Below are 57423 nucleotides of genomic sequence, written 5' to 3'. Positions count from 1 at the left end.
TGGCTCGGCGGCTACAATTTTCAGTGGGCGTGGGCATCAGGCGTAGCAGCCGGCGAAGCCGCTGTGGAGTACGTGCGAGGCGCATAAAGAAGGGGCTTGACGGCGCATTAGCTTTGTGAGAAAGCTCTGCTATACTCCTGAACCTCTGCGGAGTTTCGTTATTGAAAAACGACGATCATCCGCGAAAAAGGCAGCAAGCAGAGGTAACAAGCAGACAACGGGCCGTTTGAAGTCGTCATGCGCCGTTTCAAGCGCACCATCGAGAAAAACGGTGGGCTGACCGAGCTTAGCGCTTGCGGCTATTACGAAAAGCTAACGGCTGAGCGTGAGCGCAAGAAGGAGGCTGCGGTAAAGCGCCATTTCAAGCGTCTGCGTGGGTCAGATGCTGTCAAAGAAGTTCTACAGATTCTGGCGTTGCCGCGGTTCCGCTTGAACGGAGCGGCGACATCCAACCGGTGGCGGCGCAGCAGGTGCCGTCACAGAAACACGGCCCTTCGGGCCAGCCGGCAGGGTCGCATTCACTACGCATATTGCGCCAACCCGCTTGAGGAAGCAGTCCCCAAGCGGGTATTCGTGTTGATGCAGTGGGTGATCCAAGCCACCCGGCCGGTTTCACAAATTTCAACGCATTCAGGTGAGTGATGACTCTCAAAGACCGGATCAACGACGATATGAAAGCTGCCATGCGGGCGCGCGAGACCGAGCGTCTCGGCACGATCCGTCTGCTGCTCGCCGCTATCAAGCAGCGCGAAGTCGATGAGCGTGTGACGCTCGGCGACGCCGCGATCACCGCCGTCATCGACAAAATGATCAAGCAGCGCAAGGACTCGATCAGCCAGTTCGAGGCCGCAGCCCGCACCGATCTCGCCGACAAGGAAAAGGCCGAACTGGCCATCCTGTCCGCCTATATGCCTGAACAGATGTCTGAAGCGGAAATCGTTGCCGAAGTTCAGGCGGCGGTCGCACAAACCGGCGCCGCCGGTCCGCAGGACATGGGCAAGGTGATGGGCGTGCTGAAGCCGAAGCTGGCTGGCCGTGCCGACATGACGGCCGTGTCGGCTCAGGTCAAGGCTGCGCTCTCGAAGTAATTTCCGTTTGACCCGGCCTGCACGCTGCGTCGCCCGACGGCGGCGCAGCGTGCAGTGTTGAGCTTTTAAGGTAGCGTCATTTACTGTGATTCCACCGTCATTCCTGCAAGACCTGCTCAACCGCGTCGATATCGTCGACGTGGTCGGTCGATATGTGCAGTTGAAAAAGGGCGGCGCGAACTTCATGGGGCTTTGTCCGTTTCACAACGAGAAAAGCCCTTCGTTTACGGTTAGTCCGACTAAGCAGTTCTATCACTGCTTCGGTTGCGGCGCGCACGGTACGGCCATCGGATTTCTGATGGAGCATGTGGGCTCCTCGTTTCCTGAGGCCGTCAACGATCTGGCGCAATCGGTCGGTTTGACCGTGCCGAATGAGCCGTCGCCGGGATATGGCGGCGGCGCGGGTGGCTCTGGCGGCGGTTATGCGCCCGGCGCTTCGAAGGCCGTCACCACGGCGCTTTCCGACGTCATGCAGACCGCTTGCGACTATTACCGCAAGCAACTCCGTAGCGCGCCCAATGCGATCCAATATTTGAAGAAACGCGGGCTGACCGGCGAAATTGCGGCCCGTTTCGGCCTCGGCTATGCGCCGGACGGCTGGCAGAACCTCGAACCCGCCTTTCCCAATTACCGGGACGATTCGCTGGTCGAGTCGGGGCTGGTCATCGTCAGCGAAAAGTCCGACGCGCAGGGGCAGAATCGCCGTTACGACCGCTTCCGCGAGCGGATCATGTTCCCGATCCGCAATGTGAAAGGGCAGGTGATCGGCTTCGGCGGGCGCGTGCTGGACGGCGGCGAGCCCAAGTATTTGAATTCGCCTGAAACGCCTCTATTTAACAAAGGCAGCGAACTGTACGGTCTGTTCGAAGCGCGTCTGGCGATCCGCGAACAGCATTACGTGCTCGTGGTGGAAGGCTACATGGACGTGGTCGCGCTGGCCCAATTGGGTTTCCAGAACGCGGTCGCCACGCTCGGCACGGCTTGCACGCCGATTCACGTCCAGAAACTGATGCGCCAGACCGACACGGTCATCTTCAGTTTTGACGGCGATTCGGCCGGCCGCCGCGCCGCCCGCCGCGCACTGGACGCCTGTTTGCCGCATGCGGCGGACAACCGGACCATTCGCTTCCTGTTCCTGCCGTCCGAGCACGATCCGGACAGCTACGTGCGCGAATTCGGCACCGAGGCGTTCGCCGAACAGGTCGAACGCGCAATGCCGCTGTCGCAGTTCATGCTGAACGAGGTGCTGACCGGCAAGGAGTTGGACCAGCCCGAGGGCCGTGCCCGTGCGCTGTTCGACGCCAAGCCGTTGTTGCAGGCGCTGCCGGCCAACGCGTTGCGGGCGCAGATCATGCACATGTTCGCCGACCGGCTCGACGTGCCGTTCGACGAAGTCGCCGCACTCTGCGAAGTCGATTCGCGGATCGCCGCAGCCGCCCGCCAGGCGCCAGCCCGCAAGGACCGCCGCAGCGTGACGGGGATCGAAGAAAAGACGCTGCGCAATCTGGTGATGTATCCGCGCACGGTGGCGGTGCTCGACGAAGACGCCGAACAGGCGCTTCTGAGCGTGACCCGGCACGGCGAACTGTTTGAGGAGGTGACCACGCACGCGCGTGCACTGGGCGATTCAGCGGAGTTTCAGTTGTTGTCCGACCTATTGCGAAACGGCGCAAACGCCCCAACTTTCGAGGAAATCTTTCGCAAAATTCTAGACTATGATGAAAACGTCCGGGATTTGCTGCTGAAAGACCCGGAGGATGCGACCGTGATCGAGGAGCGGCGCGAGCAGGAAAGGATCGTCGGTGAGGAACTGAAGGCAGCGATCCTGAAGATGCGGTACGACGCTTACTGTGACCGGCTCGAGCAACTTTCGCGGCAATCCCGGCATACGCCGGAGGAGTTCGCGGAGCTGTCGGAACTGAACAGGAAGCGCGCTGATATGAAGCGCCAACTCGGGCTGTAAAGGGGTTGACAAAAAACCTCGGTGCTATAATTAAAGGTTTCTAGCGGTTTGTTTTTCAAGGGTTTTCCTAGCAAAGGCGAAAAGGCGATGCGATGGCAAAGACTACAGGCGGAAATAAAGCGACAGGCACAAGCTCCAAGGAGCCGACCCGAAAGGTCACCGAGGCCAGGTTAGTTTCTTCCGCCAGAAAAACGTCTACCGTCAGCGTTACGCCGGTTGCCGGGAAGAACTCATCGACCACTTCGGCCGCGCAGGCAGATCCGGTCATGGCCGCGAAAGCTGTGCCACAACCGGCTGCCTCGAGGCCAGGTGTCAGAAGCGCAAGGGAAGCGCCTGCCGTGCAGGACGAAGCGGCGGCGCGTGAGATTCCAGTATCCACGGTTCAACCGGCTGTTGTTCAACAGCCGCGAGTCGAGACTACAGCCGGTACGGCGAACTCCATGACGAAAAAGCTGACTGAAGTATCTGTCGATGACGAAGCAACCCAGACCGAAGAGACCCCTGCCGCGGTTCCGGCCAAGGTCGAAAAGGTCAAGGCTCGCGACCGTCGTGCCAAGGAAAAAGCGCTGCTGAAAGATGCCTTCGCGTCGTCACAGCCGGGCACGGTCGAAGAGCTCGAAGAGCGCCGTTCGAAACTGCGCGCGCTGATCAAGCTCGGCAAGGAACGCGGCTTCCTCACCTACGCTGAAATCAACGATCACCTGCCGGACAACTTTACTGAAACCGAGGCGATCGAAGGCATTATCAGCACGTTCAACGACATGGGCGTGGCGGTCTACGAACAGGCCCCCGACGCTGAAACGCTGCTGCTGAACGACAACGCACCGGCCGCTTCGTCAGACGACGAAGTGGAAGAAGAAGCGGAAGTTGCGCTCTCTACCGTCGACTCCGAATTCGGCCGTACGACTGACCCTGTCCGCATGTACATGCGTGAAATGGGTACCGTCGAGCTGCTCACGCGCGAAGGCGAAATCGAAATCGCGAAGCGGATCGAAGACGGCCTGAAGCACATGGTGATGGCCATCTCTGCGTGCCCGACCACGATCGCCGACATCCTGGCCATGGCCGAGCGCGTCGCGAACGAAGAGATTCGTATCGACGAACTGGTCGACGGGCTGATCGACGCGAACGCTGAAGACGCCGACGGCTTCTCCGAGCAGGAAGCGGAAGCGATCGAAAGCGAAGAAGAGGAAGTCGAAGAAGAGAGCGACGAAGACGAGGAAGAAGACGACGGCGCGGCGCAAGCCACGGCCAACGCGGCGCAGATGGAAGCGCTCAAGCGTGCGTCGCTCGAAAAATTCGCGATGATCAGCGAATGGTTCGACAAGATGCGCCGCGCGTTCGAGAAGGAAGGCTACAAGTCGAAGTCGTATCTGAAGGCGCAGGAAACGATTCAGAACGAACTGATGACGATCCGCTTCACCGCGCGTACGGTCGAGCGTCTGTGCGACACGCTGCGTGCGCAGGTCGACGAAGTGCGTCAGGTCGAGCGCCAGATTCTGCACACCGTGGTCGACAAGTGCGGCATGCCGCGAGCGGAATTTATCGCGCGTTTCCCGGGCAGCGAAACGGATCTGGAGTGGGCCGACAAGATCGTCGGCGAAGGTCACGCGTATAGCGCAATTCTCACGCGTAACATTCCGGCCATTCGCGAACAGCAACAACGTCTTCTGGATTTGCAGGCGCGCGTCGTACTGCCGCTGAAGGACCTGAAGGAAACCAACCGTCAGATGGCGGCCGGTGAACTGAAGGCGCGTCAGGCAAAACGCGAGATGACCGAGGCCAATTTGCGTCTCGTGATCTCGATTGCGAAGAAGTACACGAACCGTGGCCTGCAGTTCCTCGACCTGATTCAGGAAGGCAATATCGGCCTGATGAAAGCGGTGGACAAGTTCGAATATCGTCGCGGCTACAAGTTTTCCACGTATGCCACGTGGTGGATTCGCCAGGCCATTACGCGCTCTATTGCGGACCAGGCACGTACCATCCGGATTCCGGTTCACATGATCGAAACGATCAACAAGATGAACCGTATTTCGCGGCAGATTCTGCAGGAAACCGGTCTTGAGCCGGATCCGGCAACGCTGGCCGAAAAGATGGAAATGCCGGAAGACAAAATCCGCAAGATCATGAAGATCGCGAAAGAGCCGATCTCGATGGAAACGCCGATTGGTGACGACGACGATTCGCATCTGGGCGACTTCATCGAAGACAACAACACGGTTGCGCCGGCCGACGCCGCTTTGCATGCCAGCATGCGCGATGTCGTGAAGGACGTGCTCGATTCGCTGACGCCGCGCGAAGCGAAAGTGCTGCGCATGCGTTTCGGTATCGAGATGAGCACCGATCACACGCTCGAAGAAGTCGGCAAGCAGTTCGACGTGACGCGTGAGCGGATTCGTCAGATCGAGGCAAAGGCGCTGCGCAAGCTGCGTCACCCGAGCCGGTCGGACAAGCTCAAGTCGTTCCTCGAAGGAAGTTGATCGTTGCAGGTGTGGCTGTTCGGCGATTACGCAGCAGGTTGAAGGGGCCTCCTAGACGTTTCGCGCATGCGAAGCGGTTGCGGAGGTCCCTTTTTCGTGTAGTATGTCGGCCAATCAGCGAAGGGGCCCGGCCTTGATGACCGGGTCTTTTTTCTTGGGCCGGACGCCGTGCTGGTTGCAGGCAGCGGACTCATAATCCGCCTCCGAAAGGACACCGTCGGTTCGAATCCGACCCGGCCCACCAAAGCATTGAGAAAAGGGTTCCGAGATTCTCGGAACCCTTTTTGTTTATCGGCGTGAAAGACCTTGAAGCCGATTTATAAGATGCGACAATTTGGCGCTTGTGTTGCGCGATTAATCTGTTCACCGCTGGTTCTGATTGAATTGGGCGAGCCTCGCATCGGGTTGAATCTGGCGAATTCGATGGCGCTTTATATTGGCGCCACGCCTGCGATCCGATATCGATAATCGACGTCTTCTGCTTGGCTAAGCAGCATCATTCTCGCGAACGTCCGCGCGATAAAATCCCCGCTATTTTGATCGCCTCTTTCCGGCGATTCTCCGGCGCGTATTGCGCTCGCCGTTGGCGGGCTGCCGCACAGAGTGCGCGGCGGTGCGCCGCTAGGCTCATGTCAGATGCGTTGACGTTCATCCGCTGGAAGTGGCACGTCGTTTGCGTAAGCTCGGCTACCAAGCCGTATTAATAAAGAGACCACCATGCGCCCCGACCACACCGCTGCCGAGTTCGCCCAGCCTCAAACCATGCTGGCCACGCCACTGGACGCTCCTAATGAAATTGCGCCGCAAAAGCCGATGCGTGCATTGACGCGCGTCACGTTCTGCTTTGCGTGGCTGTTCGGCCTCGAGCCATTCCTGACCGGCTCCGCCGACGAGACTTTGCGCTCGTCGTCCGAGCGTAGTCACTGACTTGAGCCGGCTTAGGCCGCCAAAGGCGTAGCCAGCCGAACGTTGAAAGTTTCGCTGCGAGCGAGCGAAATTTCTACAGACCGGCGCGGATAGCGCCGGACCGCTGACGGAAAGCGCGGATACATAGAGGCCTGCGTCCTCTTGCAGTAGCCCCTCGGGAATAAGTGTTGCGCGCCTGAAGATGGGAGACTTTCCCATCCGACAAGGCGCTCATCATGCAAACCGTTCCCACTATCGATCCCATTGCGGATCCTCCCGACCCGCCGTTGGAGCAGCCCGGTGAACAACCCGAGCGACTTCCGGACACGCCGCCGGACACCGATCCGCTTGCGCCGGGCTCGTCGCCCGAGGACGAGGAGGCGCTAAAGCGCAAATAGCCTGCCCATAAACGCCACTTCGATGGAAATTAGGGAAACTCCGTGTAAAAACGGCAGCGCTCGCGCCGTTAAATGAATACGGAAGGCTGTTCGTTGTATGCCGTCCGCTTTCGGCTCGGGGTTTGTCACGCGGCGGTCGGCGCCGCAACTCACCTCCGGGCAACACCCGTGCCGAAGGCTTCCCTGCTTCCCTCTTACGCATAACCGGGTTGCTTGTTCCCTGCACGGGACCCAGCACCTTCGCTCAGCCAACTTTCGCCGCACCTGCACGCAGCGGACCCGCTCCAGAGCCAATAATTCAATCGGATTCACCAATTAATTAATCGCCAGCCGATAAGCGGATTAATTAATCATCACCGGTGAACGACATTATCAATTCATCAAAGTTCCCGGTTTTCTTAAATAAATCTACACCGAACGATTACGGCCCATTTCATTGCGTCTATTCCGTGCGCCTTATCCGGCAATATGCTTTCAATTGTTCCGACCCGATTACGTCACGAGTATTAAACCACTGTTGCATACGCACAACTTTGAATATTGAAGCGTTGCAAATTACTTATGACTAGAGCAGATGAATGACGCATCGAAAATGGCGATAAATGCCTTAAAAACAATGACTTAATGCAATACCCATTTACATTGTTGCTGATTTTGAAAAATCCTGTTGTGGAAATTGCCGCCGCTGCTACCAGGGCCTCCCCCTACACTCACGCTTCGTTTCAAGGGTGCCCGAGGCTGATCCGAAACGGTCAGCGAACTGGGCAGCAGCACATGGTTCATGCGCTGCTGAGGCAGGTCCCGCTCCCCGCGTAAATTTTCCGAACAGGAGTCCCACATGAAGAAGAGTCTCATCGTCGTTGCGGTTGCCGCATCGTTCGCATCCGTCGCTCACGCACAAAGCAGCGTGACCCTGTATGGTCTGCTCGACGCAGGTCTGACGTACACCAGCAACGTGGCTGGCAATTCCAAGTGGGCAGCTGGTAGCGGTGGCATCAACCAAAGCATGTTCGGTCTGCGTGGCTCGGAAGATCTGGGTAACGGTCTGAAGGCAATCTTCACGTTGGAAAGCGGCTTCGGCATCAACAACGGCAGCCTCGGTAACAACGGTGGCCTGTTCAACCGTCAAGCATTCGTCGGTCTGTCGAGCGCGCAATTCGGTACGGTCACGCTGGGTCGTCAATACGACGCATCGCAAGACTACCTCGCACCGCTGACGGCAACGGGCAGCTGGGGCGGCACGTTCTTCGCTCACCCGTACAACAACGACAACCTGAACACGAACGGTGGTCAGTCGGTCAACAACTCGATCAAGTACTCGAGCGCTAACTACGCTGGCTTCACGTTCGGCGGCACGTACGGCTTCTCGAACCAGGCTGGTGCATTCGCTGACAACCGTCAGTACAGCGTCGGTGCTGCGTACCAGTTCCAGGGCCTGCGTTTGGGCGCTGCTTACGCACAGCAGAACAACCCGGCTGCAAACACGAGCGGTGCTTCGGACGGCGTGCTGGCTAACGCTGGTGGCGTGATGACGGGTAACTTCCGTCAACGTGAATTCGGCGGCGCAGCGTCGTACTCGTTCGGCCCGGCAACCGTCGGTGCTGCATTCACGCAATCGCGTGTCGACAACCTGGTTGGTGCTGAAGTCGCAGGTCAACGCCCGGGTCGTTCGAACAACTACGAAGTCAACGGTAAGTACAACCTGACGCCGGCTATGGCGCTGGGCGTGGCTTACACGTTCACGGACTCGCGTGGCTACGGCACGAACGGCGACGGCAGCGAAATGAAGACCCGCTACCACCAGATCGGCCTGCAAGCTGACTACTCGTTGTCGCGTCGTACCGACGTCTACGCTCAAGCCGTGTACCAACACGCAATGGGCGACGGCGGTGTTGCTTCGATCTACAGCGGTGACAACTCGGTTGCCCCGTCGTCGTCGAAGAACCAGACGGCTGCTACCGTCGGTCTGCGTCACCGCTTCTAAGCTTCGGCTTAAGCTGGTTGCGGTATGAAAAAGGTGCCGCTTGCGGCACCTTTTTTTATGGGCGCGAGACTTTGACGTCACGCGCCCATCAAGGCCCTTGCGGGCCTTGTGTGCTTTAGAAAATCGTCCGCATACCGAGTGCGACGCCAGTCTGGTTGCTGCGGCCCGGCAATTCGACCGATGCAGCGCCCGACACCTTGTCGAAATCGACCGTGCCGTACACCTCGGTGCGCTTCGACAGCGCATATTCGGCCAGCGCGACGAACGTATAGCGATAGCCGCTACCCACTTCGCCGTTACCGATCGCCGCATTGGACATGTGATCGTAGTAGGCTGCGCCGGTCAGCGTCAGTGCGCGCGTGGTTTGCCACGTGACGCCAGCAAACGGACCGTTGTCGATGCGACCCGATCCCTTCAGGAAATCGACGCCCGGCACGAGCGTCTGTTGCGCGAGCGCGCTATCCACGAAACCGGTGTCGTCTTTTGAATGCAGATAGCCGACGTACACCTTTGCCGAGCTGAACGAGTAGACCGCGTTCGCGTTGAAGATGGTCTGCTTGTTATTGCTGTTGTCGCTGTTTTGCTGCACGCCGGCCGCGACGCTCAACGGGCCCGCCACATACGACAGCGTGAAGCCATACATATTGCCCGCGCCGAGATGGCCCGGCACCTGTCCCGAGAAGCCGTCCACGCCGGTCGACTCCGAGTTGGTGCCGAACGAATACATCGCGGCCAAGGTCAGGCCGTTGTACGTGCCGGTGTACTTCACGGCGTTGTCCGCATAGAGGCCCGCGCCGAGCGCGCCCGGCAGCCACGAGTTTTCGGCGTAATTGCCGACCGTCAGCGGATCATAGGTGTCGCCAAGCAGGTCGAACAAAGGCGTCTTTTGACGGCCGAACGTGACCGTGCCGTACTGGCTGCTCAAGCCCACGTACGCATTACGGTTGAAGAGCCGCTGGCTGTCCGAAGCCGAACCGTCCTGCAGATTGATCCCGCTTTCCAGATCGAAGATCGCCTTCAGGCCGTTGCCCAGATCTTCCGAGCCGCGCAGACCCCAGCGACTGTTGGTGATCGCGCCATTGGTCATGTACAGGCGACCGTCGTTATTTGCATTGGAGTTCGTCAGATAGCGCACGCTGACGTCGGCAACGCCATAAAGCGTGATCGAGCTTTGGGCCGAAGCCTGCTCGGACGTCATGACGAGGGCGGCGCCGCCCACGAGCGCGGCTGTCTTGAGAAGGGAGATTTGTCTCACTGCTATTCCTGCCTATTTGTGTTGTCGTGTAGGGATCTTTTTTTCAAAGGCGGCGCGCGAGGCGAGGCCACGCACGGGCGCGCCGATGATAGACCAGCGCTTTCCTCACGCCAAAATGTGTTGGCGCAATAAATTATTGCAATTTTTGACACTTGCGCTTGCGCATCTGACAAGAATTAACTTTCGCGGAAGCGGGCTTCGGGTAGTCTGAAAACCCACTGTTTCATAGACTATTTCTTCGCGGCGGAGCCAGCACCTGTGCTGCACGTGCGCGCCAGAACTGCATGGATACTTCCGCTTTCACCCCTTTGCGCTGTCTGGATGAAGCCCTCGAGCTGACCGACGAGCAATGGCAGCGCGTCGTGCCGTTGCTGCCTGAAATGCTGGATCGCGCGCGTCGACGAGGTCGCCCTACTATCGACACGCGCCGGGTGTTGAACAGCGTGATGTGGGTGCTGCGCACGCGAGAGCCTTGGAGCGCGATGCCGAAGCGCTACGTGCCTTACCAGACGGCACACCGCTATTACCTGCGCTGGAAGCGTTCCGGCGTGCTGGTGCGCATCGTGCTCACGTTGTTCAATACCGAAGCGATGCTGGAGCGGCGCGTGACACGCAAGGTCGAAACGCCCCCGCTGTAACACGGCGACTGCAGACGGCCCATTCGCACCTCTTCTCGTCGTTAGATCTGTTCCTGGCCGAACGCGCTCAGACGTTCAAGGTCGAGCACGTCGATCTGGTTGTACGACAGACGCAGAATCTGCAGCCGTTCGAGGTTTTGCAGCGCCTGATTGATCCGTTGACGCGACACCCCGGCCAGCAGCCCCACCTCTTCCTGCGAAATAGCCAGCGTGCGCCCGGTGTCGGGATACAGATCCGGGTTGAATAGCTGCGCGAGCGATTGCGCGACGCGTGCATCTACATCCAGCAGCCGGCTGTTCTGGATCGATGCAATGAACTCGCCCATGCGGTTATTCAGTTGCCGGATCACGAAGCCGGTGAAGGGCAGGCTCGATTCGAGCAGCGCGTGAAACGTGATGGACGGCACGAACATCACGAGCGACGGCTGGATCGTGGCCACGTCGTATTTACGCAATTCGCGTTTGATCACGCTGCCTTCGCCGAACCAGCCCCCCGGCGGCACGCCAGACAGCGTGCAACTGCGTCCGGATGCGTTGTAAATGGCGAGTTTGATGAGACCGGAATGCACGCCGATCCAGTAGTCCGACGGTTCCTGACGGCGCGCGATCCATGCTCCGCCCTCCAGGTGCTCCGCGTGCGAGCTGGCGACGACCATCGCCTGATGCTCGGCGCTGAGCGCCCGAAACCATGCGCAGGTGCCAAATAGCCGGGCCAGATCGGCACGGGCTACACGGGTTGGCGGAGCGGAGCGGGGGTCGGCCGGGACGGTCAGCGGGGCGTCGTTCATAAGTAATTGATGAGGGTTTCCAGTGGCTGCCGGGTCGGAAAAGTCGCGGTCGCGCCACTCTGTCATTTGAATGACAGACAGTTCAGCATCACAATTGCTAGGCTAGCTTACCCATCAGAATAATTGATGAAAATAAGCGACGGCGCCCCTGGCGCCTCAGGAGACAACGCGATGAAACACATGTTCGAAGAAGGTCTGGAGCGGCGCGAAGCCAACTATGTCCCGCTGACGCCAATCGATTTCATCGCGCGCGCGGCGGAAGTCTACGGTGAGCGGCCGGCGATGGTCCATGGCGATATCCGCCGCAACTGGCGCGAGACGTACGAGCGCACCCGGCGCCTCGCCAGTGCGCTCCGGCAGGCCGGAATCGAACGGGGCGATACGGTTGCCGTGTTGCTGCCCAACATTCCACCCATGATCGAAGCGCATTTCGGCGTGCCGATGGCGGGCGCCGTGCTCAATACGCTGAATACGCGGCTCGATGTGTCGTCGCTGCTGTTTATGCTGCGTCACGGCGAAGCAAAGGCGTTGATTGTCGACACCGAATACAGCGAATTCGCGCATCGTGCCGCGGGGGAATTTCCCGGCTTGCGCGTGATCAGCGTGGCCGACGCGATGCCGGCCGACGCCGCGCAATTTGCCGGCGCAACCGACTACGAAGTGTTTCTGCAATCCGGCGACCCGGCATTCGCGTGGACCCAGCCAGCCGACGAGTGGGACGCCATCGCGCTGAACTACACGTCGGGCACGACCGGCGATCCAAAGGGCGTGGTCTACCATCATCGCGGCGCGTATCTGAATGCGCTGAGCAATATCCTCGAATGGGACATGCCCAAACACGCGGTCTACCTGTGGACGTTACCGGCCTTCCACTGCAACGGCTGGTGTTTTCCGTGGACCGTTGCTGCGCGCGCAGGCGTCAACGTCTGCCTGCGTAAATTCGATGCGAAGACCGTGTTCGAATTGATTCGCCGCGAACGCATCACCCACTATTGCGGCGCGCCGATCGTGCAGAGCGCGCTTGCCAATGCGCCTGTCGAATGGCGCGAGGGTATTACGCATCGCGTGTCGACGATGGTGGCCGGCGCAGCGCCTCCGCCGGCGGTCATTGCGAAGATGAAGGAAATCGGTTTCGATTTGACGCACGTCTACGGCCTCACCGAAACCTATGGACCCGCCGCCGTTTGCGCAAAACAGGCGGCGTGGGAATCTCTCGACGACAGCGAGCGCGCCGAGTTGAACGCGCGGCAAGGCGTGCGGTATCACTTGCAGGCAGCGGTAACCGTGCTCGATCCCGACACGCTCGCCGCTGTTCCCGACGACGGCGAAACACTCGGCGAAATCATGTTTCGCGGCAATATCTGCATGAAGGGCTACCTGAAGAATGCCCGCGCGACCGAGGCGACTTTCCGCGGCGGCTGGTTCCATACCGGCGATCTCGGCGTGCGGACGCCCGACGGCTACATCCGCATTCGCGATCGCAGCAAGGACATCATCATTTCAGGTGGGGAGAACATCTCGAGTATCGAAGTCGAGGACACGCTATACCGTCATCCAGCGGTGTCGGTTGCCGCAGTCGTGGCGATGGCCGATCCGAAGTGGGGCGAGGTGCCATGCGCGTTCGTCGAACTCAGAGAAGGCGCGCAGGTCAGCGAAGAAGAAATCATCGCTCACTGTCGACTGTTTCTGGCGGGATATAAGTTGCCGAAAGCAGTGCGCTTTGGCGAATTACCGAAGACGTCGACGGGGAAAATTCAGAAGTTCGAACTACGTGCGCGAATCAACGCGGAAGGAAAAAGCTAGAGATAGCGTCGTTGCATAGCGCACCTGCTGAAGGCGCGCTATGCAACGCTATAGAACTCATGCTGCTTGAGGTGCAAACCAGCGTCGCAAGATGCGCCGGCAGGATCCGCTGAATTAATTACGCGTTATTTGCAGAGCCGCACGCTTAACCGCGTGTATCGACCCAGTGATGCGCCCAATGCGCCGAGTGCCGCAATGCCTGTTCTTCGTTCGGGAAATAGTCGAGCGAATAGAACTGGTAGCGCCCTTCGGTGCGTGCGCTGTCAGCGCGTTCGAGCAGCAGGTTGGATGAAAAGCTACCGTCGGGCAAACGATGCGCCGAGGGTTGGACGGCATAGCCGTTGTAATGATGAATATGTTTGTTTGTCATTTTATATTTTAATGATTATTCGAGTGCGAGCCGGCCGTTCGACCCCGTATTACGAGTATCGCGGACGAGCTGATTCAAGCCATTGCGAGCCGAATCTGAACGCAGTCGGAAAGCGAAAAAATGGGCGTTGAAGCCGGAGGGGAGAATGAGGTGCAACGAGGCGTTTGGCGCTTGGGCAAGCTGCTTGAATAAATGCAGCTAAAAAGCGAATCGCGCCAACTGTGGGAGCCAAAAGCTCCGCGAGGGTGTCGCTGCAGCCCGATGTCCGTTGCCGGACACCGAGCCCTTCAAACTTACAGCGGCTTGATGTTAGCCGCTTGCAGACCCTTCGGGCCTTGCTTCGTTTCGAAGCTCACCTTCTGGTTTTCAGCCAGCGTCTTGAAACCGTCGCTGCGAATTTCCGAGAAATGCGCGAACAGGTCGTCGCCGCCCTTGTCCGGGGTGATGAAGCCAAAGCCTTTGCTGTCGTTGAACCACTTAACGGTACCGGTATCCATGAAGAATCCTTGAGGTAAAAATTGAAGAATTTGCTCTGCAAACGAGCGCTTGAAGCGTCAAGGAAGGGAGAGGACAACGAATACCGCTGAGGGAGCGAGACATTGATGAACAGCAATCGAACTTCTTGAACTTCGGGTGCCACAGTAACCGGGAGGGTGTATCGGCGTCAATAGATAACTTGTAACTGTTTTGCGAGGAGAGGTGGATCGGTTGAGCTCGCCGTGCTGTTTAGTGCGTTGTGAAGCCCACTGAAGGCGGCTCGCCGCGTCGGTGACACGGCAAGTCACGATGGGAAAGACGCTCAGATGCCCACTTTGTGTGCGGTCAGAATCAGGCGCAATCCGAGCGCAGCGACGGCGCTTGCGGCGACGCGATCGACCCACGCTTTCCATTGCAAATAGATTTCGCGCGGGCGCTTGCTTGAAAAACACAGTGCGACGATCGTGTACCAGCCTGCTTCGATCGCGAAGATGGCAGGCGGCAACGCGAAGTAGCACCACAGTGGCGGGTGCTGTGGAAGCAGCGCCGCGAAGATACTGCCGTAGTACACAGCAGTTTTCGGATTGCTGAGTTGCGTGCTCAAGCCAATCCAGAACGATTTGCGCGGATTCATGGAAGCGGCCTGCGTGGCGTCGAAAGCGAGCGGTTTAGCGGCGCCGCGCCAGATTTTCGACGCCAGATAGATCAGGTACAAACCCCCCGCGACCTTCAGTCCGATATAGAGCCACTCGACCGTGGCCAGCAACGTATAGAGACCGAGTAACGCGATGCCGCTAAAGAACACGCCGCCCATGCCCATGCCGAGCGCTGTGGCGAGCCCATCGCGGCGCGATAGCCCGATCGAATTGCGAGCGACGATCACGAAGCTCGGTCCCGGACTCATGGCGCCGAGCAGCAGCGCGGCCAGGATGGTGATGATGGCGGTTGAGGCGGGCATGGCTGTGTCTCCTATGCATGGGGCTGTGGGCTATGTGCACACTATGCAGCGGAACATAGCATGACGACGCGCGGCTTTGTCTTTTCGTCCCTGTACGTCGCCGGGTATTGTGCACATTCTGCCGCCTATCCGATACGCAGATAAACGAATAAGAATGGAAAACCCCAACTCGTCATTCAGCATCGTCTGGCTGCAAACAAAATAAATTGAATGCTAGAATTACTTTCCATGCGCTGAACCTGATGCCTCTTCGCAGCGTAAAGAGAGGCTGGCAGCGGATGCGATTCGAGCTGATTGCCTAAGAATTCTCCTTAATCCAAGATTGACCAGGCCTCATTTCCGGGTGCAATTTTTGCGCGTCGGGAGTCATGTCGCAGATTCGAATCGCACTTCATTCCAATGAGTCATGCATAAGCTTCGCGCTGTTTAGCGAAGTGTTCGTTTGTCTAACGCGAGCATTAATCGCAGCGATACCGGTACGTTATGAAAGAGCGAGAAGAACAAGGGTTGCTCGACTTCGATGGAAACGCACGTGAGCGCCTGGTCGCGTGGATACGCCGACGTATGGACGACTACGGCATTACGCTGGAGGCGCTGGAGGACTCGCTAGAAGCCGATGCGAACGCTGTCCGCGCAGTGATGTATCGCGACGCATACGGTAATACGTGGGACGGCTACGGCGATAAACCGGACTGGCTTGCGCGCGCGATTTACGCGGGGCAGAGCCTCGATTTCTTCCGGTGCTAACGCGGTTTTTGCAGAGTTTTTTGCCTGAAGGCAAGTCCTCTGCCTATCAGGCGCAATGCCTGTTCGTCGTTGATCGCATGCGTGATCTGTCTTAACATCGGCGGGTCGTTGCCGGCGCGGTGCTTACTTCTTTCGAATTCGCGCGGCACAGAACGGGAAGCTGCATGCCGTACGGTCGTCGAACTTTTTCATCTGAATTTCCTGCTTATTACCTCGTTGTCTGGCTCCGCACTATCGCGATATTCGGTCTGCTGTGGCTGAATATCGGGGCTTCGTTTGGCGCGACTCACGAGCGTGGCCAAGCCACTTCCGCGCGTGCGGGCACACACGTCACGCCGTCCGTTGCGCGTGCGTCGCCAGCGACAATCAAACCGCGTGGTCAAGCGAAAGGGCCTGCCGTCGACAAAGGTCGGCGTCGTGTCGTGCACAAACGCAAGCACACGACGAGTGCGGCGCAACCCATGCATATCGGCAAAATCACGTCGAAACATCGTCGTCAGGCCGCGCGCGTTGCGAGGGAACCGCGCGACGCACGCCGTCCCGACCCGATAGCCACGCAACAAACCACGCAACAAACCACGCAACGGACCACGCAACAAACCACGCAACAAACCACGCAACAAACCACGCAACGGACCACGCAACGGACCACGCAACAAACCACGCAACAAACCACGCAACATAATGCCCGGCAATCAGCGGCTTCGCGCGCGTCTGCGCGTTCGGGGCTTCGTCTGCTGGCGCGCTGTGGTTATACGCGTCGATCGCGGGCATTGCTTCGCGCGCGATCCGTCTATGTGGTCGATGAGCGAACCCACACCGTGCTCACCGAGAAACAGGCCGACCGGGTCGTGCCTATCGCTTCAGTGTCCAAACTGATGGCGGCAGTCGTGTCGCTCGACGTCAGGCACGCGCTCGATGCGCGGCTCGACGTCACCGTTCAGGATCAGGATTTCGACAAGTTCACCGGCTCACGCTTGAGCGTCGGTTCGAGATTGTCGCGTCACGACATGTTGCACATTGCACTGATGTCGTCGGAAAACCGCGCCGCCGCTGCGCTCAGTCGAGACTACGCGGGCGGCCGGCCAGGCTTCGTCGCAGCGATGAATGCGAAGGCGCGCGCCCTTGGGATGCGTCATACGTCGTTCGTCAATGGTACGGGCTTGTCGCCGCAGAACGTGTCGACCGCGGAGGATCTGTCGCTGCTGGTCGCGGCGGCGAGTCACTATCCGTTGATTCGCGCGTATTCGACGGACCGCTCGCAAGTGGTCTTTCCGGGCGGCGGCCGGGCCAGTTTGAGTTATCACAACTCGAATGCATTGGTGCGAGGCGGCGACCGCTCGATCGTGTTGCAGAAGACCGGCTTTATCAACGAGGCCGGTCACTGCGTCGTGGTGCGGATGTTGGTGCATGGCAGGCCGATCGACATCGTCGTGCTGGGCGCACCCGGCCCGCATGATCACATCGCCGACGTGATCAGGATTCGCCGCTGGCTGCGCTGCTCGCTAGCGCGTTGAGCGCGCAAGAAGCGCAAAAAAAAGCCCGCGCAAGGCGGGCTTAACTACTCTACTCGGAGTATCGCGATCCAGTCGCTAGACGGATCGTAGCCAGTGTATGTGAAAGCAATATGAAAGTATAGAAAATACCCCGATCGCTTTCACAGGCTCACCGATCTCACATCACAGGTCGAAAAACACCGTTTCCTTGTCGCCCTGCATGTGGATATCGAAGCGATACACATTGGCGCTATTCGGCTCGCGACGCGCGATCAGCGTGCCACGACGATCTGCCGGAACCGTTGCCAGCACGGCATCCTGCTCATTCGCCTGGGCTTCGTCCTCAAAATAGATACGCGTGAACGTGTGCAGCAGCATGCCGCGCATCGTCAGAATCACGTTGATGTGCGGCGCTTCATCCGGGTTCGCACGGCCAGGCTTCACCGTTTCGATGATGAAGCGCTTGTGCGGGTCCGTGCCCGTGCCCATGCGCGCAAAACCGTGAAAGCCAGTCTTCAGGATTTCCTCCCGCGATTCCGGATAGTGGCCATTGGCGTCCACTTGCGACATTTCGATCATCGCGTCGCCGACCACCTTGCCGTCGCCGTCGAACACCTGACCGACGATCGAGATGTGTTCACCCGCTGCTTCACGGTCGGCCAGAACGGACGTGAACAGGCTCTTGTACTCGAAGTCGTATTGTTGCGGGCACAGACCGTAAGCGAAGTACGGTCCAACTGTCTGCGAAGGCGTTTGCTTGAGAGTGGTCATGGCTTAGCGCTCCATCGGCGTTTCGTTCGGGCCGCGCAGCACGATGTCGAAATCGTAGCCGAGCGCGTAGGCCTCTTGCGTGGTGTCGAGCGAGAAATTCGCGATCATGCGTTCACGCGCGCTTTCCGGCGTACCCTGGTAAATCGGGTCGAAGGCGAGCAGCGGATCGCCGGGGAAATACATTTGCGTGACGAGTCGCGAGCCGAAGTGATCGCCGAACAGCGAGAAGTGGATATGGTTCGGACGCCATGCATTCGGGTGATTGCCCCACGGATACGCGCCCGGCTTGATGGTCAGGAAGCGGTAACGGCCTTCGTTGTCCGTGATGCAACGGCCTGCGCCGAGGAAGTTCGGATCGAGCGGCGCGTCGTGCTGGTCGGCTTTGTGCACGTAGCGGCCGGCTGCATTCGCTTGCCAGATTTCGACCAGCGTATTGCGCACCGGGCGCGCATTTTCGTCGAGCACACGGCCCGTCACGATGATGCGCTCGCCGAGCGGCTCGCCGTTACGCACGGCATTTTTCGTCAGATCGTGGTCGAGTGCGCCGAGGTCGTCGGTGCCATAAACCGGCACGCGCTGGTCGCGCAGCTTCTCTTTCAGCGGAATCAGCGGGAGCTTGGGGCCGCGCTTGGTCGACGAGCCGTAGCTGGGATAGACGTAATCGGGGTGGGACGGAAAGTCGCGCGGACTGAGCAGGGAATCGTCCATCAGTGTCTCCTTCGAGGAATTGTGGGATACGGTGTTATGAGAAGGACTGTATCTAACCTAGGCAGTTATGAAAAATGACGTTTTCGTCCGTTTCGTATAACCTTCCGTTATGCAACGCAGTCTCGCGGACAGCCGCGTCAAATTTCGCCATCTCCAGTGCTTTCTGGCCGTCGCCCAGTTCGGCAGCGTCCAGCGAGCCGCCGACAGCCTGTCCATCACCCAGCCTGCCGTATCCAAGACGGTTGCCGAACTCGAAGCGATTCTCGGCGTGAAACTGTTCGAGCGCGGCCGTCACGGCGCGGTGCCGACCCGTGAGGGGCAACTGTTCATGCCGCACGCCAGCGCCTGCGTCAGCGCGTTGCGCCAGGGCGTCGATCTGCTGGCGCGCGCGGAAGGCGCGGCCGCCGCCACGCTGGAGGTCGGTATTTTGCCGACTGTCGCGGCCGCGCTGATCCCACCAGTGCTGAAACAGTTTGCGGTGCTTTGGCCACGCGTCATCGTGCGCCTTGCCACTGGCGCGAACCCGGAATTGCTTGAGCGTCTGAAAGCGGGCACGATTGAATTCGCGGTCGGTCGTCTGGCCGATCCTGAGCGGATGGTCGGGCTCAGCTTCGAGCAGTTGTTTTCCGAGCCGCTGGTTGCCGTGGTGCGAATGGGGCATCCGCTGGCGGTCGGTCTTAGTTTGCCGGCTACGTCGCTCGAAGATTTTCCGGTGGTGCTGCCGCCGTTCGGCACGCTGATCCGGCAATCGGCGGAGAGTTTGCTGAGTGCGTGGGGCGTGCCGCCGTTGTCGGCGTTCGTCGAAGTATTGTCGGTATCCACGGGCCGGGCCTTGACGCTCGAAAACGACGCGGTATGGTTCGTGCCGCTGAGTGCCGTCGAATATGAGCTGGCGCACGGCATGCTGGTGCGTTTGCCGCTGCCCTTTGCGGGCACGGGCGAGCCGGTCGGGCTGATCCGCCGCTCGGACACGCAGCCGTCGCCGGTGGGGCAGGCGTTTATCGAAGCGGTGCGCGAGGTCGCGCAGCAGCGGATGGCGGCCAATGCGGGCAAGGTGGTGAGTAAAGATAGGCAGAAACGCAGCAGAAGTAAGGTAGTCAGCCGTTGAGGTTCGTGACTGTGACGCGCGTGCGCTGCTCCGCCCGAATCATTACGCATGAACCATTCAGTACAAAATGAAGGTTGCGAACGCCCGGCTACCCGGTGTACAAACACGGTGCCCAAGCCGTCGGGCGCCGCGTTTGCTGAGGCACACCCTGTAGGCAATGCCACGCGGCGGTAGCACGACGGCACGCACCGAACATCGGAAACACCGGATTTAGCGTCGAAAGACTGTACAAGGAGATTGCCATGCCCAGCGACTTGCCCACACCAGACGTCGCGCTGCGCGCCGTGTCGGCGCCTGAGCACAATCCGCTCGGCACCGCCGGCCTCGAGTTCGTGGAGTTTGCCGCGCGCGATCCGCAGGCGCTCGGCGAGACCTTCGCCAAACTCGGCTTCAAGGCGGTTGCACGCCATATCAGTAAGGACGTCACACTGTATCGGCAAGGCGAGATGCAGTTTCTGATCAACGCCGAGCCCGACTCGTTCGCGGCGCGCTATGCCGAGGAATATGGCGCGGGCATCTGCGCAATCGGCATTCGGGTCGCCGACGCGCAGCGTGCGTTCGACCGCGCGATCGAACTCGGCGCATGGGCGTTCGAAGGCGAGAAAACCGGCGCAGGCGAACTGCTGATTCCGGCGATCCAGGGCATCGGCGATTCGCACATCTATTTCGTCGACCGTTGGCGCGGGCGTGGCGGCCAGCGCGGCGGCCTCGGCGATATCTCGATCTTCGACATCGACTTCCGGCCGATCGAAATCGACACCGCGCATGCCGATCTGAGTCACGTGGGCAACGGCCTCGTTGCGGTCGATCATCTGACACAAACGGTCGGTGAAGGCCGGATGCAGGAATGGGTCGACTTCTATCGCGACCTGCTCAATTTCCGCGAGATTCACGAGTTGCACGCGAACTGGCATGTATCGGCGGAGTCGCGCGTCATGGTGTCGCCGTGCGGCGCGATTCGCGTTCCTCTCTATGAAGAGGGCACGCGCCGGACCAGTCTGATGCACGAATATTTGCCGGATCACCCTGGCGAAGGGGTGCAGCATATCGCGCTAGCCACCGACGACATCTTCGCGTGCGTCGAGCAGTTGCTCGCCAACGGCGTCGAATTTGTCGAGCCGCCGCCGCGTTACTACGAGCAACTCGACGCGCGTTTGCCGGGCCATGGACTCGATGTTGAACGCCTGAAGCGCACGCACGTTCTGGTCGACGGCGAAATCGGCGCGGACGGTATACCACTGCTGTTTTTCCAGACCTTCGTGCGTCGCCGCACAGGCGAGATCTTTTTCGAAATCGTACAGCGGCAGGGGCACCACGGATTTGGTGAAGGCAATCTAAGCGCGTTGGCGCAGGCGCGCGAACAGGCTGGTGCCTGACTTGAGGTGAGGGCGGCTCGCAGACGGTACGAGCGGCGTGAAGTGGCGTGGCGAACTACTACAGGTCACGACGCGAGCACCCGCGGCCGCGCATCATCGGCGTTATTTCTTCGACGACTCAATCGTGGCGGCCACTGGCGGAATATCTGCGCGGGTCGCCATCCACAACACTTCGGCATCTTCTTCGCTGGTTGAAACGGCCGCATGCCCCGTGCGGCTGTCGAAATACAGGCTGTCGCCAGCATTCAGATGGGTCGGCGCATAGAGCTCCGAATAAAGACACACGCTCCCACTGATCACATAGAGAAATTCTTCGCCCTCGTGACGGCCCCAGTCGTCGAACGCGTCGAGCGTATGCGCGGAGATGCGGATACGAAACGGCAACATCGCCTTGTGCGCGAGATCCGTTGCCAGCAATTCCATCTGATAGCCACGATACGCGTGGCGCTGCCCTTCGTTCTTGCGCGTCAGCGCGCGCCGGCCACTTGCATTGACTTTCGGCGTGGAGCCGAACAACTCGCCAATCTCGATCTTCAGTCCAAGGACGATCTTTTGCAGAACGTCGAAAGTGGGGGACATCAGGCCATTTTCGACTTTGGAGAGCGTAGAGCGCGAGACGCCGCAGAGGCGGCTCGCAGTCTCCAGCGTCAGATCCTGCGCCTGACGTGCGGCACGCACGCGGCGGCCGAGGTCGGTGGTTGACGGGTCGGCGGGCTTCGTGAGGTGGGTGTCCATGGGGTTTGCTGCTTGTCCAGTACGCACTTTGACGATGGCGGATTGTGTTTCCGATAATAACATCGGGCATCGCCATTGAATCTGGACAGAGTGCGAGAAAAGGCGTGGCGCGGACCCCAAACATCCACGCGTTTTTCTCATCGGAAACCCTGGGCGCTTGACTGGCCTCCGTTATTGGACTGCTGCGACGCAGTCGATCTCGATGTCGAAATGCCCGGGCCATGCCGGTACATTCACGAAAATCCGCGCCGGTGGATCGACGGGAAAGTACCGCTGGTACACCGCATTCACCGCGGCGAACTTCTCAACTGACGTGCAGTAGACGTTGCACTTGAGCACGTGCTCCAGCGACGAACCTGCAGTTTCCAGGCATAGCTTCATCTGCTCCAGAACCAGTTCGGTTTGACGCTCGATCGGAGCATCGATCACCTCGCCGGTGGCAGGATCGAATGGCGGAAAGCCCGACACGTAGACCGTGTCGCCATGGCGGGTGACGGCGGAAGTGGGTGCCTTCCAGTTTTCCAGGTAGGTCGACAACGGTTCAACACGAATGATTTCACGAGCCATCGTTCACTCCATGCAAAGGGCGAGCGCGTTCCCAGGTATTGAGCTTCACGCGCGGTCCTTGAAAATACCGTTGAGCTGCGAGCCAGGCGCCGCGCCGTCGAAGCCGTCGAAGCGTCCATCGGCCAGCGCTTTCGCCGCGTGGATAAAGCCGCCCCATGCGGAGCGGGCCAGCGCGCCGCCGACGCTGATCCGCCGCACGCCGAGCGCGGCGACTTCCTGCAGCGTGAAATTCGAACTTGAGCCGATCAGCAGGTTGACGGGTTTGGGCGCCACCGCGGCAACCACCGCTTCGATCTGTTCGCGAGTCTGGATACCCGGCGCGTACAGGCAGTCGGCGCCTGCCTCGGCATAGGCTTTGAGCCGCGCAATCGCGTCGTCCAGATCGGGCCTTCCCACGACAAAATTCTCCGCCCGTCCGACCAGCAACGTATCGCCACCCGTTTCGTCGATGGCGCGACGTGCCGCGCTGAGCCTCGCGACGGCGACATCGATTGGGAGCAGTGGCGCGGCGTCGTTGCCGGTCGAATCTTCAATCGACAACCCCGCCACTCCGGTTGCGACCGCCAGCCTGACGCTTTCGGCCACCTCGGCAGGATCGCGGCCGAAGCCGCTCTCGAAGTCGGCATTGACCGGCAGGTCGGTCGCTTCGACGATGCCGCGCAGATGCGCGAGGATGGCTTCGCGAGGCAGCGAGTTGTCGGCGTGGCCGGTGGACCACGCAAAACCCGAACTGGTGGTGGCAAGCGCTTGAAAGCCGAGGGATTGCAGGTAACGGGCGCTGCCCGCATCCCATGGATTGGGCAACACGAAACAGCCGGATTGATGCAGTTCACGGAAGGCGGCGCGTTTCTCGGCAATAGTGCGGGACATATCTTGTCTCCTCGTATGAACGGAGCGGCGGCTCCGCGTGGATCATGCAGCTTCGGGATGGACCACTGGAAAGTCTATTTCCGTATCGAACGCATTGTTGATCAAATTCGTCATCGTGAACTGCGCGCTCAACGCGATGATGTCGACGATATTTGCTTCGCTGAAGCCCGCTTCCCGCACCTTGCGAAAATCGTCATCGGATACCTTGCCGCGCGTTTGCATCAGCTTTTTCGCAAACGCTACCGCAGCTTCGGTGCGAGGGTGCTCTGAATGCCCGAGCCGGTTGCGGCGGATCTCGTCATCCGAAATATTCGCCATGGTCGACGCGACGTACGTGTGAGCGGACAGGCAATAGTGACACGCATTGACCTGCGAAACCGCGAGCGCGATGCCATCGCGGATTTTTGCGTCGAAGGTTTTCGACAGCGGGCCTTGCAGGCCGGCCCAGCCGTTCAGTGCAGCAGGGCTCAGCGCCATGATACGGAACAGATTCGGCGTCATTTTCAACTGTCTGGTGACGGTGTCGAGTACCGGCCGCGAGGCGTCGGGTGTCTGGTCGACGGCGGGAATGGCGATGCGTGTCATGGTCGTTGTCCTGATCGATTGAGAGAGTGAGTCGAAAGGCGTTTGTGCCTCGGCTTGATCAGAAGTCTAGGGTTGGTGGCTTTGCACGGGGTCCGCGAAACCGTTCCAAAAGTCCGAATTCGAGAACCCATGGGTAAACGAAAATCGGCGCGTTGTATCGACCGTTTCAGGTCGGTACAACGCGCCGATAGAGCCCGCGTTGGAAGATGCGCGAAACGCCTGCCAGCTTCGTCGCTGATGAGGTGCGCTGACCTCGGTCGCTATCAGTGCGGCCCTGGTCTTCAGCCCGCCGGCAAACCCGGTCAAGTAGAAGCGTCGCGCGTCAGCAGGGAAATTTGCGGCACACGGAGCGGTGCGGGTGCAAAAAAAGGAAAAGCAGAAAGGCGCTAAAGCGAGGACTGCACGACACACGGGTTAGAAAACTTAGAAAACTGCCGACCAAACGCGAAAGCGAGTGCATGCTTATAAAAACATGCACTCGCCTCACAACCGCAAAACAATGAGTTGCTTACCAAACGCCTACTGCTGCGCCGGAGCGGTGGCACCATTGCCGCCCGTTTGCGACGACCCGGTCGCCGTTGTGCCGTAGCCCGTTGTATCGGCCCGCGCTGCGTTCTGCGCGGATACACGCGCTTCGGCGGCCTGAATATCAGCGGGATAGACTGCGTCGGTGGCGACAGCGGGGTTGTATCCCGCATCTTCGAGTTGCTTCAACTGAGCCTTGACCTCGGCACGAGTGAGCGGTTGCTCCGATTGTGCAAACGACACGACCGGGGCAACGACGACAACGGTTAGCGCCACAGCTTTGATCAACGATTTCATCATGCTTCCCTCCGGGATTGTCTTATCCGGCACTGCGACACTTTCCAGTACCTGTTTATGGAGTCTAGGAAGTGCCCGACCTGGGGGAAACCATTGGTACGCTAATTCAGTATTGCTTCAAACAGTAAGTCGGCGGGATGTAATGTGCGCTCAAAAATGCGGTGGATCGCGTTAGACGCCTTTACGCACATCGACCCGATAGGCGGTGACCTGGCGGTACGTATCGCCAGGGCGCACGATCACGTCTTCCTGTCCGTCCATATTGATCTGGTTCGGAAAGCCGCCTGCTTCAAGACACAAGCCGGCGTGCGTTTGATATTTGACGCCGCCACGTCCCACGTCGCCATTCAGAAAGTTGCCGGAATAAAACTGTAAGCCGCGCTGATCGGTCAATACCGTCAATTCGCGTCCGCTGCCTGGGTCGTACGCTCGCGCGACCTCACGCAACGACGGCGCGCTTGCGGCGCCGCTTGCATCGTGCGCTGCGCGCAGCACGTAGCAATGATCGAAACCACCGGCTCGCGCCAGTTGCGAGTGCGGCCAGTCGAGTCTTGCACCAATCGGCGCGCTCTGGCGGAAGTCGAATGCATTACCCGCGACTTCCGCCAGGTTGGATGGAATCATCGTGGCATCGACTTCGAAGAACTGATCGGCGTCGATCGATAACATATGCCCGCGGACGTCGGCGCCTGGCCGCCCCGTCAGGTTGAAGTACGCATGATTCGTCAGGTTGAGCGGCGTCGCAGCGTCGGTGATTGCTTCGTACTCGATGGTCAACGTGCCGTCGTCATCGAGCGAATAGCGCACTTGCGTGGTCACGTTGCCCGGAAAACCAGCGTCGCCTTCAGGCGACTCCAGTCGCATCAGCAACGCGCCGTTATCTTCGCTGACGTCCCATATCGCGCGATGAAAACCCACCGTGCCGCCGTGCAGCAGGTTCGTCCCTTCGTTACGGTCGAGCGTGTACTCGATGCCATCGAGCGTGAAGCGCGCATCGGCAATGCGGTTGGCCCAGCGACCGATCAAGCCGCCCATGTAGGTGGTCGCCGCGACATAGTCGGCGGCCGTGTCGTGGCCGAGCAGGATGTCGCCAAGACGTCCCGCCCGATCCGGCGCGTGCCACGAAACCAGCGTCGCGCCGAGGTCGCTAATGGCGACTTTCATACCGTGCGCATTTCGCAGCGTATAAAGGCGGACGCGGTCGCCGCCGTGCAATGTGCCCCACGGCTCGGAAGATAGTTGTGCGATGCTGATCATGTCGTCAGTGGGATTAGAAGAGAAAAGACTGGCTCAGCCGGGTGCGGGCGCGGCGGGTGTCGAGGGGGTTGGAGCGGCATTAGCGCGCTCCTGGTATTCGCGCGGCGTACAGCCCAACTCGCGACGAAATACCGCGTACATGTATTGCAGCGACGTGAAGCCGCAACGAATCGCAACTTCTGCACTCGACGCATCGCGCTTCGCCAATAGCGCTTTCGCGACATCGAGCTTATGGCGCAGGATTTCCTGATGCACGGTGCACTTGCGTTCGCGCCGGAAGTACTCTTCAAGCGATGAACGCGACACGCCTACGTAATCCGCGACCTGTTCGGTGCGAATTCCCTGACACGCATACTGACGGATGAAGTGCCGCGCGCGCATCACATACGGACTCGTCAGCGGCTGATGCTGGGTCGATTCGAGCACGTTGATGCCGACCGGCGGTACGAGAATGCGCCGGCCTGGAAAGCGTGCGCCATGCAGCATCTGATGCAGGACGTGCGCAGCGGTGCGGCCCATTTCGCCGGTACCCTGGATCACCGACGACAGTGGAATGCGGGTCAGCGTGCGCGTGAGCGGATCATTGTCGATGCCGATAATTGCGACTTCTTCGGGCACCGAAATGCCCGCAATCAAACACGCCTGCAACAGATGCCGTGCGCGTGCATCGGTCACCGCAATAATGCCGACGGGCTTCGGCAATTGCTGCAACCAGGCCGTGAGTTGTTCGGTTGCCTGATTCCATGACGGAGCGCTGGTCGACAGGCCGCGATAAACCTCGGCGTCGATTTGCGCCGTGCTGCGTCCATCGGCGCGGCGCAGATGAGCGAACGCGAGTTCGCGCTGTTGCGCCCAACGGTTTTCCTGCGCTTGCGGCAAGCTGTACAGCGCAAAGTGTTCGAGGCCCGCGCCGATCAGATGCGTATAGGCGAGCGACACGAGCTTGCTGTTATCGGTCGCGATATAGGGTAAGTCCGGGGGGTAGTGCGCCGGGTCTTCAAACGATGACCCCACCGCGACCACCGGCAATGGACAGTCGCGCAGTGCTTCACCCACGGCGGGATCGTCGAAATCCGCGATGATGCCGTCGCCGTCAAAGCGCTCGATGCCGGTCAGCCGGCAGCGGAAATCTTCTTCGAGAAAAAGGTCCCACGCCACGCGCGTCGATAGCAGGTAGTTGCCGATGCCGGCGATGATTTCGCGGTCGTAGACCTTGTTCGCGTTGAACAGCAGCGCGATCCGGTGGGTCGTCTGGGGTGTTTGCGGACGGGGCATGGCGATAAGCGGCGCGAGGCGGTACTGGTAGTCAGTACAAACCCGAGCGCCTTTGTCTCCTGTTGGCGGCGCTTTACGCAGCACCGTTTTTAAGCGTCCGGTTATTCTAGGCCCCGAATTGCGCGCTGGGACGAAACAAACGCGCGGGCGGTAAGAAACATCAAGCGTGCTGCGCAATTTCGCAATTGCCTAGGCATCTGGCAAGCGGCAGCATGGCGTCACCTTGTCAACTGGTGCGGTTTTCGTCGCACGGGTTGCGGTGCATGGGACTGGAGTAAGTGCTAAAGCGCTAACTCCAGTCGACCGCGGTGCATGGGACTGGAGTAAGCGCTAAAGCGCTAACTCCAGTCGACAAAGGAGACGCCCATGTCCTACTTCGAACATATTGCCGAGATCCGTTACGAAGGCCCGCAATCCGATAACCCGCTTGCGTACCGTCATTACGACAAAAACAAACGGGTACTCGGCAAGACGCTCGAAGAACATCTGCGTATCGCCGTGTGCTACTGGCATACGTTCGTGTGGCCGGGCGTCGATATCTTCGGTCACGGAACCTTCACGCGCCCCTGGCAGCAACCGGGCGACGCGATGGAGCGCGCACTGCAAAAAGCCGATGCCGCGTTCGAGTTTTTCTCGAAGCTCGGCACGCCGTTCTACACGTTTCACGATACCGACGTCGCGCCCGAAGGCACGAACCTGAGAGACTATAGCGAGAACTTCCTTCGCGTGACCGATTACCTGGCTCGCAAGCAGCAGGATACCGGCATCAAGCTGTTGTGGGGCACGGCCAATCTGTTCTCGCATCCGCGCTATGCCGCAGGCGCGGCAACCAGTCCGGACCCGGAGATTTTCGCGTTTGCAGCGACCCAGGTGCGCCACGCGCTCGATGCCACGCAACGGCTCGGCGGCGCGAATTATGTATTGTGGGGTGGCCGCGAAGGCTACGACACGCTGCTCAATACGGACCTCCAGCGCGAACGCAATCAACTCGCGCGCTTCCTCCATATGGTCGTTGAGCACGCACACAAGATCGGCTTCAAAGGCTCGCTATTGATCGAACCGAAGCCGCAGGAACCGACCAAGCATCAATATGATTACGACGTTGCAAGCGTGCATGGCTTTCTATTGCAATACGGACTCGAGAAGGACATTCGGGTAAACATCGAAGCCAATCACGCGACACTTGCTGGACACTCCTTCCATCACGAAATTGCCACCGCTTATGCGTTGGGCATTTTCGGCAGCGTCGACGCGAATCGGGGTGATCCACAAAACGGCTGGGATACGGACCAATTCCCAAATAGTGTTGAAGAACTCACGTTGGCCTTCTACGAGATTCTCAAGCATGGCGGGTTTACCACGGGCGGCATGAACTTCGATTCGAAAGTACGGCGGCAAAGCGTCGATCCGGAAGATCTGTTCTATGGCCATGTGGGTGCAATCGACAACCTCGCGCTCGCTGTCGAGCGCGCCGCAGTATTGATCGAAAACGAACGTCTCGATCAGTTCAAACGTCAGCGATATGCAGGTTGGGAGGCGGAGTTTGGTCGCAAGATCATCTCCGGCGACTACTCGCTGTCCACGCTCGCCACGGAAGCATTGGCGCGCGGCATCAACCCGCAGCATGTCAGCGGTCAGCAGGAAAGGATGGAAAACATCGTGAATCAGGCTATTTATAGCGGACGCTAAAAAGCACTCGGCGTTCGCAATAAAAGAAGAAGTACCACACGAAAAGCGCGCGGCCAGATTGACTGCGTTAAACGAGAAGGTTGGGGTTGTCGCTTGTCCGGTTTGTGGCTTGTAGCACAGGCCGTCCAATCCGGTATTCCGGCTATTAGAAAATGGAGTGAGACATGAAATTTGCAAAACGTCGTGCCGTACTGAGTTCCCTCGTGAGCGGAGCAGTGCTCGCCAGCCTGTCTCTTGCCGCGCCGCTCGCGCACGCAAGCAAGGACCATCCGGAAATCGGTTTCTGTATCGACGACCTGCGCGTCGAACGCTGGTCGCGCGATCGTGACTATTTCGTCGCCGCCGCAGAAAAACTCGGCGCGAAGGTATCGGTGCAATCCGCTGACGCAAGCGAAGAGCGTCAGGTTTCGCAGATCGAAAACCTGATCTCGCGCGGCGTCGATGTGATCGTGATCGTGCCGTTCAATTCGAAAGCACTCGGCAATGTGATTGCCGAAGCGAAGAAGGCCGGCATCAAGGTCGTGTCGTACGACCGTCTGATTCTCGACGCAGATGTGGATGCCTATATCTCGTTCGACAATGAAAAGGTCGGGGAAATGCAGGCGCAAGGCGTCTATAACGTGCAGCCGAAGGGCAACTACTTCCTGCTCGGCGGCGCGCCGACCGACAACAACGCGAAGATGCTGCGTGCTGGCCAGCTCAAGGTGCTGCAACCCGCAATCGACAAGGGTGACATCAAGGTGGTGGGTCAGCAGTGGGTGCCGGAATGGAGCGCGTCGACCGCGCTGCGCATTGCGGAAGATGCACTGACCGCCAACAACAACAAGATCGACGCAATCGTCGCTTCGAACGACGGTACGGCAGGCGGCGCGATCCAGGCGCTGGCCGCGCAACACATGGCGGGCAAGGTGCCGGTGTCGGGTCAGGATGCGGACCTCGCGGCAGTCAAGCGGCTGGTCGCCGGTACGCAGACGATGACGGTGTACAAGCCACTGAAGCTGATTGCCGGCGAAGCGGCGAAACTCTCGGTGGCGCTTGCCAAGGGCGAAAAGCCTAACTTCAATGCGCAATACGACAACGGCAAGAAGAAGGTCGACACGGTGCTGCTGCAACCTACGTTGCTGACCAAGGCCAACGTCGACATCGTCGTCAAGGACGGCTTCTACACCCAGGCCCAGCTCGCGAGCCAGTAATCGTAACGCGTGTGCGATTGACCGCGGCACGCGTGAAGCGTGTCGCGGCGAATCGTGATCGATCGCGCACCTTGCAGCGAGGCATTTCGAATGACGCAACCTCTATTGACGATGCGCGGCATCGTCAAAGCTTTTTCCGGCGTGAAAGCGCTCGACGGTATCGATCTGACGGTCGCGCCGGGCGAGTGCGTCGGCTTGTGCGGCGAGAACGGCGCAGGCAAATCGACGTTGATGAAAGTGCTGTCCGGCGTGTACCCGCACGGGACATGGGACGGTGAAATAACCTGGGAAGGCCAAACCTTAAAAGCGGCCAGCGTACGCGACACCGAGCGTGCCGGGATCATCATCATTCACCAGGAATTGATGCTGGTGCCGGAGTTGTCGGTCGCGGAGAACATTTTTCTCGGCAATGAAATCACGCTGCCTGGCGGCCGGATGAATTACGCCGCCATGTATCAGCGGGCCGATGAACTGTTGCGTGAACTCGGCATTAGCGGCATTAACGCCGCGCAGCCGGTGATGAACTACGGTGGCGGTCATCAGCAGTTGATCGAGATCGCCAAGGCGCTGAACAAGCGCGCCAAACTGCTGATTCTCGATGAGCCGTCGTCGTCGCTGACCTCGTCGGAAATCCGCATTCTGCTCGACATCGTGCGCGATCTGAAACGGCGCGGCGTGGCTTGCGTGTACATCTCGCACAAGCTCGACGAAGTGGCTGCGGTTTGCGACACGATCAGCGTGATTCGCGATGGCCGTCATGTCGCCACCGAGCCGATGCAATCGCTCACGACAGACCGCATCATCGCGCTGATGGTTGGCCGCGAAATCAAGAACCTGTTCCCGCGTGAGCCGCATCCCATTGGCGATGTCATCTTCGAAGCGCGCAACGTCACCTGTTTCGACGTCAACAATCCGCGCCGCAAGCGCGTGAGCGATGTGTCGTTTTCGCTTCGACGTGGCGAGATTCTCGGCGTAGCCGGTCTGGTCGGTGCGGGCCGTACCGAATTGATGGAGGCGATCTTCGGCGCGTATCCCGGTGTGAGCGAAGCCACGGTCGTGCTGGAGGGCAAGACGCAAAAAATTCGCGCGCCCATCGACGCGATTCGTGCAGGCATCGCGATGGTGCCGGAGGATCGCAAACGTCACGGCATCGTGCCGGGGCTGAGCGTCGGACATAACATCACGCTCGCGGTGTTGGGACGCTTTGCGAAAGGTGGACGAATCGACTCCGCCGCCGAACTCGACACGATTCACACGGAAATGAAGCGGCTGTCGGTTCGTGCCGCGCATCCGATGCTGTCGATTGCGAGCCTGTCGGGCGGCAATCAGCAGAAGGCCGTGCTGACGCGCATGCTGCTGACCGATCCGAAGGTGCTGATTCTCGACGAACCCACGCGCGGTGTCGACGTCGGCGCGAAGTATGAAATCTACAAACTGATTTTCCAGCTGGCACAGCGCGGCATGTCGATCGTGATGGTGTCGTCCGAATTGCCCGAAGTACTTGGCATCAGCGATCGCGTGCTCGTGATCGGCGAAGGCGAATTGCGCGGCGATTTCGTCAACGACGGCCTGACGCAGGAGGACATTCTCAGCGCGGCGATCCGCCCTGTCCAGCCATTCCCGAACCCAACTGCAGCGAGTGCCGCATGACCCCCGACGTTACTACTCAACGCGCTGACGCGACTGCTCCACGAGGCGCACTCGGCAGTTCACAGCGTCTTCAGCAACTCTTTGCGCGCTACAAGATTCTCGCGTTGCTGATCGCCGTGGCCGTGATCTGGATTTTCTTTTCCGCGCTGACGCATGGTGCGTTCGTCACGCCGCGCAATCTGTCGAACCTGCTGCGGCAAATGTCGATTACCGGCATGCTCGCATGCGGCATGGTGTTTGTGATTATTGCCGGCGAAATCGATCTGTCGGTTGGATCGTTGCTCGGGCTGCTCGGCGGCGTCGCGGCGATTTTCGACGTGAACCTGCACTGGCCGATCGCCGTCACGTTGCCGGTCGTGATGCTGCTCGGGGTGCTCGTCGGCTTGTTCAACGGCTGGTGGTCGACCTATCGCCGCGTGCCGTCGTTCATTGTCGGGCTCGGCGGCATGCTCGCCTATCGCGGCATTCTGCTCGGCGTGACGGGGGGATCGACGATCGCGCCGGTGTCGGACAATTTCGTGTTCGTCGGACAGGGCTACCTGCCGCGTCTCGCAGGCGATTCGCTGGCCGTCGTATTGTTTTTGCTGCTGGCGTTCCTGACGATACGTCAGCGGCAAAACCGCGAGCGTTATCAGTTGCCCGTGGTGCCGTTCTGGCAGGACGTGGCGAAAGTGATTGCCGCGGGCGCGATTCTGGCGGGCTTCGTGGCGACGCTCGATCGTTACGGCGGCATTCCGGTACCGGTTCTGCTGTTGCTCGCGTTGCTCGGCATCTTCACGTGGATCGCGACGCAGACCGTGTTCGGCCGCCGTATTTATGCGGTGGGTTCCAACCTCGAAGCGACGCGTCTGTCGGGCGTCAACACGAACCGTGTGAAGCTCGCGATCTTCGCGTTGATGGGGCTGATGTGTGCGTTCGCCGGGGTCATCAACACCGCGCGGCTCGCGGCCGGCTCGCCGTCGGCGGGCTCGATGGGCGAACTCGATGCGATCGCCGCGTGCTTTATCGGCGGAACCTCGATGCGTGGCGGCTCCGGCACCGTATACGGCGCATTGATCGGCGCGCTGGTGATGGCCAGCCTCGATAACGGCATGTCGATGCTCGACGTCGACGCGTACTGGCAGATGATCGTCAAGGGCGGCATTCTCGTGCTGGCCGTGTGGATCGACGTCGTGTCGGGATCGAACCGCCGCTGAGCGTGGTGTAAATAGACGCTGTACACGAGGAGCGCCAGTGCAAGCCGGCGCCCCTCGTCATTTAATGAAACGCCCCGCGATTTACGTCCTTCCGCCACATTCGCTGCATCCCCCGCCCTAACGCGGTCTGAGCCGAGAACACGAATTTAAGTCTCTCGCCCACTGCGCCGTCTTATTACCATTCCGAAGAAACTGCGTGGCGCAACTCATTGCCCGCGCTTTCCCAGCTTTCCTGCCATCGTGAAGGCGGATCGAGCCACGTTATGTTAAAGCGCAGAACCTTCCTGCTTGGCGGCGCGGGTGCTTTCGGCGCGTTGCTGGTCGGATGGTCCGTGTTGCCGCCAGGTCAGCGTCTGACCACGTCGGCGCCGTTGCCCGCGCAAGGCGCGCAGATCGCGTTGAACGGCTGGGTCAAGATTGCCGCCGACAACAGCGTGACGATCATGATGTGCAAGGCGGAAATGGGGCAGGGCATCCATACCGGTCTCGCGATGTTGCTCGCCGAAGAACTGGACGCCGACTGGTCGCAGGTACGTGTGGAAGATGCGCCGATCGACAATATCTACAACAGCGTGCAAAGCATCATCGACGACCTGCCGTTCCGTCCCGACGACGACAGCATCGTGAAGCGCAGCACGGTCTGGTACACCCGCAAGCTGATTCGCGAGGTTGGCACGATGATGACCGGCGGATCGTCGAGTATCAACGATCTTTGGACACCGATGCGTGAGGCCGGCGCGTCGGCGCGCGCGATGCTGATCGGCGCGGCCGCCGAACAATGGCACGTACGTGCCGACGAATGCCGCGCCGAAAGCGGCCACATCGTGCATCCATCGGGACATCAGGCGAGCTTTGGCGAGTTGTCGTCGATGGCTGCGCAGCAGGCGTTGCCGCGCAACGTCAGGCTAAAAAGTCCCGCCGACTTCAAGCTGATCGGCAAGCCGGTACGCCGCCTCGAAACGGCGTCGAAGATCAACGGCACGGCACGCTTTGACATCGACGTGCTGCCCGACGGCCTGCTGTATGCCAGCGTCGTGATGTGCCCGACATTGGGCGGTGCGGTCGCGCACTTCGACGCGATACCCGCCGCCGCCATGCCGGGCTTCATCAAGGCGTTTGCGTTTCCGCCGTACGGTGGAGGCACAGGCGGCGTCGCGGTCATCGCGGACAACCCGTTTCGCGCGATGAACGCAGTGACGGCGATCAACGTGGACTGGGCCAATGGCGCGGCGTCGACAGTGTCGAGTGCGAACGTGGATGTCCGCCTCGCGCAGGCGCTCGATGACAGCGACGGTCACGCGTACTTTCATCGTGGCAATGTCGATGCCGCGATGAGGGGCGCGGCGCGCACCGTCGCCGCCGAGTATCACGCGCCGTACCTTGCCCATGGCGCGGTCGAACCGGTCAATTGCACCGTGCAGGTCGCGGATGGCGCAGCGACGATCTGGGTCTCGACGCAAGTGCCCGCACTCGCTCGGCAGCATGTCGCCAAGGCGCTGGATATCGACGCCGATAAAGTCGATGTGCAAACGCAATTGCTGGGCGGTGCGTTCGGGCGGCGGCTGGAACTCGATTTCATCGCGCAGGCGGCCGTGATTGCGCGCGAGGGCGGCGGTCGTCCGGTGCAAACGATCTGGTCGCGGGCGCAGGATTTCACCCATGACTTTTATCGTCCGGCTTGTGTGTCGCGGCTCGCGGCTGGCTTCGACGCCGCCGGCAAGCTGGTTGCGTGGCGCAGCACGTCGGCGAGTCAGGCGATCGTGCCGGAAGCGCTCGCACGTTATTACGGCCTGCCGCGCATTCCGATCGACAAAACCACTTGCGAAGGCGCGTTCGATCAACCCTACGAATGGCCCACTGCACGGGTTGCGCACAAGATCGTCGAGTTGCCGGTGCCGGTGGGTTTCTGGCGCTCGGTCGGCCACTCGCATCAGGCGTTCTTCACCGAGAGCTTCACCGATGAACTCGCCGTCGCCACCGGCCAGGACCCGATTGCTTTTCGTGCGGCGCTACTCGCCCAGCATCCACGGCATCTGGCGGTGTTAAAGCGAATCGCTGTGCTGTCGGACTGGGAGCATCCGCTGACCCATGCCGCCGACGGCGCACCGCGCGCACGCGGTGTTGCGCTGCATGAAGCATTCGGTAGTGTCGTCGCTCAGGTGGCGGAGGTGTCGATCGGGCCGGACAACGCGATTCGTGTGCATCGGGTGGTGTGTGTAATCGATTGCGGACTGCCTGTGAATCCGAACCTGATCCGTCAGCAGATGGAAAGTGGGATCGTGTTCGGTCTGTCGACCGCGTTGCAGGACGAGATCACGATTGTCGGCGGCCAGGTGCAGCAGAAAAATTTCGTGGATTTTCCGGTGGTGCGGATGAACGACTGTCCGGTGATCGAGACCGACATCATGCCGAGCCAGATGCACCCGCAAGGTGTCGGCGAGCCCGGCGTGCCGCCGGTTGCGCCAGCCGTGGCGAATGCGGTGTTTGCGCTGACGGGCAAGCGCTTGCGGAAGTTGCCGTTGAAGCTCGATTGAAAGTCGGACCTGCATCCGGGCCAGACAAAGGCAGCAATTCAGGAGACGAGGATGGGATCGCTAAACATCAATGGGCTGGCCGTTGCCGTGCAGGCCGACCCTGACATGCCGCTGTTATGGGTGCTGCGTTGCGACCTCGGCATGACCGGGACCAAGTTCGGCTGTGGCGTGGGCATTTGCGGCGCCTGCACGATTCATCTGGATGGCGCCGCCTGTCTGTCGTGTCAGACGCTGATGTCGAGCCTGCATACGCAGAAAATCACGACCATTGAAGGCGTTCAGGGCCCGGAAGCGCAGGCACTCAAAGCCGCATGGATCGATCTCGACGTCGTGCAATGCGGCTATTGCCAAAGCGCGCAGCTGATGGCGGCGAGCGCGTTGCTCAAGCAAAAACCGCATCCCACCGACGCCGATATCGACGCGGCCATGAGTCATATCGTGTGCCGGTGCGGCACGTATCCGCGCGTGCGGGCAGCGATTCATCAGGCGGCGAACCGGGCTGCTGCCTGACACCGGCAGGACGCGCCGAACGCGCCGAACCCAACGCGCTCAATTCGTGAGCATTTCCACGACTGCAACGACCGCCGTGAAGATGCCGATGCATCCGCCCAACGAAACTACGCCGCGCATGAAATCCGACATACGTGCCTCCAAAAGTGGCTGGTTGATGGCACGTATTTAACCGGATTTGAAAGCTAAAAGAAAGCTTGTCAAAAACAATGCGTCGGCAGATCAGGGCGCTTTCGTGGGTGTAGCGGTTGCCGTCGTTGCGGGCGAGGCGGGCACGTTCTTGCCCGAACTCGCCGCTGGTGCACCCTGCGCAGCCGGATCCGTTTCCCAGCCGCCGCCCAGCGCGAGGAACAGATTGACCTGGTCGACCGCCACCTGGCCTTCTGCTGCCGCCACTTGCGACTTCGTCGAGGTCAGCGTGCGCGTTGCATCCAGATCCGAGATAAACGATTCACGTCCCGCGAGATACAGCCGGTGCGTTTCATCGGCCGACTCGCTCGCCGACTTCAACGCAGCACGCAGCGACTCGGCACGCGCGTAATCGGACGCATAAGTGGCGAGATTGGTCTCGGTCTCGCGCAGCGCCGTCAACACCACGCCGTCGAACCTGGCGAGCGCGACATTGCTCGACGCCTCCGCCTCACGCACCCGGCCGCGCGCGCCGTTGGTCGGAAAGTTCCAGTTGATCAGCGGACCCAACGCCCAACGCGCGGTCGGCAAGGTCGGGATGTCTTCGAGAATCCCGGTATAGCCCGCCGATGCGCCGAAGCTGATCGTCGGATACAACGCGCCGGTGGCCACGCCAATACGCGCCGTCGACGCCGCCAGTTGACGCTCGGCCTCGCGCACATCGGGACGACGCTTGAGTAACCCCGCGCCGTCGCCAACCGGAATCGGTTGATGGATTTGCGGCAGCCGGTCACACGCCAGCACCGCTGGCGGCAGGTTGGACGGCGCACGGGCCAGCAGTGCAGCAAGCTGGTATTGCGCGATCTTGCGACGCGCCGTGTAGCGCGGAATATCCGCCGACAACGTATCGACCTGAGTCTGGCCGCGCGTCACGTCGGGCTGATTGCCACGCCCCGCATCACGCAGACGGCGCGACACGTCCACGCGCTGCTTCTGCAATGCGAGCGACTGTTGCGCGATCCTGAGTTCCTCGGCGGCCGAGCATTGTTCGACGTAAGCGCGCACCACGTCCGCGACCACGTTGATCCGCGCGAGATCGCCAGCGGCCTGCACGGACTCGGTATCGGCCTGCGCCGCTTCCACGCCGCGCCGCAGTTTGCCGAACAGGTCGAATTCGTACGAAATGCTGATGCCGAAGTCGCCCTCGTTCGCGACCGGCAGTTTCTCGAACAACAGGTATTGTTCCGCCGATTCCTGCGCGCGTTCGACCGCTGCCGATGCTTTGCCGGAGAAGCCGCCCTGCGCCTGCGCGATGCCCAGCGCTTCACGCGAGCGCGCGAGGTTCGCGGCTGCGACACGCAGGTTGGTGTTCGATTGCAGCGCTTCGTCGACGAGGCTGTTCAACACCGGATCGTCGTACATCTTCCACCAGATGGCGGGCACGTTCGCTTGCGAGGTCAGCGCGGTGTCGGAACCTTCGATCGACCCATTGGCGAGCGGCGCGTTGATCATCGCCTGCTGCGGCAACGAATAATTGGGGCCGACCGTCGTACAGCCGTTGAGCGCAATGGCCAGCGGTAAAAGCGGCAGCAGCGGCAGGAAGGGCAGGGAGCGCGGCAGCTTCATTGCGACGCGCCCGAAGAGGTGGCGGCGGAGGCCGGTTGCGCCGCTGAAGCAGCGGGAGCCGCGGAGTTGGCCGAAGCCGAAGCCGAAGCCGAAGCCGAAGCCGAAGCCGAAGCCGAAGCCGAAGCCGAAGCCGAAGCCGAAGCCGAAGCCGCGTCAGGAGCCGACGCGTCCACCGCGCCCGACGCGCCCGGCGCCGGCCGCCTTCTCACCGGCGACAGATCCTGCACCGACACCGTCGCGGTTCGCCCCGCGATCATGCGGAAGTCGGCAGGCACTTCATCGAGTGCGACACGCACAGGAATCCGTTGAGCAAGCCGCACCCAGCTAAACGCCGGATTCACGTTCGGCAGCAGATTCGAACCTTGCGTGCGGTCACGGTCCTCGATGCCGGCGACGATACTCTGCACATGCCCACGCAGCAGCGTCGGCTCGCCCATCACCGAGATATCGACCCGCTGGCCGATGTCGATCCCGCGCAACTTGGTTTCTTCAAAGTAACCGTCGACGCGGAACGAATGCATATCCACTACGGCGACCACTGCGCGGCCTGCCGAGACGAACTCGCCGGCGCGCGGCGCGCGATCATTCAGATAACCGTCGACCGGGCTGTGGATCGTCGAGCGCTGCAGGTTCAGCTTCGCGGTATCGATCGCCACGTTCGCATCGGCGAGCGCGGCTTCGCCCGCTTCGACACGCGAGCGGCTTTCTTCCGCGACTTCGGCAGCGACGAGGTTGCCGAGCTTGCGGTTACGCGCATCTTCGCGGCGCGCCTGATCGAGCGTTGCGCGACGCTGCTGCGCGGTGGCTTCCGCCTGACGCAGTGCGAGCGTATAGCGCGCCTGGTCGATCACGAACAGCACCTGCCCTTGCTTGACCTGCTGGTTGTCCACGACCTCGACCGACGAGATCAGCCCCGAGATATCCGGCGCAACCTGAATCACGTCGGCGCGTACGTGCCCGTCGCGGGTCCATGGCGCGAACATGTAATAGGCGACCAGTTTCCACAGCACCAGGGCTGCAACCACGACGACGATCAGGGTCAGCAGAATCTGACCGACGGAGAACCAGGTTTTTTTCACGTTATTAGTCTGTGCGAAACGACAACGACAAGGCCCAGCACCAGCACATAGATGCCGAGATCGAAGATGGAACGATGCCAGACGAGCCGGTAGAAACCGACGCGCGCCAGCACCGTGCGGATGACCAGATTGATCAGATAGGCGATCAGCATCAGCACGAGAATGGCTGGCACGAATACGCCGAAAACATCGATTTCACCGATCATCGCGATAACTGGAAAAGAGTGGAGAGCGGATTGGGCGCATCAGGCGGCGGTCTCCGATTCGGGCGGCGTCGGTTTTACCAGCGTGGCCGGAAACAGCGAAAGACGCAAGCCGACCAGCGCGTGCAGCGCGTCGCGCAACAGGCGTGCCGAGGTTGACGAGGTTGCGGTTGGCGCGGCGGCATTGGCGAGCCCTTGCGAGACGACGCGCGCGAGCGCGGTGTCGATCGACGCCATCAGGCTCTCCGGCACCGTGACACGCTTGCGGTCATTGACGCAGTCTTCGTAGTAAATACGCACTCCATCCAGTACGTTGGCGATCTCGGCCGGTGATTCGCCGCCGAGCTTGCGGGTCAGCCGGCGCAGGTCGAGCGCGTTGAACGCGATGCGCAGATCGCGGAAGCTTTCAATTGACGGGTGACGGTGATCGTCGGTGGCGGCCAGGCGCGGGATCAACTGCATCAAACGGTCGAGCATGCGCGCGGCCAGGTTGCGCGGATCTTCGATCGGCAACGTCGACGCGGTCAACGCCACGTCGGCCCAGCTGGAGCGCAGCAGGCGCGACGCCGCGAGTTCGGCGCCGAACGGGCGCGTCACGCGCGTCCAGATATACGCGTACAGCAGCCCGGCCAGCCCCGCGAGATTGCTGTTCATGAACACGAGGAAGTTCGCGTCGTACGCATCCTGAATGCTGATGAAGGTCGCCGTGTTCACCGCGACCAGCACCGTCGCCATGTTGAACTGCGGACGCGGGATCAGCGTGCCGACCAGGATGAACGGCGCGGCGAACAGGATCACCAGCATCGGAAAGTCGTGCACGTGCGGCAGCACCGCGAACAGATAGATACCTGCGGCGACCACGCTGATGCCGGTCGCGAGGAAAAAGCGCATCACCATCGGCGCGGGTTCGTCGAGCGCGGCGAAGAAGCAGACGGCCACGGCGGCCAGCGTCACCGCGCCCGCGCCGTCGTTCCAGCCGGAGCTGATCCAGATGCTGCACGCAAGCACCACCGCTGCGGCCGCCGAGCCGGTCGAGAACAGCATGATGCCGCGATCGTAGAAGCGCGCGGTGCCGCCCAGCCGCCAATGGCGAAAATGCGGCCGCCACGAGCCCTGTTCGCGCGTGATGATGACGCGCAGCGAACAGCAGTCCTGCCATACATCGATCACCTGCTGCATGCGCCACAGCGCGTTGGAGAGTAACGCGCCGTCCCAGCTTGTCAGCGCGGCCGCGGGCGGCTTCATCGCCGCGATGCGGGCGCGCAATGCGTTGGCGGTTTCGTCGGCGTGATAGCCCTGGCTGGGCGCGGGCAGCGGCTGCCCGAACCACTTGATCACATCGTTGAGCAGCGCTTCGAGACCTTCGGGCCAGGTTTGCCGGCCGCTGTTGTACAGCGCGATCAGCGGATCGGCGAGCGATGACATGATCGGCAGAAACAACTGCATGCGTCCGCGCAACTCATGCGCGCGGCCCACCACGTCGGGGCGGGTGTGGTCGTAGGCAAGCTGGCTCAGCAGCAGTTCCAGACCGTTGATGATGCCCGCGAGCCGTTGCCGCGCACCCGAAATCTGCGCGCCGGCGATCCGGCCGGACAGCGTTTCGGTGGCGTAGAACGCGGCGTCGCGGAACCACGCGTCGGTTCGCTCGATGATGGTGGGCGCGAGCCGGCTCGGTAACAGCACGCTTCCCACCACGCTCGCGCACACAATGCCGACCAGAATTTCTTCGGTACGGCTGACAGCGAGATCGAACACGCCGGCGGGATTGGTGACCGAGGGCAGCGCGATGATCGGCATCGTGTAGCCGGCCAGCATGAACACATAGCTGCGCGCGGTGCGGTCGGACACGGCGAGATACAGGAGGGTGCCGGTCCACAAGGCGACGATCACGCTGAACAGATATGGCGATTCGACGAACGGCGGCACCAGCAGTACCGCGGCCGACGCGCCGAGCGCGGTACCCAGCGCCCGGTACAGCGCCTTGGAACGGGTCGCGCCAACGAACGGATTCGACACGATGTAGACGGTGGCCATCGCCCAGTACGGCCGCGGCAGTTCGAACCACAGGCCGATGTAGAGCGCGATCATGGCCGCGGCGAAGGTCTTGACGGAGAACAGCCAGTCTCGAAGGGTGGGGTAGACCATAAACCGTTACGCCGGATCGTCGGCGTCATGCGGCGACGCGATGTCTGCGCCGCCTTGATTGTTGTGCGCTTTGGCGGCCCCGCGGCCCGCGCCGGCGGCTTGCGCGGCCTTGGCGGCTTTGCCGGGGGCATCGCGTTCTGCGCGTTGAGAGGGCGGTCGACCACGTGAATGACCCGGCTCGCGTTTGGCGCTGCCCGGATCGGCACGTTCTGCGGCGTCGCTCGTGAATGCCTCCAGCACGCGCAACGCCGCTTCGAGATCGCTGCGCGACACGCCTTTTAACGCTTGCGCTCGCAGCGTGACGAGTTCCTCTTCCATTCGGGCGGTGACAGCGCGGCCTTCTTCAGTCAGCACCACGGTTTTCGCGCGCCGGTCTTCGGGATCTTCGTCGCGGCGCATCAGGCCGGCCGCACAGAGCTGATCGAGCAAACGCACGAGCGACGGCCCTTCGATTCCGACATGATCGGCCAGCGTGACCTGACGCACCGCCGAGCCGAGCCGGCTGGCGGTTAGCAGAGGGGTGGCGCACGCTTCGGACACATTGAAGGCCGCCAGCACGCCGTGACTCGTGCGCCGCCATTTTCTGGCAGCGACGACCAGGGTGCTGCTGACAGTACGGCGCAGGGCATCGAGATTCGGCATGGCCGGTATTGTATTTCCAAAAGATTCGTTAGCAAGCTATTGAATTGGAAATTTTTGCAATACTGCGTTGAGGTGCGGCTGCCATGCAACAACCGCAGTGAAATGGTTGAATTTTGGCCGCGCAGTGGGTTCGCTGACGGGAAGAATATCCACGCGGCATCAAGTCGATATTCCGCCCATGCGCGGTGAATCGTGCACGCACCAAGGTCGACTAGAGGGTAGTGTGACTGAGGAATTTGACAGTGCGTCGCGTGTCACGCGCAAGGTAGGGGTTCGATGAGGGTGCACGCTGCGTCGCAGCGTGCCCGGTCAGCGAGCCGGTCGCGACTTGAATGATTTGAACGCTGACGTAGCGGTGGGCCATCAAGCGACCATCGGGCCGTGCCGATCCGCCAGCCGTCAATTCACCGGTCAGGCGACCAATCCCAGCCTCACCGTGCGCGCCAGGTCATCGAGCTGGAACGGCTTACGCAGAATCGTGCAACGCTTGACCGCCAGCCCCGAGATATCCACATCTGCGTAACCGGTGGCGAGAATCACCGGCAAGTCTTCGCGCATCTTGCGCGCCTCGGCGATCACGTCGATACCGTTCATCCCCGGCATCGCGAAGTCGACCATCAGCAGATCCGGCTTGTCGTCCTGCAAGCGGTTCAAGCCCGCCTGGCCGTCCGCCGCTTCGGTCACGGTGTAGCCGAGCATCCGTAGCGACTCGACCAGCATCGCCCGCACCTCGCCATCGTCCTCGACCACCAGCACGCGTTTTTCGCCGACCGCGTTCGCCTCCGCATTGGATGCTGCTTCGGCCTGCGGCGCCACCGGCTCGCGCAACGGCAACCAGATTTCCACGGTCGTACCCGCGCCTTCTTCGCTGAAAAGCCGCGCGGTGCCGCCCGCCTGCCTCGCGATCCCGTAGACCTGGCTCAAGCCGAGGCCCGTGCCTTTGCCGATCGGCTTGGTCGTGAAAAACGGATCGAACACTCGCGAGACCACGTCGGCCGGTACGCCCGAACCGGTATCGGCCACTTCGAGCACGACATACTGGCCGGCCGGGAGGGTCTGATCGGGCGCCGTGCGTTGTTTCACGCGAATGCCAAGCTGGCCGCCGCCCGGCATCGCGTCGCGTGCGTTGATCGCCAGATTGAGGATGGCCAGTTCGAGCTGATTGGCGTCGGCCTGGGTCCACATTTCGGCGGCGTCGAATTCGTTGGCGTAGCGGATGCTCGATCCGAGCGACACCGTAATGATGTCGCGCATGCCTTGCAGCAGCGCCACCACGTTGACGGCTTTCAGATCGAGATTGCTGTTGCGCGAGAACGTCAGCAACTGGCCGGTGAGCTTCGCGCCGCGTTCGGTCGCGCGCTTGACGGTGGCGGCCATGCCGCGAATCCGCTCGTCGGCGCTGACCCGCGCGATCAACTCCGAGTTGACCATGATCACATTCAGCAGATTGTTGAAATCGTGCGCGATGCCGCCGGTGAGCTGCCCGAGCGCTTCCATTTTCTGCGATTGCACCAGCACCGCCTGCACCTTGGCGCGTTCGTGAATCTCCATCATCAGCCGGTTATTCGCGGACGCGAGTTCGTGCGTGCGTTCGGCAATCCGGCTTTCCAGCGAATCGTTCAACTGCACCAGCGCGTTCTGCGCCTCGATCCGCTCGGCGAGATGGCGGCGCGATTCGTATTGGCGCGCGCGTGCCCGCAGCGACGACGCCACCGCGCGCCGCAGCGTCTCCGAATTCAGCGGACGTTCGAGCACGACCACGTTGCCGAGCTGTTCGAGCACTTCGAGTCCACTCGCCGACCGATGCCCGAGCCGCGACGCGGCGAGCAGGATGAACGGAAAGTCGGACCACGCCGGCTGCTGTCTGAGCCACGCGAACAGACGCACCGCATGATTGCCCGCGAGCGCTTCCTCGGCGATCAGCGCGGCGCCCGCACCGATGTCGAGTGCCTCGGAGAGCGCGTCGGCATCGCGGCAGGCCACGCAGATCCGCTCGTCTTTATGCAGCACTTCGGCAATCACATCGGCGTCACGGCCGAACGGCGCCAGGATGAGGACGCGTTCCTCCATGGCCATTACTGCCGGACCGTTTCGATGACATGCTCCTTGGTGCCGAGCAACGCGGTGCTGCCGCGATACGAAGGCAGCCCGGACAGCACCCCTTCGAAGTCGCGCAAGGCTTCGCCGACCTCCACCCCGTTGCCGCCGAGGCGGAACTGGCGGATCGAGCGTTCGTGGGCATTGGCGCGGCTCTTCACGGCAGTGACCGCCGTCAGCACTTCGCCGTAATGTTCGAAATAGCGGAACAGCACGACAACATCGCTCAGATAGCTGATGTCGATATCGTTCTGCACTTCGCCGATGATGCCGTGCTGCCCCAGCACCAGCATCGTGATCACGCCTTGCTGGTTCAGATAGCCGAGCAGTTCGTGCATTTGCAGCAGCAGATAGCGCTCGCCGGGCATCGCCTGCAGATAGGCGTTGAGGCTGTCGATCGCGACGTAGCGCACGCCGTCTTTCTCGACCGCGTCGCGTACGTTGCTCGCAAACTCGCCGGGCGAGATTTCGGCCGGATCGATCTGACGTAGCGTCAGCAGGCCGCTCTCGACGTGCGGCGCGAGATGCATGCCGAGCGTCGAGCAGCGAATCATCAGCGTGGTGAGCGTTTCGTCGAACACGTAGTACGCGCAGCGCTCGCCGCGTTCGAGTGCGGCCATCAGGCACGACACCACCGTGGTTGTCTTGCCGACCCCCGACGGGCCGATCATCAGCGCGTTGGTGCCCGGAATCAGGCCGCCGCCGAGCAGCGCGTCGAGGCCGTCGGTGCCGGTGCTGACCACGTGCGTATTGAATTCGGCATGGTGCTCCGCGGCCACCAGGCGCGGATACACGTGGATACCGCCCGTGTCGAGCGTGAAGTCGTGGTAGCCCTCGCGGAACTTGATGCCGCGCATCTTCGCGATACGTGCGCGGCGCCGGTTGCCGCCGTAATCGTGGGCCACGTTATCGAGACTGATCACGCCGTGCGCGATGCTGTGCAACTGCACGTCGCCGGGCTCGGACGAGTTGTCGTCGAGCAGCAGCACCGTGCATTCGCGGGTCGCGAAAAAGCGCTTGAGCGCCAGAATCTGCCGGCGGTAGCGCAGCGGGTTCTGCGACAGCAGGCGCAATTCCGACAGGCTGTCCAGTACGATCCGCGTGGGTTTGAGTTCGTCGACCTGCTGGATCACATTGCGCACGGTCTCGCCCAGTTCGACCTCGGCGGGATGCAGCACGGTCTGTTCGTACTGAGGATCGAGGCCTTCGTCGGAAAGCAGTTCGAGAATCCTGAACCGGCTGACGTCCCAACCGTGACTTTCGCCTACCGCGATCAACTCGGAGCGCGTCTCCGACAGCGTGATGTAGAGGCCTCGCTGTCCATCTTCGGCGCCCTTAAGTAAGAATTGCAATGCCAGCGTAGTTTTGCCCGTGCCAGGCGCCCCTTCCACCAGGTACATGCGACGAGGCGTGAGGCCTCCGCCCAGAATGTTGTCGATGCCGTCGATTCCGGAGGAAAGGCGGCCGGGCGTGCCAGCAGCAGGTTTGTTTGACATGGCGTAGCGGTCTGCGTCGTATTTGGAATGGCGGGCAATTGCCCGTCCGGTACGGCGAGATTGCAATTTGCGTGCCATTCAGCCGCTTACACGCTCCTTCACCAACTGGATAAACCGCATCGCCGCGCTGTTATGCAGCGCCTCGGGGTAAGCGAGATGGAGCGGCGCGCTCAGTCCCGACGGGTGGGTCAGCGTGCAATACACGGTGCCCACATGGTCGTAGCGTTGCATCGACGCGGGCACCAGCGTGACCCCCATCCCTGCCGCGACGAGGTTGATGCCGGACACCATGCGCGGCACTTCGCGAGCGACTCGCGGGACGAAGCCGGCCTGACGGCACGCGGCGAGGATATCCGCATACATGCCGGGCGCGCCGGGGCGTCTCACGAGGATGAAGTCTTCGTGCGCCAGCGCCTTCAATGACACTTGCGGCCGCTTCCTGGCGGCCTTGCCATCCCCTTTGAGCAGCGGATGCCCGAGCGGCAGCACGACGACCATCGGTTCGTCGAGCAATAGCTCGAACGCGACGCCCTCGCGCACGTCCACGGGCTTGCGCAGGAACGCCGCCTGAATCTGGCCCGCCGCAAGGCGCTCGATGATTTCCGCCGCGTTGAGTTCGGCGAGTTCGACCGATACCTCGGGACAGACGGCCCGGAACGCGCGGATCGCCTCCGTCGTGAACGGGTGGAACGCGGCGGAGCTGGTCAGTCCGATCGACAGAGTCCCCAGTTCTCCGCGCGCAATCCGGCTGGCTTTTTCCACCGACGCCTGCAGGTTTTGCAACAGCTGTTGCGCGTCTTCCGCGAATGCGTGACCCGCTGGCGTCAGCGTTACGCCGCGCGGCATCCGGATAAACAGTTCGAAGCCGATTTCTTCTTCGAGACTGCGGATCTGTTGCGAAAGCGGTGGCTGCTGCATTGCCAGCCTTTCAGCGGCGCGGGTGAACTGGCCTTCTTCGGCAACCGTCAGGAAGTAACGCAGATGACGCAATTCCATGGTGTCGGGTCTCCTTGCTGGCGGGGGCGCACAGCATGCTGTTCGCTGCCATATTTATTAAATATGGATAGTGCGTAAAACAGGTATTTTACATTTACCAGCGCCGCTCCTACGATCTCGTCCATCGCATCGACCCCTGGCGCAAGCAGGTGTGAATTCGCTGCGACATACAACAAGATGAAATGGAGACTCCGGTGAAAAAACAATACGCAGCAGCCACGTTAGCCCTGATGAGTTGCGCGGTCGCGCACGCACAATCGTCGGTGACGTTGTACGGGGTGATCGACACCAACATCGAATTTCTCAACCATGCGGGCGCGGACGGCGGCTCACTGGTTCGTCAGAATTCCGGCGGTTTGAGCAATTCCCGTTTTGGCTTTCGCGGCAACGAAGACCTCGGTGGCGGCAATCAGGCGTTCTTTATCCTCGAAGGGGGATTCAACGGCAACGACGGCACCAATGCGAGCGCCGGCGTGCTGTTCAATCGCACGGCGGCGGTGGGGGTGTCGAATGCGTATGGCGCGTTGTCGGCCGGTTTGCAGTACACGGCCATGTACGACACGCTGATCAAATACGATCCGATGGTGTTCGGCCAGCAGTACACATGGATGCCGACCACCGGTTTGTCGGACAGCTTTTCGTTCAAGGCGCGCGTGAACAATTCGGTCAAGTATGTCGGTCACTTTGGTGGCTTGACGGCGACCGGCGTCTACAGTTTTGGTGGCTCGGCAGACTCGTTTCAGAGCAGTGCGGCGTATGGCGGCGCGCTCGATTACAGCATCGGCTCGTTCGCGGCGGCGGTGGCCTACGACTACCGCAACGGCGCGATCAATTCGAGCGGCTTGTGGACCAGGTCGCGCAACTGGAGCGCGTCGGCGCGCCAGCAGATTGGCGACGCGACGATCATGGGCGGCTATGAGCATTATCTGTATAACCCGACCAAAGGTGCGACGGTGTCGTCGGCATTATGGTTTGGCGGCGTGCGCTATCTGATCAAGCCGGCAGTTCGCCTGACGCTCGCCGCGTACTACCAGAGCAACAAGGCCGACAACGTGTCGAACGCCTTGATGGGCGTGCTGAGCGGGGACTATATTCTGTCGAAACGAACGGATGTGTATGCAACCGTCGCGTACGCTGCGGCCACGCGTTATGGCGACGGTCAGTACACGCCGGTCGGCGTGACGAGCGATACGGCGTTCGGTCCGAATCAGACCGGCGTAACGCTCGGCATCCGCCACCGCTTCTAGGCGCCGCCCCTTCAATAACCGATATAACGACAGTTTCAGCGATGCGCTGCGTTCAACACGAAGCGCGGTGATCAGGAGCCAGGCCGGATGATTTTCAATTTTTCTCGATGTCTCGCGAGAGTGTGTGCCGCAGCGGCAGTCGGCACCACGCTGACGATGTCGCTCGCGCAACCGGCCTTCGCGGTTCATGCGTACGAGCCGCACCTGAAGCCCGTGGCGACGATCTCGGACACGCGCTTTGCTGTCGACACACCGCAAGGTCACGCTGAGTTTCCGCTCTATCTGTCGAAAGACTGGAGCGTCGCGCAGCCGCAGATAACGCGCGCGGTGATCGTGATTCACGGCAAGCTGCGCAACGCGGACGTGTATTTCCGCACCGCGCAGAAGGCCCGCGACGCCGCGCATGCGGACCCCGACACGACCTTGCTGATTGCGCCGCAATTTCTCGCCTCGCTCGATCTGCGCATCCACGACGAACCCGCCGATTTGCTGCGCTGGAGCGGCAACGGCTGGATGGGCGGCGAAGCGGCGCAAGCGCCGTTGCCGGTCAGTTCATACGACGTGCTCGACGCGATCGTCATGCGTCTGGCCGACCGCAAGCTGTTTCCGAACCTCCGGCACGTGGTGTTCGCCGGGCATTCCGGCGGCGCTCAGGTGGTGCAGCGCTACGCGGTCGCCGCGCGCAATATCACGACGTTGACCGAGGCGGGCATCGACGTCCGTTATGTGGTGGCGAGCCCGTCCACGTATGCCTATTTCGATGCGCAACGGCCCAACGCGCAAGGCGTCGCCGCGCCGTTCGATGCAGCGCAATGTCCCGACTTCAACCAATGGAAATACGGCATGGATAACCGGCCGCCGTATCTCGACGACCGGTCGGCCGCCCAACTCGAAGCGGCTTATGCCGCGCGCCGGATCGACTATCTGGTGGGCGGCGACGATGACGACCCCCAGCAAAGCGCGCTCGATAAAACCTGCGCAGCCGAAGCGCAAGGGCCGCAACGCGTGGCGCGTGCCACGGCGTATTACCGTTATATCCAGGCGCGCCATCCGGATCATCTGGAGCAGAGTTTCCATATCGTGCCGGGTGTGGGCCACAACGGCGCACGGATGCTGACGTCGGTCTGCGCATTGGCCGCGATGTTCGACACCCAAGGATGCGAGCAATGAGCGAAGCGACTCTCCATCAACGAAATGATGCAACGTCCGCTAACGGGTCGTCGAATGGGTTGAGCCCGGCGATGGTGCGTCGCGCGATTTTCGCGTCGGTACTCGGCAACGGGCTTGAGTGGTTCGATTTTCTGATCTACGGCTATTTCGCGAAGATCATCGCGCAGGTGTTCTTTCCAGGCGGCAACGGCTTCGTGTCGATCATGCTGACGCTGGCCACGTTCGCGGTCGGCTTTATCGTGCGACCAATCGGCGGCGTTCTGCTCGGCATTTACGCGGATCGCGCGGGGCGTCGCAAAGCGCTGTCGCTGCTGATCATTTCGATGGCGGCGAGCACGCTGCTGATGGGCCTCACGCCGGGTTACGCGCATATCGGCATCGCGGCGCCATTGCTGGTGGTGCTCGCGCGACTGCTGCAAGGGCTTTCGGTTGGCGGCCAGTTCGCCACGGCTTCGGCGATGCTGGTCGAGTACGCACCGCCGCACAAGAAGATGTTCTATGGCAGCTTCAATATGTCGGCGCAGGCGTTTGCGTTGTTGTTGTCGTCTGGCGTGGGCTATCTGCTGACCACGCAATTGACGCATGAACAGCTGGTGTCATGGGGATGGCGTCTGCCGTTTCTGTTCGGTGCGCTGGCGGGACCGTTCGGGTTCTACATCCGGCATCGCGTGGCCGAGTCGCCGGAATTCGAGCGCCTGCTCGACCACAAGGACAAGCCACCGCGCGTCACCATCCGCCAGTTTTTTCACGACAACGGCGATGCCGCAATCTGCGCGATGGGTGTGATCATCGTCGGCGCGGCGACGAATTATGTGTGGCACTCGTATTTGTCGGTGTATGTCGAGCGGCAATTGCATCTGCCTTTGTCGACCGCGTTGCTCGGCGCATTCGTCTCCGGGCTGCTGAATCTGTTTCTGTTCCCACTGTCGGGCAAGCTCGCCGATCGGTACGGTGCGTACCGGCTGTTCTATCCGATCGTGATTGCGTGGATGATTTGCGTGTACCCGCTGTATTACTTCGTCGTGACGAATCCGACGCCGGGGCATCTGTTCATCGCGCAACTGATTGCCACGGTGTTCCTTGCAGCAATGTCCGGTTCGCACCCTGGGATGCTCGCGACGCTGTTTCCGGTGCGCAGCCGCTCGGCGGGTGTCGCGCTGTCGTACAACATCGCCGTGACGCTGTTTGGCGGGATGGCGCCGCTCACTATCACGGGCTTGACGCGTGTCACCGGCAGCAGTCTGACGCCCGCGTTTTACCTCATTTTTGCCGGTTTCGTTTCGCTCGCGATGGTGTACTTCACGCGATCGGGACGCGAGCCGCGCGGCACGGCGGCGCGACCCGCCACTCATTAGATCAACCCGGATTAACCACGAGCTTATTGCATGACCCAGCCTTTGATGACAGACGACGAACGCGCGCCCAATGAACGTCCGGTTGCGGTCGTCGCGAGCCGGCATCTGACGGTGACGACGCGTGCGGGCAGCGGCACCGTGCCGGTGTTCGCGAACGGCGACTGGCTCGCACCTGCGCGTGAGATCAAACGCGCGGTGATTCTGATTCACGGACGCCTGCGCAATGCGGATACCTACTTCGATCTGGCGCAGCGGACCTGCACGCTGGCCGGCGGCAGCGCGGCCGATACGCTGCTGATCGTGCCGCAGTTTCTCGCGACTGCCGACCTCGACGCGCATGAGGTTCCGTCGTCCACGTTGCATTGGGAATGGACGAGCTGGATGGGCGGCGCGCAGGCAGAAGGTCCGGCGCCGATCAGTTCATTCGAGGTGCTCGACGCGATCGTGCAACTGCTTGCGGCGAGCGAGCAGTTGGCGTCACTGGCCGAGGTGGTGATCGCGGGACATTCGGGTGGCGCGCAGGTCGCGCAACGCTATGCGGTGGTCGCGCGCGATAACGCGTCGCTGGACGCGCGTGGGGTCGGGCTACGGTATGTGGTCGCCAATCCGTCGTCGTACGTGTATTTCGATGCGGTGCGGCCAACTGCATCCGGCGGACTGGCGGTATTTGATGCGGCGGAGTGTCCGTCGTTTAATCGCTGGAAATACGGGCTTGAGGACTTGCCGGCTTATGCGAATGGTGACGACGGCACGGCCTCCGCCGAAGCGCTCGAAACACGCTATGCGCAACGTGACGTGACGGTGCTGCTGGGCAGCGCGGATTGTGATCCCCAGCATCCGGCACTCGACCGCTCATGTGCGGCGCTGACGCAAGGCGCGAACCGGCTGGAGCGAGGGCTGGCCTATGCACGCTATATGGCGGCGCGGCATCCGCAAGGGCCGGCGACGCATCGGGCGTTTGTAATCGATGGCGTCGGGCACGATGCCAACGGGATGTTTGGATCCGCGCGGGGGTTGGAGGCACTGTTTGGCGTGCGCGTTTGATGCTGGATCACTGAAGCATTTGCCTGAAAGCGCGTGTGACGGAGCCGCCAACCGACAACGCCGCTGGCTCGCGGCAAGGTATCGAGAGAATGCCTGACGCGGCACTCGAATGCGGGATGGTGAGCCCATGCGTTAGTGAGCATGGGCACGGAGCGTGCTACCGCACTAGAGGCTGTGCAGGTAGCGCGCCGGTGGCACAAATCCAGTGGTCACGCTACCCGTGAGTCCCCTTCCGAGGAGCAAGCCACCATGAATAAAACCCGATTACTTGCCACCGCTTTTGCCGCTGCATCGTTGGGCGTGTGGGCGCCGTACAGCGCACATGCTGACGATGCGCCCAGTCCCTGCGCGTCGCTCAAACGCATCGTTGCGGCCGCGCCTGGCGGGCTGTCCACGCTGACGCCCGAGGACGGCAAAGGCGTCGCGCAACCTTATGGCGACGACGCCCAATGCGCCGCGAACCACGGCAGTTATCAATGCACGTGGACGCCGCATCCCGATGCCGGCTCGAATGCGGACGCGTTGCAGGCCGTCGCCGGGGATATCGCATCGTGCTTGCCCGAAGCGACCCACGATCAGAATTCGCCGGTACGCCAGCACTTTTACGTTGGCGAAAAAGGCAAGCGAACCAGCATCACGCTGACGCCGGCCGGTTCGAACAAGCTGCGGTTGCTGGTGTCGGGTCAATAACCGATGATGACGGCTAGCTCGACGCAGGCCACCATGTCCAGCCACGCCGCAGCGAGCGTCGCAACTCGACCGCCGAGAGCGGCGCGATTTCAATCCGTGAGAACACAGTTGGCGATGCGCCGAGCGCGTGGACGATCGCTGCCCGCAACACGGGCCCATGCGTGACGGCGACGACATTGCGCGGATGGAGCGATGCGTTGTCGGTTCCGGCTACGTCTAATGTATCGAGCCACTGTCCCACCCGACTCACAAGCTGACTGAATGATTCGCCACCGTGCGGTGCGGCTGCGGGGTCGCTGGTCCAAGCCGCGAGGTCTTGTGGCGCTTCGTTAGCTATTTCAACCAGCTTCTGGCCGTGCCATCGGCCGTAGTTCATGTCGGCGAGACTTTGCTCGACCGTCGTCGCCGTGAGTCCTAACGCCTGGGCTGTCTCGCGTGCGCATGCAGCCGGGCTGACGAACGACGCGACGTCGTCGGGAAGCCCCAGCTTGGACCGCGCGGCTGCGGTTTCGGCGATACCGCGCGCATCGAGCGGGTCGGCGTCGGCTGCGGCGCCAGGAATGCGGCCCGCGCGTTGCGCGGCTGTCGCTGCGTGGCTGATCAGTAACAGTCGTAGGTTCATTCTGTCCATTTCCCTTGAAGCCATGCCGGAGAGCGGCGCGGGCGACACCTGCACGGTCGCGGAGGCCGGAGTTTAGCGCGTAGAATAGCGGGACGACGAAGCACGGAAGCCGGTGAGAGCCCGGCGCGGTCGCGCCACTGTAATCGGCATCGCAAGCCGAAAGCCAGACCTGTGCTTCGCATCATTCCTTTGCAATCGACTTTCGGGGCGCGTTACCCCCAGGAGATGTCCTCATGAACGACACAGTCATTAGTCCGGCTACGCAGCCTGTTGCTCAACCCACGCCGATTCCATTGCGTGAGTTGCTGCCTTGGGTCATTTTCGGCGGTTTGCTGTTGTTACTCGCGATTTACTTCGTTGGTGCGGAAGAGGGGGCGACCTCGCTGGTGCCCGGCATGTACGTGCATGAGTTTGTGCACGACGGCCGCCATTTGCTCGGCTTTCCCTGCCACTAACGGAGTCAACCATGGTTGGTAAATTGTTGGTACGCGGGATGCTCGCGGGCATCGTCGCGGGGCTGCTCACGTTCAGTTTTGCGCGACTGGTCGGCGAGCCCCAGGTCGATCAGGCCATTTCATTCGAAGAAAAGGCCGATGCCGCCAAAGGCGAAGCGCCCGATCCTGAACTTGTGAGTCGCAAGACGCAAGCGGGACTGGGATTGTTGACCGGTGTGGTGACGTTTGGCGCGGCGGTTGGCGGTTTGTTCTCGCTGGTGTTCGCTTACGCTTATGGACGCGTCAGCGTGTTGAGTGTGCGTGCGTTGTCCGCGTGGCTCGCGCTCGCTGCGTTCATTACGCTGGTGATCGTGCCTAATATCAAGTATCCGGCTAATCCACCGTCGGTCGGCGACCCCGAGACGATCGGGATGCGCACGGGACTGTTCTTTCTGATGATCGCCATTTCGATAGCCACGATGGTGTTCTCGCTGAAGGTCCGGCGTCGCGCGATGATGAAGCTGGGCGCGTGGAACGGCTCGATCGTCGCGGGGCTGGTGTTCGTCGTGATCATCGCGGCGGTGCAACTGTCGATGCCCGTCATCAATGAAGTGCCGGCGGCATTTCCGGCGGTGTTGCTGTGGAAGTTCCGGGTGGCTGCGATTGGCATGCAGGTCATCATGTGGACGACGATCGGACTGCTGTTCGGCGCGATGGTCGAGCGGAGCGCCTTCACTCGTTTGAATGTGCGTGGAGTGGCGAAGTCGGCTTGAAGTCGTTGAGGTCGTTGAGGTTGGTTGAGCTGCAGCGTGTAGGGCGTGGGTGACGCGGCCACGCAGAGGGTCGCGCAAGACGCGCAGAGCTCGACTTCGGTTTTGCATCAAGGACTTGGCGCGATTGTGGGCGAGTTATCCACAGGCTTCTGAACAAAAACTGGGGATAACTTTTGGCGCTGGGTTTCGCTCGACGCCACCTGACTCAATTTGACCCGGTGACGTCGTGGTCGCCGACGGGCTGAGGCAGGCGGACTTCGCAGTAACCCATCTGGTTCAGATTTCCCGTCGATTCAATCAGGCCTTTGTTGGCCAGCAGGGTGATACGTTGCGCTACACCCCCCTTCCTCGTAGCGCCCAATTGAACACACGCCGTGCTTTCCCAACTGGTTGCGTCAACCGGTCGAACAACTGCGCTACCGCTCCATCCAGTTGAGCCAGTGCCGGCGCTTTGCCCGGATCGACATCAATACTCGCCGCAAGCACCGCGTGTTGATCCGTTGCACTACGCGCAGAACCGGCCGCTTGCCCGTTGTATCGGGCGATCAACGAATCCAGCCTCCCCACGATCGATTCGACGTGTGACGCGCTCACATCCGCCGCGTTCAGTGCAACGTCTCCCGTCACCCTGTCACGCTGCGCCGGCTTGCTCAACACGCGTGCCCAATGCAGACAGCAGAGCAGCGAACCGGTCGCCAGTTCCACATCGGGATTCCACACCACTACACGCTGCGTCTGCAGCGGCTTCAGTGCGACCCGCAGATCGTGCCACCCGCGATCGAGCCTGCGCATGGCCGCGGCCGCTTCGGGCGCTTCGACACGAGCCCCCGATCCCGCAAGCCGGACGACTTCACGCAGCGCACCCAGCACCGCGCCCAGCCGCGTCTCGACATGACGCGTGGCCGCCAGCGGCATCATCAGAATCGCGACGGCGAACGATACGAGGCAGCCCACCAGCACCTCCTCGATCCGCAATTCGACCAGCGGCCTCATGGCGAATCCCAGTTCGCCGTAGACCAGCCCGACCAGCACCGTGATGAAGAACACGCCCGGCGCGTACGCGCTGAGGATGTAGTACGCCCACCCGAACACGCACAACACCATCGCGGCCACCAACAGCATCGGTGCGTCGTGGAGCGGAGCGACCAGCAACACGCTGACTAGCGCGCCGGCCAGTGTTCCCGCCAGACGCTGCGCGCCGCGATAAACAGTGTCCGCGCGCGAACGTGTGCCGAGAAATACGACGAAGGTCGTGATAACCGCCCAGAACCAGCGTTCTGGAGACAGCGAGTGGCCGATCAGCATCGCGAGAAATGCCGCCGTGGTGGCGCGCGTGGCCGGGAGCCAGCAGAGTTTGGCGCATAGGCCGGCGAGGCGTTGCGCGATCGGCAAGGTGATCGTGCCGTTGACGGTCGCGATGGAAGCAGCGCGGCGCGCGCCGCGGCGATGTGCCAGCTCCCTGAGGCGCGCAATCGCGTGACGCAGCATGTCGTCAGAGGCCCGGGCATTGTGGCCATCGGCAGGTCTCGACGCAAACGCATGCCCTGCCGCTACTTCGACTTCGACGATCCGCTCGCGAATCGCTTCTGCATCGGATGAACCTAGCAGCGCGAGTTGCTCCTCGAGCGATAGCGCGGCTTCGTTCAACGCCGAGAGATTTGCCGCGTGCGGGGCGTGAAGCATACGCGATGCACGCAATGTCACGGTGTGAATGGCGAGCCGGAACGTCGCAGTGGGGCGCAACGGTACGAGCAGACGGCCGACCAGCACGACCATCAGCGGACCCAACGCCGACAACATCAGCGCCTGTATGAGATGCGCGATCGACGGATGATACAGGCCGAGGTAGAAACACACCACGCCCAGCATCGCGCAACCCAGCGCGCGTGGGCCGCAAGCCTGGCAAAGCATGCCGACGAACATCACGATGAGAAAGCCTGCGTCTCCGGCCAACGGGTGACGGCTCAGGACGGCGGCCGCGGCGAAGCACGCGCACGCGCACAGGTACAGATAGAAGAGGGTGCCGAACCACGCGGGGCGTCGTGCATCGCGCAGGAACAGCGGCGCGACCATCGCGAAGAGGATGCCGGGCGCGGCGAGAGTGACGGGTTGGTGGTGAACGACGGTCCACGCGATGCTGGCCGCGCCGGTCAGCAGGCAGGCCAGCGCGACGCGCAGCGCGGTATGGAGGCGCACGAGTCCGGGGTCCGCGGTTAGCAGACGGTCGGTGACGCGCGAAAACGCGGCAGCAATCATGATCGATGATATCCAGGCTAAATGGCCGCGACCGGCTTTTGGCCGATTGCGACAGAGTGGACCATGCGAGGTCCGCCACCTTTGTATCGCCGAATTGGGCTCCCGTGCCGGGATCACCGGCCGCAAGCCCCGTCCGACGACGGGCAATAACACGCGAACAGACATGCCGAACGCGCTGCAAAGGGTGGCGCAGCGAGGTCGTCAGGTTCGGGTTTTCCCGGATGATAGCTGGTCAAAATAAGGGTTGTCGACTGTTTGTGCGCGATGGGCGAGGGGTTGCGGTTCTGCCCGGCGTGAGTTCGTGGTGCGTGGAGTTGTGCTTGCGAGCGTGGACCGCTGCGTCGATTGAGGATGTTTGACGGCAGTGTGCAAGCTGCACGCCACGGGTTCGGGGTGCCTGTTGGAGGAGGTGGTCGACATGCCTATATAGGTTAGGAGCAACGCCGGTGCACGCCGGGCGACGTACGTGCGAATGACTGTGTTGACGGCGGGGCCTCCTGGTCATCCAGGTTTCAGTGCTCGACTGTTAAGGAGGAGGGTCGCGGTGCCGATCATCAGAAGAAGTCGGCATAGATTCGCTGCGGCTATTGTTGAGGCGACATAACAGGTACATCGAATTTAGTCGGATAACTAACTAATCTTCTAATGGGCACTACGGTGCCTATATTTTTAGCATTCTGGGCTTTTTCAAAATATTGTGAGAAGGGGGTTGACGACCTGAGGTCCGATCGCCATAATCTCGTTTCTCTGCTGCAGACGCAGCGACGCAGAACGAAGCGGTGCCGGGTGGTTGAAGTGGGCGCTGCGGATTTCGCGGATCGATCTTTAAAAATTAACAGCCGATAAGTGTGGGCGCTTGATGCGCGATGCGGGTGGGTCCTTCGGGGCTTGCCATAAAGCAGAAGTATCAAGTCTCACACAGTAATGAAAGGAAGGTTTTTCCATTGAAAGATGGAGAGATCATTCGTCAGTACGTTGAGTGAGCGACCGGTTCTTAACGGAACCGAAAAACAGTAACAGGTTTGAACTGAAGAGTTTGATCCTGGCTCAGATTGAACGCTGGCGGCATGCCTTACACATGCAAGTCGAACGGCAGCACGGGAGTAATCCTGGTGGCGAGTGGCGAACGGGTGAGTAATACATCGGAACGTGTCCTGTAGTGGGGGATAGCCCGGCGAAAGCCGGATTAATACCGCATACGCTCTACGGAGGAAAGGGG

The 57423-nt window shown here is 61.1% G+C and carries 50 protein-coding genes, 1 tRNA gene, 1 rRNA gene and 1 pseudogene (1 of these 53 only partly in view); 29 read left to right on the top strand and 24 right to left on the bottom strand.

Annotation, left to right across the window (positions count from 1 at the left end):
• The 9 genes and pseudogenes from LMG28727_RS25195 to LMG28727_RS25155 form a co-directional block, all read left to right on the top strand.
• On the top strand, positions 1-87 hold the end of the coding sequence (locus LMG28727_RS25195) for a BaiN/RdsA family NAD(P)/FAD-dependent oxidoreductase (RefSeq protein ID WP_201645026.1). It extends 1131 nt beyond the left edge of the window; only the last 87 of its 1218 coding nucleotides appear in the window; its start codon lies off the left edge, out of view; its stop codon occupies positions 85-87.
• A gap of 150 nt (positions 88-237) precedes the next feature.
• A pseudogene (rpsU, locus tag LMG28727_RS34310) lies at positions 238-433 on the top strand (30S ribosomal protein S21).
• A gap of 208 nt (positions 434-641) precedes the next feature.
• Positions 642-1088: a GatB/YqeY domain-containing protein gene (locus LMG28727_RS25185; RefSeq protein ID WP_201645024.1), complete on the top strand. Its 447-nt coding sequence runs from the start codon at positions 642-644 to the stop codon at positions 1086-1088.
• Between the two features lie 85 nt (positions 1089-1173).
• The gene (gene dnaG / locus LMG28727_RS25180) at positions 1174-3051 is read left to right on the top strand and encodes a DNA primase (protein ID WP_201645023.1); all 1878 of its coding nucleotides are present in this window, start codon (positions 1174-1176) and stop codon (positions 3049-3051) included.
• 92 nt (positions 3052-3143) lie between these two features.
• Positions 3144-5534 (top strand): RNA polymerase sigma factor RpoD, encoded by a 2391-nt coding sequence (gene rpoD / locus LMG28727_RS25175; protein WP_201645022.1) that lies wholly within the window; start codon positions 3144-3146, stop codon positions 5532-5534.
• A gap of 156 nt (positions 5535-5690) precedes the next feature.
• Positions 5691-5778 (top strand) — tRNA-Ile (locus tag LMG28727_RS25170).
• Positions 5779-6251: 473 nt separating this feature from the next.
• Positions 6252-6461, top strand: a complete 210-nt coding sequence (locus LMG28727_RS25165) for a hypothetical protein (protein ID WP_201645021.1) — start codon at positions 6252-6254, stop codon at positions 6459-6461.
• A gap of 215 nt (positions 6462-6676) precedes the next feature.
• Complete coding sequence (locus tag LMG28727_RS25160) at positions 6677-6838, top strand: hypothetical protein (RefSeq protein WP_201645020.1); 162 nt, start codon at positions 6677-6679, stop codon at positions 6836-6838.
• 838 nt (positions 6839-7676) lie between these two features.
• Positions 7677-8822, top strand: a complete 1146-nt coding sequence (locus LMG28727_RS25155; protein WP_201645019.1) for a porin — start codon at positions 7677-7679, stop codon at positions 8820-8822.
• Between the two features lie 115 nt (positions 8823-8937).
• Here the strand turns inward: LMG28727_RS25155 and LMG28727_RS25150 are convergent, their stop codons facing one another.
• Positions 8938-10020, bottom strand: coding sequence for a porin (locus LMG28727_RS25150; protein ID WP_201645173.1), 1083 nt, complete (start codon positions 10018-10020; stop codon positions 8938-8940).
• A gap of 341 nt (positions 10021-10361) precedes the next feature.
• Between LMG28727_RS25150 and LMG28727_RS25145 the strand changes: the two genes are divergently transcribed.
• Positions 10362-10715 carry a transposase gene (locus tag LMG28727_RS25145; protein ID WP_201645018.1) on the top strand — a complete coding sequence of 118 codons (354 nt, stop codon included), beginning with the start codon at positions 10362-10364 and terminating at the stop codon, positions 10713-10715.
• A gap of 41 nt (positions 10716-10756) precedes the next feature.
• Here the strand turns inward: LMG28727_RS25145 and LMG28727_RS25140 are convergent, their stop codons facing one another.
• Entirely contained in the window at positions 10757-11503 is a 747-nt protein-coding gene (locus tag LMG28727_RS25140) for a Crp/Fnr family transcriptional regulator (RefSeq protein ID WP_201645017.1), read from the bottom strand.
• A 171-nt stretch (positions 11504-11674) separates the two neighbouring features.
• Here LMG28727_RS25140 and LMG28727_RS25135 point away from each other — a divergent pair, with 171 nt between their 5' ends.
• Positions 11675-13306 carry an acyl-CoA synthetase gene (locus tag LMG28727_RS25135; protein ID WP_201645016.1) on the top strand — a complete coding sequence of 544 codons (1632 nt, stop codon included), beginning with the start codon at positions 11675-11677 and terminating at the stop codon, positions 13304-13306.
• Between the two features lie 145 nt (positions 13307-13451).
• On the opposite strand, the gene LMG28727_RS25130 is transcribed toward LMG28727_RS25135, so the two are convergent.
• The 3 genes from LMG28727_RS25130 to LMG28727_RS25120 form a co-directional block, all read right to left on the bottom strand.
• On the bottom strand, positions 13452-13676 hold the full coding sequence (locus LMG28727_RS25130; RefSeq protein WP_201645015.1) for a hypothetical protein: 225 nt from the start codon (positions 13674-13676) through the stop codon (positions 13452-13454).
• 293 nt (positions 13677-13969) lie between these two features.
• Positions 13970-14173, bottom strand: coding sequence for a cold-shock protein (locus tag LMG28727_RS25125; RefSeq protein WP_028225987.1), 204 nt, complete (start codon positions 14171-14173; stop codon positions 13970-13972).
• Positions 14174-14475: 302 nt separating this feature from the next.
• Positions 14476-15111, bottom strand: coding sequence for a LysE family translocator (locus tag LMG28727_RS25120; protein ID WP_201645014.1), 636 nt, complete (start codon positions 15109-15111; stop codon positions 14476-14478).
• A gap of 483 nt (positions 15112-15594) precedes the next feature.
• Here LMG28727_RS25120 and LMG28727_RS25115 point away from each other — a divergent pair, with 483 nt between their 5' ends.
• Both LMG28727_RS25115 and LMG28727_RS25110 read left to right on the top strand, forming a co-directional pair.
• The gene (locus LMG28727_RS25115) at positions 15595-15858 is read left to right on the top strand and encodes an H-NS family nucleoid-associated regulatory protein (RefSeq protein WP_201645013.1); all 264 of its coding nucleotides are present in this window, start codon (positions 15595-15597) and stop codon (positions 15856-15858) included.
• A gap of 461 nt (positions 15859-16319) precedes the next feature.
• Entirely contained in the window at positions 16320-17375 is a 1056-nt protein-coding gene (locus LMG28727_RS25110; protein WP_407945866.1) for a serine hydrolase family protein, read from the top strand.
• Between the two features lie 162 nt (positions 17376-17537).
• Here LMG28727_RS25110 and pcaG read toward each other — a convergent pair whose 3' ends face one another.
• Entirely contained in the window at positions 17538-18125 is a 588-nt protein-coding gene (pcaG, locus tag LMG28727_RS25105) for a protocatechuate 3,4-dioxygenase subunit alpha (RefSeq protein WP_201645011.1), read from the bottom strand.
• 3 nt (positions 18126-18128) lie between these two features.
• Positions 18129-18833, bottom strand: coding sequence for a protocatechuate 3,4-dioxygenase subunit beta (gene pcaH, locus LMG28727_RS25100; RefSeq protein WP_201645010.1), 705 nt, complete (start codon positions 18831-18833; stop codon positions 18129-18131).
• A gap of 109 nt (positions 18834-18942) precedes the next feature.
• Here pcaH and pcaQ point away from each other — a divergent pair, with 109 nt between their 5' ends.
• Positions 18943-19941 (top strand): pca operon transcription factor PcaQ, encoded by a 999-nt coding sequence (gene pcaQ, locus LMG28727_RS25095; protein WP_201645009.1) that lies wholly within the window; start codon positions 18943-18945, stop codon positions 19939-19941.
• A gap of 242 nt (positions 19942-20183) precedes the next feature.
• Positions 20184-21317, top strand: coding sequence for a 4-hydroxyphenylpyruvate dioxygenase (gene hppD, locus LMG28727_RS25090; protein ID WP_201645008.1), 1134 nt, complete (start codon positions 20184-20186; stop codon positions 21315-21317).
• Positions 21318-21419: 102 nt separating this feature from the next.
• Here hppD and LMG28727_RS25085 read toward each other — a convergent pair whose 3' ends face one another.
• The 7 genes from LMG28727_RS25085 to LMG28727_RS25055 form a co-directional block, all read right to left on the bottom strand.
• Positions 21420-22052: a helix-turn-helix domain-containing protein gene (locus LMG28727_RS25085; protein ID WP_201645007.1), complete on the bottom strand. Its 633-nt coding sequence runs from the start codon at positions 22050-22052 to the stop codon at positions 21420-21422.
• A gap of 171 nt (positions 22053-22223) precedes the next feature.
• Positions 22224-22619 (bottom strand): RidA family protein, encoded by a 396-nt coding sequence (locus tag LMG28727_RS25080; protein ID WP_201645006.1) that lies wholly within the window; start codon positions 22617-22619, stop codon positions 22224-22226.
• A gap of 45 nt (positions 22620-22664) precedes the next feature.
• On the bottom strand, positions 22665-23489 hold the full coding sequence (locus tag LMG28727_RS25075; RefSeq protein ID WP_201645005.1) for an isocitrate lyase/PEP mutase family protein: 825 nt from the start codon (positions 23487-23489) through the stop codon (positions 22665-22667).
• A 42-nt stretch (positions 23490-23531) separates the two neighbouring features.
• A complete protein-coding gene (locus LMG28727_RS25070; protein WP_201645004.1) occupies positions 23532-24074 on the bottom strand; it encodes a carboxymuconolactone decarboxylase family protein in 543 nt (180 codons plus the stop codon).
• 519 nt (positions 24075-24593) lie between these two features.
• The gene (locus LMG28727_RS25065; RefSeq protein ID WP_201645172.1) at positions 24594-24896 is read right to left on the bottom strand and encodes a DUF4148 domain-containing protein; all 303 of its coding nucleotides are present in this window, start codon (positions 24894-24896) and stop codon (positions 24594-24596) included.
• Positions 24897-25067: 171 nt separating this feature from the next.
• Complete coding sequence (locus tag LMG28727_RS25060; protein WP_201645003.1) at positions 25068-26153, bottom strand: aldose epimerase family protein; 1086 nt, start codon at positions 26151-26153, stop codon at positions 25068-25070.
• A gap of 33 nt (positions 26154-26186) precedes the next feature.
• On the bottom strand, positions 26187-27428 hold the full coding sequence (locus LMG28727_RS25055; protein WP_201645002.1) for a XylR family transcriptional regulator: 1242 nt from the start codon (positions 27426-27428) through the stop codon (positions 26187-26189).
• A gap of 366 nt (positions 27429-27794) precedes the next feature.
• Here LMG28727_RS25055 and xylA point away from each other — a divergent pair, with 366 nt between their 5' ends.
• The 6 genes from xylA to LMG28727_RS25025 all read left to right on the top strand — a co-directional run bounded on the left by xylA (position 27795) and on the right by LMG28727_RS25025 (position 36200).
• A complete protein-coding gene (gene xylA, locus LMG28727_RS25050; RefSeq protein WP_201645001.1) occupies positions 27795-29117 on the top strand; it encodes a xylose isomerase in 1323 nt (440 codons plus the stop codon).
• A 164-nt stretch (positions 29118-29281) separates the two neighbouring features.
• Positions 29282-30310, top strand: a complete 1029-nt coding sequence (gene xylF / locus LMG28727_RS25045; protein ID WP_201645000.1) for a D-xylose ABC transporter substrate-binding protein — start codon at positions 29282-29284, stop codon at positions 30308-30310.
• A 90-nt stretch (positions 30311-30400) separates the two neighbouring features.
• A complete protein-coding gene (xylG, locus tag LMG28727_RS25040) occupies positions 30401-31960 on the top strand; it encodes a D-xylose ABC transporter ATP-binding protein (RefSeq protein WP_201644999.1) in 1560 nt (519 codons plus the stop codon).
• Entirely contained in the window at positions 31957-33156 is a 1200-nt protein-coding gene (locus tag LMG28727_RS25035) for a sugar ABC transporter permease (RefSeq protein ID WP_201644998.1), read from the top strand. The genes xylG and LMG28727_RS25035 overlap by 4 nt, the downstream gene beginning before the upstream one ends.
• A 263-nt stretch (positions 33157-33419) precedes the next feature.
• Positions 33420-35690: a xanthine dehydrogenase family protein molybdopterin-binding subunit gene (locus LMG28727_RS25030; RefSeq protein ID WP_201644997.1), complete on the top strand. Its 2271-nt coding sequence runs from the start codon at positions 33420-33422 to the stop codon at positions 35688-35690.
• A 51-nt stretch (positions 35691-35741) separates the two neighbouring features.
• Entirely contained in the window at positions 35742-36200 is a 459-nt protein-coding gene (locus LMG28727_RS25025; RefSeq protein ID WP_201644996.1) for a (2Fe-2S)-binding protein, read from the top strand.
• A 222-nt stretch (positions 36201-36422) separates the two neighbouring features.
• Here LMG28727_RS25025 and LMG28727_RS25020 read toward each other — a convergent pair whose 3' ends face one another.
• The 8 genes from LMG28727_RS25020 to LMG28727_RS24985 form a co-directional block, all read right to left on the bottom strand.
• On the bottom strand, positions 36423-37955 hold the full coding sequence (locus LMG28727_RS25020) for an efflux transporter outer membrane subunit (RefSeq protein ID WP_201644995.1): 1533 nt from the start codon (positions 37953-37955) through the stop codon (positions 36423-36425).
• Positions 37952-39034, bottom strand: a complete 1083-nt coding sequence (locus LMG28727_RS25015; RefSeq protein ID WP_201644994.1) for an efflux RND transporter periplasmic adaptor subunit — start codon at positions 39032-39034, stop codon at positions 37952-37954. The genes LMG28727_RS25020 and LMG28727_RS25015 overlap by 4 nt, the downstream gene beginning before the upstream one ends.
• Positions 39031-39240, bottom strand: coding sequence for a DUF1656 domain-containing protein (locus LMG28727_RS25010; protein WP_201644993.1), 210 nt, complete (start codon positions 39238-39240; stop codon positions 39031-39033). The genes LMG28727_RS25015 and LMG28727_RS25010 overlap by 4 nt, the downstream gene beginning before the upstream one ends.
• Positions 39241-39279: 39 nt before the next feature.
• Positions 39280-41382: an FUSC family protein gene (locus LMG28727_RS25005; RefSeq protein ID WP_201644992.1), complete on the bottom strand. Its 2103-nt coding sequence runs from the start codon at positions 41380-41382 to the stop codon at positions 39280-39282.
• 6 nt (positions 41383-41388) lie between these two features.
• Positions 41389-42024, bottom strand: a complete 636-nt coding sequence (locus LMG28727_RS25000; protein WP_201644991.1) for a MarR family winged helix-turn-helix transcriptional regulator — start codon at positions 42022-42024, stop codon at positions 41389-41391.
• Positions 42025-42435: 411 nt separating this feature from the next.
• Positions 42436-44094: an ATP-binding protein gene (locus tag LMG28727_RS24995; RefSeq protein WP_201644990.1), complete on the bottom strand. Its 1659-nt coding sequence runs from the start codon at positions 44092-44094 to the stop codon at positions 42436-42438.
• A 5-nt stretch (positions 44095-44099) separates the two neighbouring features.
• On the bottom strand, positions 44100-45617 hold the full coding sequence (locus LMG28727_RS24990) for an ATPase domain-containing protein (RefSeq protein ID WP_201644989.1): 1518 nt from the start codon (positions 45615-45617) through the stop codon (positions 44100-44102).
• Between the two features lie 78 nt (positions 45618-45695).
• Positions 45696-46613, bottom strand: a complete 918-nt coding sequence (locus LMG28727_RS24985; protein WP_201644988.1) for a LysR family transcriptional regulator — start codon at positions 46611-46613, stop codon at positions 45696-45698.
• A 194-nt stretch (positions 46614-46807) separates the two neighbouring features.
• Here LMG28727_RS24985 and LMG28727_RS24980 point away from each other — a divergent pair, with 194 nt between their 5' ends.
• The 5 genes from LMG28727_RS24980 to LMG28727_RS24960 all read left to right on the top strand — a co-directional run bounded on the left by LMG28727_RS24980 (position 46808) and on the right by LMG28727_RS24960 (position 52119).
• Positions 46808-47860 (top strand): porin, encoded by a 1053-nt coding sequence (locus LMG28727_RS24980; protein ID WP_201644987.1) that lies wholly within the window; start codon positions 46808-46810, stop codon positions 47858-47860.
• Positions 47861-47947: 87 nt separating this feature from the next.
• Entirely contained in the window at positions 47948-49030 is a 1083-nt protein-coding gene (locus LMG28727_RS24975; RefSeq protein ID WP_201644986.1) for an alpha/beta hydrolase, read from the top strand.
• The gene (locus LMG28727_RS24970; protein WP_201644985.1) at positions 49027-50385 is read left to right on the top strand and encodes an MFS transporter; all 1359 of its coding nucleotides are present in this window, start codon (positions 49027-49029) and stop codon (positions 50383-50385) included. Before LMG28727_RS24975 ends, LMG28727_RS24970 begins: the two co-directional genes overlap by 4 nt.
• Before the next feature lie 30 nt (positions 50386-50415).
• On the top strand, positions 50416-51429 hold the full coding sequence (locus tag LMG28727_RS24965; RefSeq protein WP_201644984.1) for an alpha/beta hydrolase: 1014 nt from the start codon (positions 50416-50418) through the stop codon (positions 51427-51429).
• A gap of 249 nt (positions 51430-51678) precedes the next feature.
• Positions 51679-52119, top strand: coding sequence for a hypothetical protein (locus LMG28727_RS24960; protein ID WP_201644983.1), 441 nt, complete (start codon positions 51679-51681; stop codon positions 52117-52119).
• Positions 52120-52132: 13 nt separating this feature from the next.
• Here LMG28727_RS24960 and LMG28727_RS24955 read toward each other — a convergent pair whose 3' ends face one another.
• Positions 52133-52741: a histidine phosphatase family protein gene (locus LMG28727_RS24955; protein ID WP_201644982.1), complete on the bottom strand. Its 609-nt coding sequence runs from the start codon at positions 52739-52741 to the stop codon at positions 52133-52135.
• A 233-nt stretch (positions 52742-52974) separates the two neighbouring features.
• Between LMG28727_RS24955 and LMG28727_RS24950 the strand changes: the two genes are divergently transcribed.
• Positions 52975-53196 carry a CbtB domain-containing protein gene (locus tag LMG28727_RS24950; protein WP_201644981.1) on the top strand — a complete coding sequence of 74 codons (222 nt, stop codon included), beginning with the start codon at positions 52975-52977 and terminating at the stop codon, positions 53194-53196.
• An 11-nt stretch (positions 53197-53207) separates the two neighbouring features.
• A complete protein-coding gene (locus tag LMG28727_RS24945) occupies positions 53208-53948 on the top strand; it encodes a CbtA family protein (RefSeq protein WP_201644980.1) in 741 nt (246 codons plus the stop codon).
• 333 nt (positions 53949-54281) lie between these two features.
• On the opposite strand, the gene LMG28727_RS24940 is transcribed toward LMG28727_RS24945, so the two are convergent.
• Positions 54282-56204, bottom strand: coding sequence for an FUSC family protein (locus LMG28727_RS24940; RefSeq protein ID WP_201644979.1), 1923 nt, complete (start codon positions 56202-56204; stop codon positions 54282-54284).
• A gap of 1024 nt (positions 56205-57228) precedes the next feature.
• On the opposite strand from LMG28727_RS24940, the gene LMG28727_RS24935 reads away from it, so the two are divergent.
• A 16S ribosomal RNA gene (locus tag LMG28727_RS24935) occupies positions 57229-57423 on the top strand; the annotation flags it as partial.

The organism is Paraburkholderia metrosideri, assembly GCF_904848625.1.
GTDB classification, from domain to species: domain Bacteria; phylum Pseudomonadota; class Gammaproteobacteria; order Burkholderiales; family Burkholderiaceae; genus Paraburkholderia; species Paraburkholderia metrosideri.
This window is presented reverse-complemented; position numbering and strand designations above follow the sequence as displayed.

Bases quoted from the DNA above. Each gene is read 5' to 3' on its own strand.
- LMG28727_RS25165 (WP_201645021.1), top strand. From the start codon at position 6,252: ATGCGCCCCGACCACACCGCTGCCGAGTTCGCCCAGCCTCAAACCATG.
- xylF (WP_201645000.1), top strand. From the start codon at position 29,282: ATGAAATTTGCAAAACGTCGTGCCGTACTGAGTTCCCTCGTGAGCGGA.
- xylG (WP_201644999.1), top strand. From the start codon at position 30,401: ATGACGCAACCTCTATTGACGATGCGCGGCATCGTCAAAGCTTTTTCC.
- LMG28727_RS25115 (WP_201645013.1), top strand. From the start codon at position 15,595: ATGAAAGAGCGAGAAGAACAAGGGTTGCTCGACTTCGATGGAAACGCA.
- LMG28727_RS24965 (WP_201644984.1), top strand. From the start codon at position 50,416: ATGACCCAGCCTTTGATGACAGACGACGAACGCGCGCCCAATGAACGT.
- LMG28727_RS25185 (WP_201645024.1), top strand. From the start codon at position 642: ATGACTCTCAAAGACCGGATCAACGACGATATGAAAGCTGCCATGCGG.
- LMG28727_RS25070 (WP_201645004.1), bottom strand. From the start codon at position 24,074: ATGACACGCATCGCCATTCCCGCCGTCGACCAGACACCCGACGCCTCG.
- LMG28727_RS24960 (WP_201644983.1), top strand. From the start codon at position 51,679: ATGAATAAAACCCGATTACTTGCCACCGCTTTTGCCGCTGCATCGTTG.
- LMG28727_RS25005 (WP_201644992.1), bottom strand. From the start codon at position 41,382: ATGGTCTACCCCACCCTTCGAGACTGGCTGTTCTCCGTCAAGACCTTC.
- pcaH (WP_201645010.1), bottom strand. From the start codon at position 18,833: ATGGACGATTCCCTGCTCAGTCCGCGCGACTTTCCGTCCCACCCCGAT.
- LMG28727_RS24950 (WP_201644981.1), top strand. From the start codon at position 52,975: ATGAACGACACAGTCATTAGTCCGGCTACGCAGCCTGTTGCTCAACCC.
- LMG28727_RS24975 (WP_201644986.1), top strand. From the start codon at position 47,948: ATGATTTTCAATTTTTCTCGATGTCTCGCGAGAGTGTGTGCCGCAGCG.
- LMG28727_RS24985 (WP_201644988.1), bottom strand. From the start codon at position 46,613: ATGGAATTGCGTCATCTGCGTTACTTCCTGACGGTTGCCGAAGAAGGC.
- pcaG (WP_201645011.1), bottom strand. From the start codon at position 18,125: ATGACCACTCTCAAGCAAACGCCTTCGCAGACAGTTGGACCGTACTTC.
- LMG28727_RS25030 (WP_201644997.1), top strand. From the start codon at position 33,420: ATGTTAAAGCGCAGAACCTTCCTGCTTGGCGGCGCGGGTGCTTTCGGC.
- hppD (WP_201645008.1), top strand. From the start codon at position 20,184: ATGCCCAGCGACTTGCCCACACCAGACGTCGCGCTGCGCGCCGTGTCG.
- LMG28727_RS25160 (WP_201645020.1), top strand. From the start codon at position 6,677: ATGCAAACCGTTCCCACTATCGATCCCATTGCGGATCCTCCCGACCCG.
- LMG28727_RS25060 (WP_201645003.1), bottom strand. From the start codon at position 26,153: ATGATCAGCATCGCACAACTATCTTCCGAGCCGTGGGGCACATTGCAC.
- LMG28727_RS25110 (WP_407945866.1), top strand. From the start codon at position 16,320: ATGCATATCGGCAAAATCACGTCGAAACATCGTCGTCAGGCCGCGCGC.
- LMG28727_RS24995 (WP_201644990.1), bottom strand. From the start codon at position 44,094: ATGGAGGAACGCGTCCTCATCCTGGCGCCGTTCGGCCGTGACGCCGAT.
- LMG28727_RS25155 (WP_201645019.1), top strand. From the start codon at position 7,677: ATGAAGAAGAGTCTCATCGTCGTTGCGGTTGCCGCATCGTTCGCATCC.
- LMG28727_RS25000 (WP_201644991.1), bottom strand. From the start codon at position 42,024: ATGCCGAATCTCGATGCCCTGCGCCGTACTGTCAGCAGCACCCTGGTC.
- LMG28727_RS25055 (WP_201645002.1), bottom strand. From the start codon at position 27,428: ATGCCCCGTCCGCAAACACCCCAGACGACCCACCGGATCGCGCTGCTG.
- LMG28727_RS24940 (WP_201644979.1), bottom strand. From the start codon at position 56,204: ATGATTGCTGCCGCGTTTTCGCGCGTCACCGACCGTCTGCTAACCGCG.
- LMG28727_RS24970 (WP_201644985.1), top strand. From the start codon at position 49,027: ATGAGCGAAGCGACTCTCCATCAACGAAATGATGCAACGTCCGCTAAC.
- xylA (WP_201645001.1), top strand. From the start codon at position 27,795: ATGTCCTACTTCGAACATATTGCCGAGATCCGTTACGAAGGCCCGCAA.
- pcaQ (WP_201645009.1), top strand. From the start codon at position 18,943: ATGCAACGCAGTCTCGCGGACAGCCGCGTCAAATTTCGCCATCTCCAG.
- LMG28727_RS25125 (WP_028225987.1), bottom strand. From the start codon at position 14,173: ATGGATACCGGTACCGTTAAGTGGTTCAACGACAGCAAAGGCTTTGGC.
- LMG28727_RS25020 (WP_201644995.1), bottom strand. From the start codon at position 37,955: ATGAAGCTGCCGCGCTCCCTGCCCTTCCTGCCGCTGCTGCCGCTTTTA.
- LMG28727_RS24945 (WP_201644980.1), top strand. From the start codon at position 53,208: ATGGTTGGTAAATTGTTGGTACGCGGGATGCTCGCGGGCATCGTCGCG.
- LMG28727_RS25080 (WP_201645006.1), bottom strand. From the start codon at position 22,619: ATGGCTCGTGAAATCATTCGTGTTGAACCGTTGTCGACCTACCTGGAA.
- rpoD (WP_201645022.1), top strand. From the start codon at position 3,144: ATGGCAAAGACTACAGGCGGAAATAAAGCGACAGGCACAAGCTCCAAG.
- LMG28727_RS24990 (WP_201644989.1), bottom strand. From the start codon at position 45,617: ATGTCAAACAAACCTGCTGCTGGCACGCCCGGCCGCCTTTCCTCCGGA.
- LMG28727_RS25140 (WP_201645017.1), bottom strand. From the start codon at position 11,503: ATGAACGACGCCCCGCTGACCGTCCCGGCCGACCCCCGCTCCGCTCCG.
- LMG28727_RS25150 (WP_201645173.1), bottom strand. From the start codon at position 10,020: ATGACGTCCGAGCAGGCTTCGGCCCAAAGCTCGATCACGCTTTATGGC.
- LMG28727_RS25120 (WP_201645014.1), bottom strand. From the start codon at position 15,111: ATGCCCGCCTCAACCGCCATCATCACCATCCTGGCCGCGCTGCTGCTC.
- LMG28727_RS25065 (WP_201645172.1), bottom strand. From the start codon at position 24,896: ATGAAATCGTTGATCAAAGCTGTGGCGCTAACCGTTGTCGTCGTTGCC.
- LMG28727_RS24955 (WP_201644982.1), bottom strand. From the start codon at position 52,741: ATGAACCTACGACTGTTACTGATCAGCCACGCAGCGACAGCCGCGCAA.
- LMG28727_RS25035 (WP_201644998.1), top strand. From the start codon at position 31,957: ATGACCCCCGACGTTACTACTCAACGCGCTGACGCGACTGCTCCACGA.
- LMG28727_RS25075 (WP_201645005.1), bottom strand. From the start codon at position 23,489: ATGTCCCGCACTATTGCCGAGAAACGCGCCGCCTTCCGTGAACTGCAT.
- LMG28727_RS25145 (WP_201645018.1), top strand. From the start codon at position 10,362: ATGGATACTTCCGCTTTCACCCCTTTGCGCTGTCTGGATGAAGCCCTC.
- LMG28727_RS25135 (WP_201645016.1), top strand. From the start codon at position 11,675: ATGAAACACATGTTCGAAGAAGGTCTGGAGCGGCGCGAAGCCAACTAT.
- LMG28727_RS25025 (WP_201644996.1), top strand. From the start codon at position 35,742: ATGGGATCGCTAAACATCAATGGGCTGGCCGTTGCCGTGCAGGCCGAC.
- LMG28727_RS25130 (WP_201645015.1), bottom strand. From the start codon at position 13,676: ATGACAAACAAACATATTCATCATTACAACGGCTATGCCGTCCAACCC.
- LMG28727_RS25010 (WP_201644993.1), bottom strand. From the start codon at position 39,240: ATGATCGGTGAAATCGATGTTTTCGGCGTATTCGTGCCAGCCATTCTC.
- LMG28727_RS25085 (WP_201645007.1), bottom strand. From the start codon at position 22,052: ATGGACACCCACCTCACGAAGCCCGCCGACCCGTCAACCACCGACCTC.